The organism is Zhongshania aliphaticivorans (genome assembly GCF_001586255.1).
Classification (GTDB): domain Bacteria; phylum Pseudomonadota; class Gammaproteobacteria; order Pseudomonadales; family Spongiibacteraceae; genus Spongiibacter; species Spongiibacter aliphaticivorans.
The window spans coordinates 2,567,647-2,625,317 of sequence record NZ_CP014544.1 but is presented as its reverse complement, the minus strand read 5'-3'; the positions used below and the strand labels follow the sequence as shown (position 1 = coordinate 2,625,317).

Genomic DNA, 57,671 nt, shown 5'->3' with positions numbered 1-57,671 from the left:
ATTCAGTTTCATGGAAATGCTTAACACCGCTTTGCTCCCGGATATTGCCAGTGCCTGGAAGTCGGTAATAAAAACTGATCCGACAATTGCCGCGCAATACAACGACCCGCGCATGCTCGACACCATTAGCGAAGCAGATTCCTTAGTTGCCACCCGATTTACAATTAATATCGGTGATTTTGTTGGCGGCCTGTGGTCGATTGTGCCATGGAGTGCAATTGATGCAGTGCGCGACAGCCTAGGTGATCCCGCGCAAAGTAAGCGCAAACCTTCTAGCGATGATTGGCGAGATCGTTTGCTGGAAGGTTTGGAGTCGGCCCCAATAGAATTGGTGGCGGTGTTAGCGCAAACCAAACTGAGTTTGAAAAAAGTCGCCGGTCTCAAAGTTGGCGATATTATTGATTTGCCCTCGCCAGATGAATTGATTTTGGAAGTAGATGGTAAACCGTTTATGCGCGGTCGATTTGGCAGTCACCAGGGAAATTTAGCGGTGAAACTCGAGGGGCCAGTGCCGAAAAAGCGGCCCCAGCGCTGAGGAGGATGCATGACAGACGACGTCAATAATCAAGAATCAGTGGCGGCTGCCACTAAACGAAAAGATGCGGTAAGCGCCGCTGAAATTAAGGAATTAAATGAACACACAAGCGCTCAGCAAACAAAGCCAGCAGCTAGCTCATCGGGGAGTGGACGTATGAGTAATGATATGAGCCTCGATATGATTATGGATGTCAGCGTCAATGTCGCTGTTGAAGTTGGGCGAACCAAAATGAGTATCCGTGATTTGCGCGAACTTAGTCAGGGCGCCATTATTGAATTGGACCGCGCTGCAGGTACGCCGCTTGATGTTTTGGTAAACGATACGCTAGTCGCACGTGGCGAAATTGTCGTGGTTAAAGACAAATTCGGCATTATGCTCACCGAAGTCGTGGGCCAAGAAGAGCGTGAGCGCCGGGGATGATGGTGTCATTGCGTAGGGCGTCTTATGGGCTTGGTGGCATTTTAACTGCGATTGCTTTGCCCGCTTGGTGCGAGGACGTTGCCGAAACGGCAGAGCCCTTAGCGATTGCCAAGACCAGTGCGGCAGCGCCAGTCTTGCCGACAGTTGCGCCGGGCTTGGGGCAACTTGATATTAGTGGTTTGCTTGGCAGTTTATTGCTGGTGTCGCTGTGTATTGTGGTTCTAATGTGGTTGTTACGTAAAAGCCGTTTAGTGGCGGGGCCTAATCAAGCTGGCGTCGCGGTGGTTGGCCAGATTCCGCTGAGTATGAAAGAAAAGCTCTTGGTGGTGCAGGTCGGGGACGAAAAACTGCTCCTTGGTTGTACCGCAACGGCGATCAATACGTTGCATACTTGGTCGTCGCCGCAAGGTAGCGACGAGGTGATTTCTCAAGATTCGCCCTTTGCTAAATTATTAGCGCGCTTGCCCAAACAATCTGCACCTAAGACCTCAAACGGCGATTCTGGGGGTGCATCATGAGTCGCATAGCTAAATCGCTGTTATTCATAGCAAGCTGTCTGCCGTTATTCGCCAACGCGGCGCAGCTGTCTTTGCCCGCCGTAACCGCTATGCCCGCAGCGGGGGGTGGCCAAGAGTATACGGTATCGCTGCAATTGCTGGCAGTAATGACGGCACTGACCTTATTGCCCGCGTTACTGTTAGGAATGACTGCGTTTACGCGGATTATGATTGTATTGTCGATACTGCGCCAAGCGCTAGGCACGGGGCAGACACCGTCAAACCAGATTTTGCTGAGTTTGGCGCTGTTTCTCACCATGTTTATTATGCAGCCAGTGGCTGAGATTGCGTATAACGATGCAATTAAGCCGTATATGGCGGAAGAAATGCCCTTTGAGCAGGCCGTTGAAACCGGCTTTAAACCTTTCCGTGCCTTTATGCTAAGGCAAACTCGTGAAGAAGACATTGCCCGCTTTGCTGAGATCACCGGCCAAGATGCCTTTGACAAACCCGAGGACGTACCCTTTGCCATTTTAATGGCTTCGTTTTTAACCAGTGAGCTGAAAACGGCCTTCCAAATCGGCTTTCTATTATTCATCCCCTTTGTGGTCATTGATTTGGTGGTGGCCAGTGTTTTGATGTCTATGGGTATGATGATGTTGTCGCCGATGATGATTTCGCTGCCCTTTAAAATTATGTTGTTTGTGTTAGTAGACGGCTGGAGCTTGGTAATGGGCTCATTAGCGGCGAGTTTTTACCAATGAACGCCGACACGGTTATTGAACTTGGCCGACAGGCCATGAATGTAACAGTGTTATTGGCCGCGCCCTTATTGCTGTCGGCGCTGGCCGCTGGTTTGATGATTGGTATGTTTCAGGCAGCCACCCAAATTCAAGACATGACCTTAAGCTTTATTCCAAAGCTGGTGGTGCTTGTGGTGGTGCTGGGTATAGCGGGCCCGTGGATGCTGCGTCAATTAATAGACTACACCACCCAACTGTTTGAAATGATCCCGAGCCTGGTGGGGTGACCTTACCGTGATGGGGCTTACTGCAGACCAGCTCAGCGTCTTGCTGGCGAGTGCATGGCTGCCTTTTATACGGGTAGGCGGTGCCATGATGACGGCTCCCTTATTCAGTGCAGCTTATATTCCTGCCCGCGCTCGAATTATGGTGGCGGTGTTTATCACTGCGGTTCTGCTGCCGATTTTGCCTGCCCCCCCGCCAATGAATTTACTGGGCATAGAAACCATGCTCCTTATTGCCAATGAATTTCTCATTGGCTTATGTCTTGGTTTTATTATTCAGCTGGTGTTTGACGCCATCATTTTGGCGGGGCAGTTAATCGCCATGGGTATGGGCTTGGGCTTTGCTATGATGGTCGACCCGCAGCGTGGCGTGCAAGTGCCGGTTTTGTCTCAGTTCTTATTGATATTTACCATGCTGCTCTTTGTCGCCATGAATGGCCATCTGGATTTTTTAGATCTATTGGCGCGAAGCTTTGAGTATTGGCCAATTGGCGGTGGCGCCTTATCTGGCGACCAGCTTGGGGTGGTTATTGTGCGCGGTGCGGAGCTGTTTACCGGTGCAATTCGAGTGGCTATTCCCGCTGTGGTTGCACTGTTAGTGGTGCAGCTTGCGATGGGTGTGGTTAGCCGCGCAGCGCCCACCTTGAACTTGTTTGCGGTGGGTTTCCCAATCGCGATGTTAATTGGCTTTATGGTGGTGGATCGCCTGTTACCAAATTTATTGCCACTTTTGTCTTCTGGTCTCGGTGCTGCCTTTGTGGCCGCCGAGCAATTTCTCGGGATGTAAATCATGGCTGAGAACGAAGACGGTCAAGAACGCACAGAAGACGCATCGGAGAAAAAACTCGCCGACTCCCGAAAAAAGGGGCAGGTGCCGCGTTCAAAAGAACTCACTACCATGATGGTAACCCTGTCGGGCGCCGCTATTTTGCTATTTACTGGCGGGCAGTTGGCAGTGGCATTGCAAGATCTACTGTCGAGTAGTTTGTCGCCGAGCTTTCTCATTGCTGATGAGCGAGAATTAGCGAGTCGACTCTACCAAACCTTGGTTCGCGGCTTACTGACAATTTGGCCGTTAATGCTCGTCGCCATTATTGCTGTGGTGTTTTCTTCAACCATTTTGGGCGGTTGGACATTTAATTTAAGTGTTAAGCCATCGCGCATGGATCCGATTAAGGGGGTCGCTAAATTATTTTCTCTGCGTAGCCTCGGTGAATTAGCCAAGGCGCTTATGAAAATGGTGTTTATTGGCGCGGCGGCGATATTTCTCCTCTCTGGGCTGGCTGGCGATATTCTCGGCCTGGGCTTGCAAGAGCCGAAAGAGGCAATTAAAAACAGCGCATCACTGCTGGTTTGGTTCTTTTTTATTGTGAGTCTGCCGCTACTCGCAATAGCGGCCATCGATGTGCCCTGGCAACTGTGGAATTACCACAAGGAATTGCGCATGACCCGCCAAGAAGTGCGGGATGAGCACAAGGAATCTGACGGCCGCCCGGAAGTAAAAGCCAAACTGCGGGAAATGCAACAAGCCGCTGCCAATAACCGGATGATGGAAAAAGTCCCCACCGCTGACGTAATCATCACCAACCCCACCCATTTTGCCGTGGCCCTGAAATACGATGAAGCCCGCATGGCGGCGCCGACTTTATTAGCAAAAGGTGCCGACAATATTGCCGCTAAGATCCGTGAATTGGCTATGGAACACGACGTTCCCATTGTTGAATCCCCCCGTTTAGCTCGTGCCGTATTTGCGAGTACTGACCTCGATGCCGAAATTCCCGGCGGCCTGTACTTGGCCGTGGCCCAAATCCTAACCTATGTGTATCAGCTGCGCAGCTGGGAGACTTTGGGTGGCGAATACCCCGAGCCGCCGGAGCCAGAGGTGGACGACGCCTACTTGAAAGACTTGCTTTAGGTCTGAGGTCAGACATTGGTCGTGGGGGAGTAAGTGCCAGCCGGTTGTGCCGTTGCAGAGATGGACTCCTGCCTGCGCAGGAGTGACGATGGCTTTGCGCTGTGCGGTATCCGCGTCATAACAGGGACTTAAGTCTAATGTCAGGCGCAAGTATTGGGAAAGGGCCAGCCGGTTGTGGAGATGGGCCCCCGCCTTCGCAGCAATGACGTTTTTGATCTTGTGGTCATACCAGCGCAGGCGGGTATCCCAGTGAGCGCAGCGAATAAAAGCGTCGCCCACCTCCCGTCAAGCTTTAAGCGAGCACTTGGTAGCTAGTGCCTGACACTCGACTTCCAACCTGCATTTCTAGGTATTTACCACCAATAGTAAAAAAAACTTAAAGTTCTCCCAAATGCGGCCGTTAATTGGATTGAAAGCAAACTACAGTCACTTTGACTGGTGCTTAATCAAAGACTTACGTCTTTACCGCATAGAGTGGAAAGGAGATTTACCATGGCACTTAGCATCAACACCAACGTTGCCTCTTTGAATGCCCAGCGCAATCTGCAAAAGTCGCAAGAAACATTGAACACCTCGCTGCAGCGCCTTTCTACTGGTCTGCGTATTAATAGCGCTAAAGACGATGCTGCCGGCCTGGCCATCTCTACTCGCTTTACCACCCAAATCAATGGTTTGAACCAAGCGGTTCGTAATGCCAACGACGGTATTTCACTGGCGCAAACTGGTGAAGCGGCGCTGGACGAAATTACCAACAACTTACAGCGTATTCGCGAGTTGTCAGTACAGTCTGCTAACGCGACTAACTCTAACTCTGACCGTGGTGCACTAGACGCGGAAGTACAGCAGCGTCTGGCTGAAATCGACCGGATCTCCTCACAGACCTCGTTCAACGGCCGCAAGATTCTGGATGGCTCGTTTGGTAATGCGGTGTTCCAGGTTGGCTCTAACGTTGGTGAGACTATTAGTCTTGATCTTACCGCCAGCACTCGTTTGAACTCGCTGGGTTCAACGGCCAGTGAGGTTTCTGATGACTTAAGTGTTGTGATGGCTGGAGTTACTGGCGATGCGGGTACAGCAACTGTAGCCACATTTAGCTCTGCTAATATAGAAGGTGATTATAGCGGCGGCGCTGGAAGTTTAGCCTTCGATTTTGCTGGGGCAAGTTACTCAATCGCTCTTACCACTGCGACTGAGGATGCCGCTAGTATTGAGACCAAGTTAAATGCTGCACTGTCTGGCTTTGCGACCGCTACGAGATCTGGGTCAGACTTCACTATTACTAGTGATGCGCCAGGCGCTCTTGCTGGGATGGAAAATGTAGTCTACACAGCCGGTGCATCAGGTGGTTCGGCCCCGGCGGCACCAAATAATACCGTGGGTAATCCAGTTGTTACTGCTGTAGCTCCCGGCCTAGTAGTATCTGGTGATTTCAGTATTGCAATAGGCGACGCTGACGCGGTTGCGGTTGCCGATGGCACCTACACGTCTACTGAAGACTTGGTGGCAGCGATCAACACTGCACTGGGTAGCAATGGTCTTGCTGAAGATAATGGCGATGGCACTGTCTCCATCTATGCCTCTGAAGCAATTACCTTTACTGGTGCTGCGGCGACAAGTGCAGGTCTGACTGACGCAGCTGTGTCCGGTAACTTGTCGTCTGCCGGTGTCACGACGGTAGCCGCTTCAAATGACATGATCCGCCGTGTTGACTCAGCTCTAACCGCAATTAGCGACCGTCGCAGCGACTTTGGTGCGATCCAAAACCGCTTCGAGTCTACCATCACTAACCTGCAGACCATCTCTGAAAACTTGGCGGCATCACGTGGTCGGATTTTGGACGCTGACTTTGCGGCTGAAACTGCCAACTTGACTAAGGCGCAGATTCTGCAGCAGGCAGGCACCGCGATCTTAGCCCAGGCCAATGCATTACCACAGGCCGCTCTGAGTCTGCTGCAGTAAGTCGCAGCCCGCTAGGACCCGCCATCCATTGGATGGCGGGAATTAACGGCCCAGACAGGGAGTTAACGGGAAAGACGACGGGGCCTAAAGGCTCTGTTCGTGTTTCTGGTATAACTGTTTGATAGGGTGAGTAGGTTACATTATGGATACGAGCTTATCATTACAAGCGCTAGCGCCTAGCTACGCTAAACCAGCGTCACCGAGTGCGACGGCGGCAAATACTAACGCGGGCGCGGCAACGCAAGCTGGCGGCCGGTTTGTGCCGGTGCCGGGCGGTAAATCTTTGCCGTCTACCTCGAATTCCTCGCAAGCAGCGCCCAGTCGTACTGCCCAAGATGCCGCAAAAGCACGGGGTGAAGAGACCAAGCCGAGCAATGAGTTAAGCCGTTTGGCCATGGCTTTGGTGGCAGAATTTGACTCAACAAATAGTATAGAGAAAACGTCTCAAGCGGTTGCCAAGCTTAATGAAATCCTCAAGGACCGCGAGCGCGACCTCGAATTTTCGGTAGACGACACTACTGGTAGAACAATTTTAAAAGTCATTCACGCCGAGTCGGGTGAAGTTATACGGCAGATACCGCCAGAAGAATTATTGAATATTGCCCGCACCTTTATTGAAGGCACCGGCAGTTTAATTGAAGACCAGGCTTAATTGGCGCATAACGTGCATTGTCTGTGTTTGAATGGCTAAATCGTTCACGCTTTTGCGTGGCAAAGTAACAGCAGGCCATGGGTTTTGTAGGAGGTTAATGGCAGCCTTCGCAAATAATTCAGGCTAAGGCACCTCAGGTGCAGGAGACATTATGGCGTCGGTAACAGCATCGGGTGTTGGATCAGGGCTGGATATCAATAGTATTGTCTCGCAATTGGTTCAGGCAGAACGCGCCCCTCAAGAAACCCGTCTCGCCTCCAAAGAAGCGCTTATTCAGGCGCGCTTATCTGCGTTCGGCTCGCTCAAATCATCATTGGCGACCTTTCAAAACAGCCTCAGCGCCTTAAAAAATGTCGACACCTTTACCAAGCGTTCGGCCTCCTCCTCAGATAATGCTGTTTTTACGGCAACCACAACAGCAGCGGCTGCCGCGGGTACGTATTCGGTAAAAGTAGAGCAATTGGCGGCTAAACACACCATTGCGTCTAAGGCCTATACCGACAGCGCTACGGTGGTCGGCAGTGGGGTGCTGAGCTTTAGCCAGAACGGCGAAACGTTTTCGGTGACGATTGCCGACGGTGTAGACTCTCTAGCGGCAATCCGCGACGCGGTGAATGGCGCTAGCGACAATACCGGCGTCGCGGCGAGTATTGTCACCGATCAAGACGGCGCGCACTTGGTGTTTTCGTCCAGCAAGACAGGGCTGGCCAATGCGATAACAGTAGATGTTAGTCCTAGTGATACAGATACCGGTAATTTGAACGATTTGGCCTATATTTCGGGCAACTTCGCCCTGACCGAGAAGGCCGAGGCCAAAGACTCTATTGTGGTGGTAGATGGTTTTACCCTGAGCAGTGCCAGCCTTAAATTTGAGGGCATGATTGAAGGGATCACGATTGACATTAAAGCCGCCAAACCCGGAGAAAACCTCAGTTTAACGGTGAAGCACGATACCGCCGCCGTAAAGAAAAGCATTGAAGGTTTTGTCACTGGCTACAATACCTTAATGACCACACTGAATGATTTAACCGCCTATAATCCCGACGCGAATACCGCTGGCTTATTACAGGGGGATTCCGCAACCCGCAGCGTGGCGAATAGAATACGTCAGGAAATGGGCACCCTTGTTAGCGGTTTAGACGTGGACTTAGATTCCCTGGCAGAACTAGGGATAACCACGATAGAAAAGGGCAAGCTAAAGCTGGATGCTACTAAGCTGACGTCGGTGCTTGACACTGATTTTGCCAATGTGGCGGGCGTTTTTGCGGGTGAAAATGGCTACGCCACCCGTTTAGATACATTGATAGGCAATATTACTGCTGGCGGCGGAATTTTAGACAACCGCACCGCAGGTTTAAAACAGCAGGTGGAACGCATTGCCGATCAGCGTGAAATCTTAACTCGGCGGGTGGCATCAATTGAGGCGCGTTATTTGGCGCAGTTTTCAGCCTTAGATACCTTGCTGGGCCAATTGAACGCAACGGGGACCTTTTTAACTCAGCAGTTAGATAATTTACCGGGCTCAGTGTTTAAGAAGTAAACGCATTTTTATTGCGTCGCAAGTAAGTATTTTCCACCGTAAATGACTGTAAATAATACTAAAGAAAACCAGTGAAGAGCCGTCAATTAAGGTAGGCATACAGAGCTTACCAAGAGGAAGAAAAATGAGCTATTCAGCAGGTAGAGCGACCCAGGCATACGCATCCGTTGGCGCCCAATCTTCAGTGGCGGCGGCCAGCCCGCACCGCTTAATACAATTGTTAATGGACGGTGCCTTAGATCGTTTGGCCGTGGCTAAGGGGCATATGCAGCGCAAAGATGTACAACGTAAAATTGTTACCATAGACCGTATTATGTCAATTGTTGATGGCTTGCGGATGAGTCTCGATCACAGCGTAAACACCGAGATGAGCGAGAATTTAGAAAATCTTTATGATTATATGAATCGTCGCTTACTGCTTGCCAATATCAACAATGATGAAGGGGCTCTCGACGAAGTTGCGTCGCTGTTGAAAGAGTTGAAAGAAGCTTGGGATGCTATTCCGAGTGAGGTGAGTGGTACGGAGTCGAATGCAAGTTACCAGGCTGAGCTGGTATAGCATTTACGTTACATAATTTATGTTCCGTGCTGTAGCGGTTGGCCGAATAGCTTTCTTTGCTTTTGATCAATGTTGCTCGGATTGTGTTAGCCGAGCTATTTAACAGGTGATAAATGAGTATTGAAATACTGCGAAATGCCGAGGTGCTAGGTGCGCGTGAGCGTGAACTTCGCGACATTTTGCTGATGAGTGAAAATATTCAGCATCTCGCCGAGAATAACGACTGGGCCGAAGCGGTTGCTGAGCAGTATCGCCGCCGCGCCCTAATGGATACGTTTTTTGCTAAGGACTGCGCCCCTTCAGAAAGCCAGCAAGTGGCTGAGGTCATCGAAGCAGTTCTAAACATTGATCAACAGGTGACGAATGTTCTGTATCAGCAGCGCAGCAGCATGTTGACTGATGCCAATCAGTCTCGGCAAAATGTACGTAACGTTGATGCTTATTTGAGTCATAGTGTTTCGTAAGTAGCGCGTATGGTCATCGTGTTGTCTTAGACTTGCTTTCGCAAATTTCGCGTTTTTTCCCCAATGCCATAATAAAATTCTTGCACTATCAATATCTTGGAAATAGTATTCTGACTATATAGGTTAGTTGTGTGGACGTGCTCTGATATAGCTAAGTTAGTTTTTAGCACCTAGGGCTTTCCCCTATACCCAAGCGTGAGCTGAATTCGGCATCATAGCGACTAATTAATTTGATGATTTTGGTCGCCGGCTTTGTGTTTGCAATCTTGTACTGCTATATACAATCCGAGCTCGTGAAAAGGTTCTCGACTTAATGACCGCTTCCGTTCAGATAAATAATAATGTGATTTCAAGTGGGTGTGATATCGCTGTTCCTCAATCCATGGAGTCGGATGCTATGCAAGCACTTAATGCGCTTATTAGTCAGGTGGCGGGCTTCGATACATTGGTGCTTATTCGCGGTGAGTCCGGTAGTGGCAAAGAAGTTGTGGCCCGTCGGATCCATACTGCGTCATCCCGTGAAGCCAAACCTTTTGTGCCGGTGAATTGCGGCGCGATACCCGCCGATTTATTAGAAAGTGAACTATTTGGTCATGAGAAGGGCGCCTTTACCGGTGCGGTAGCTACTCGCAAAGGCCGTTTTGAAATGGCCGAAGGCGGGACCTTATTCCTGGACGAGATCGGCGATATGAGTTTGCCGATGCAGGTCAAGTTATTAAGAGTTTTACAAGAGCGCAGTTTTGAGCGTGTGGGCAGTAATCAAACTCAGCATTGTAATGTACGAATTTTGGCCGCAACCCATCGCGATTTAGAGGCGATGGTTCGCGAGGGTAGTTTTCGCGAAGATCTATTTTATCGTTTAGATGTGTTCCCTATTGAAGTGCCAGCGCTCCGTGAACACGCCCAAGACGTCTCGGCCTTAATGGCCTTGTTCATGAAAAAGCTAGAAGCCAAAGGCATGAAACCGCCAAAGTTCGCCAGCAGTGCAATGCGGGCATTACAGCAGTACGCTTGGCCCGGCAACGTACGTGAGCTAGAGAATTTAATGGAGCGCTTGGCTATTACGCATGGGGCTAAGCTACTCCGGTCTCAGGATCTCCCTAAGAAATACCAGATGCTCGGTCTTGTCGATAATGACGATGATACGAGTCGCGATGATCAAGATGCCTTGCTGTCGTCACTGGTCGCTTATCACGCTGATGACGATGAAGTTGTTCTTGATGTTACATCGAATCCAGGTCGTCCGCCCTTGCCAGATGGTGGTATTGACTTGAAAGGCTATCTGCTTGAAATTGAACAGTGGTTTATCAGTGAAGCGCTGCGCAAGGAAGAAGGCGTCATTACTCGGGCTGCTCAATTGCTGGGCTTACAGCGCACGACGCTTGCCGAGAAGATGAAAAAACTTGGCGTGTCTTAGCTAAACTTTTTTGTTGGTTCAGCGCTATATCAACTGCATTCGCTATCGCTCACTTGGATCCCTGCCTGCGCAGGGATGACGCAGCCACGTAGTTTCCTTACGACTATTTCAAGGCTTTCGCCTGTGTGCAAACCTACCACGCAGCAATGACGCTGTAGCGGGCTAAATATCGCAAACTCAGCGACAGAATTCATACCAGTGAATGTATTGCGTATAGACTGCGCCGCCTCTGCGAAACACCCATACTATTGCATCTGAGTCCGGTGTCACCCCGACGAAATATCCTTACAACGTCATCCCTGTGAAGGCTGGGGGTATGCCCATCGCGAAGTGCAGCTTCGTTACGATGACTTCAGGGTATTTGTATTACAACGTCACCCCTGCGAAGGCAGGGGTCTATCCTCGCCACGAAGTGCAGCTTAAGCACCACTACTGAAGCACATTTCTTGCGTTAGAATACTTGTTTTCGTAGCGCTGAATTACAGAGACTGTCGTGATTGCGACGATTTGGCTTTGATTTAGCTTCGCTCCTTTACCGTCAAGCTTTCAGCAATGCAGTCGGATGGCGTCGCCAAAAAAATGGCGAATTTGCCTGGTTGCCATTTAACTTGTTGTATTTGTGGTATTTTTTGTGATGGCATATTGCTTGCTTTGTCTAGCCTAAAGCGATTAATAGAGAGTTCGGGGCATGATTAAAATTATCGATACCGGCCGCAATGGTGAAAGCAATAAATCTCTAACATCTGAATACTATCGCGAACTTTGCCATAGAGAATTGTTAAGTAGTGGGCAGCAGCTGCGTGCGGTGTTGGCCACGCTTCATAAGAATAAGCTTGCAGGTTTTGCCGAAGGAGGCGCGCGTCATGTCTGAGTTAATTGTTGCTGATATTGCCTCGCAATCCCTTAAAGCAATGGCGGCGAGAGTGGCGATGACTGATGCAACGGTGTTGATCAGCGGCCAGAGTGGCGCGGGCAAAGAGGTGTATGCCCGCTACATTCACAATAACTCACGTCGCAGCAGCGGCCCTTTTGTGGCGTTGAATTGCGCGGCGATTCCAGAAAATATGCTCGAAGCCATGCTGTTTGGTTATGAGAAGGGCGCGTTTACCGGGGCGATTAATAGTCATGCGGGTAAATTTGAGCAGGCTCAGGGCGGCACATTGCTGCTGGATGAGATTTCGGAGATGGAGCTTGGCCTACAGGCTAAGTTGCTACGTGTTCTGCAAGAGCGTGAACTGGAGCGTTTGGGCAGCCGCAAAACCCTTAATCTGGATGTACGGGTGATTGCCACCAGCAACCGAGATTTGCGGGAAGTCGTCAGAGCAGGGATGTTCCGGGAGGATTTGTTTTACCGGCTGAATGTATTTCCTTTGTATATTCCCGAGTTAGCCGCGCGACGCGGTGACATATTACCTTTGGCGCAGAGCTTTCTGGCGCGCGATTGCAGTATTCAAAGTGTTGACGGCGTATTAACGGAAGATGCCATTGAAAAGCTAATGCACTACCGCTGGCCGGGGAATGTTCGCGAGCTTGATAATGTTATTCAGCGGGCGTTGATTCTGCGGCAGGGCAATGAAATTACCGATCAAGATATTCAGTTTGAGTCTGGCATGAGCTTTATCAATGATCAAACCTACAGTGCCGACACGCCGATGCGTCGCGCAGATGACGGCGACGTGGGCAGTAATCGAGTTTTGGATGGGTTTATGCGCGACCAGGAGCGCCGGCTTATTAGTGACGCCTTGCGTTTGGGCCGATCTAAAAAGGAAGCTGCAGAAATACTGGGTATTAGCCCCCGCACATTGCGCTATAAATTGGCGCGTTTGCGTGAACAAAGTTACCTGATGGGTTAAGGAGATAGGCCATGTCAGATATGAAGGTTGATCAAATACTCACTCAGATTCGTGCCTTGCGTGAACAGACCGGCGTTGCGAAGTCGGGCATGGTGGAGGCAGACAGTTTCGCAGTTAATGCGCCGTCTAACGTCAATTTTGGGGCGATGCTTAAAGAGTCTATTAACGCGGTTAACAGTACTCAAAAAGCCTCTGGCGCGCTGGCTGCGGCGTTTGAGGCCGGTGCTAAGGATGTTAGCTTGACCGAAGTAATGGTAAATATGCAAAAGTCGGAAGTGGCTTTTAAGGCCGTCGTTGAAGTTCGTAATAAGTTTGTTGATGCTTACCAAGAAGTCATGCGGATGTCGATGTAATGCCTTTGCTGGTGGGAATGGTAATGAGAAATATACTGACGGTGGGCTACCAACATGGCTGAAGCTAAAAGCAATCCGCTGACGGGTTTACTCGCTGATTTGGCGAAAAATGATGTAATGCGTCAGCTGTTGATATTGGTGGGCATTGCCGCCAGCGTGGCTATTGGCGTGGCTGCCGTAATGTGGTCCCAAGGTACGGATTACCGAACTTTATATGCGAATGTTGCCCCGGAGCGGGCAGCGGGCGTAATTGATGCACTCAATGCTGCGGGTATTCCTTATAAAATTCAGGAGCCAACTGGCTCTATTATGGTTCCCTCTGAAAAAATTCATGACGCGCGAATTAAATTGGCAGGCCAAGGCGTTATGCGTGATGGCACCGGAATGGCAATTCTGGAGCAAGAGCAAGGTTTTGGTGTTAGTGAGTTTATGCAGTCTAAGAAGTATCACTACGCGCTAGAACAGGAATTGGCGAGCACAATTGAGAGTATGCATCAGGTGCGCAAGGCGCGGGTGCATTTGGCTATTCCGAAACAATCGGTGTTTGTGCGTGATCGCAAACCGGCCAGCGCCTCAATTATGTTGGATATTTATCCCGGTAGTAGTATTGATAAGCAGAACGTCAATGCCATCATGAGCTTGGTGGCTTCAAGTATTACCGGTTTGGCGCCCGAGCAGGTAACGGTGGTTGACCAGCAAGGCAATCAATTGTCTGAGCAGGGCGATAAAGATGATTTGGGTTTAAGTTCTCGTCAGTTTAGTTACCGCCAGCGTATTGAAAGCGCTTACGAAGACAGTATTGAAGACTTGCTCAGACCACTCGCCGACGCTGGCCAAGTAAGAGTGAAGGTGTCTGCCGATGTGGATTTTTCCACTGGCGAGGAAAGCCGCGAAAGCTGGAACCCTGATCGTCAAGTTGTGCGCAGTGAACAGATTAATGAGCAGGGACGCAGTGCTGCGGGTAACGCTGGCGCTACAGGTATTCCGGGGGCACTGACTAATGAGCCGCCAAGTATTGGTGGCCAGACGACAGGCGAGGGTGATGGCATTGGGGCTGGCAGTCGCTCAATAGTGCGCAATTACGAAATTGAGCGGGTACTAAACCATACAACCACGCCAACAGGTTTGATTAAAAAGCTCTCGGTAGCCGTTGTGGTAGCGAATCGCGCGGGCCCTAGCGAAGGCGGACAAGCGACCTCGGTTGAAATTAGTGCAGCTGAGCTAGAAAAGTTAAATCTGCTGGTGAGGGATGCGATTGGCTTTGACCTTGAACGGGGCGACCGGGTGACGGTGGTGTCGGCAGATTTTCAAACGCCGGTGGGCTTTGGTGACGAAATGAGTGCCCCCGGATTTTGGGAACAGCCCTGGTTTGCCAATTTAATTCGCCAAACCTTTGCAGGGCTGGCGGTATTGCTCATTGTATTTGCCGTGCTGCGGCCTGGCATGCGAACCCTGATGCAAGGGGGCGGTGCTGCACGGGGGACGCTGCCGCCTGGTAGCGCGGTCGACGGTGTTACCGGTGAAGTCTTGCACCCGGCCGTGGCGGCACTGGGTGGCCCGCAAATGACGCCTGCCCAGTTGGGTGGAAAAATGGGTTTTGAAGAAAAAATGACCGAAGTGCGCTCGGTGGTGAATGAAAGCCCGGAACGCGTGGCGCAAGTAATGAAAAAATGGGTGTCGGAAGAAAATGGTAAATCCTAATATGGCAGCAGGTGCGGGTGGTAAGGGCAGTGAAAAAGCGGCCTTGTTTCTATTGATGCTGGGTGAAGAACAGGCATCTAAGGTGCTGCAATTTGTTGACCCCCATGAAGTAGAGCTCATTGGCACCGCGATGGCTGCTATTCGCAGTGTGGACAATCAGCGCGCCGAGGCGGTGGTCGACGATTTTAGAATGTCGATGCAGTCGGAGACGTCGCTTGGGGTCGGTGTGCACGGCTATGTGCGCAAATTATTTACCTCGACGCTCGGTGAGCAAAAAGGCGCGACCTTGGCTGATCGGGTATTGGGTGACGAAGAATCACAGGAGATGAATTCCCTGCGCTGGTTGGAACCCGACGCCCTGCTACATATGTTGAAAGATGAACATCCACAGTTGATCGCCATTACCATGGCGCATATGGACCAAGAGCAGGCTGGCGCGTTGTTGAAGCAAATGGCGCCGGATTTGCAAGATGATATTGTGATGCGCATTGCCAATATGCAGACAATTCCGCAAGCGGCCATGCGTCAGTTACAAACGGTATTAAAGAAAAAGCTTTCGGTTACGGCAACCTTTAAAAACCGCAAAATTGATGGAGCGCTGACCGTAGCCGGGATTATGAATGGCTTAGATCAGGAAGCGGAAACACGGATTTTGGAGTCGGTTGCGAAAAAGAATGAGGCACTGTCTGAGAAAATTCAGGACCTGATGTTCTTGTTTAGCAACTTGATTAATATTCCTGACAAGGGCATTCAATTATTACTTCGAGAGGTCAGCTCCGATATTTTACCCATGGCCTTAAAAGGCGCCGACCAAAAAGTGCGCGATAAGATTATGGGCAATATGTCCAAACGCGCTAGAGAGATGTTAATTGAAGACATGGAAGCGCGTGGGCCAATGAAGTTGAGCGATGTTGAAGCTGCCCAGAAAGATATACTCGCCGTCGCCAGAAAATTGGCGGAAGCAGGGCAAATCGATTTAGGGCGCGGCGGTAATGATGATTATGTGTGAGACAGCTGTGCTATTTAACTGCAAATTACATCATTAAGAGGCTGCTATGGCGGATGTGTTCCAGGTGTTTGTGCCGCGGGTAATTGATGCCGAAGCACTTAATGATGCGCCGGAAGTGCTTGAGTCTGCGAAGGCTGCGGTCGAACACCGGACCTGGCAGTTACCTGAAATCTCGGTATTGGCGTCGCCGGTATCGAACGTGGCTGCTAGGCCTGATCGAGACGAAGCCGATGCTCCCGAACACACACGCCAGGCCGACACGTTTGAGGTGGAGCGGAAACTAGCTCATGATCAAGGTTTTCAGCAAGGGCTTAAAGACGGGCAGCAGGAATCTAAGCGTCTGTTGGCTGAACAAAGTCAGCAGTTACAACTGGCTTTGGCGGCGTTACGCGAGCCCTTGAAGTGGGTTGATAGTGAGCTAGAACGCGAGCTGTTTACAATGACCCTGGCCATATCAAAGCAATTATTACGTCACGAATTAAGTTTGCGACCTGAACTCATTGAAAATCTCATTCATAAAGCCGTGGCGGCATTACCCTTAAGTAACAGCGGCTTTGATATTGTCCTGAACCCTGACGACGCTGATGTGCTGCGAGGCTTGCACGCTGAGCGCAATGAAGTGTTGGATCCCGCTTGGCGTTTGATTGAGGATGCCACGGTAAGTCGCGGTGGCTGTCGTATTAACAGCGATCATTCAAGAATTGATGAAGAGCTGGAAACACGTATTCAGCACCTTGTTGCTGAAATGCTGGGTGAGACGATGGTGCCTCCGCAGGCAGATGAGAATGACATTGTTGAGCGCGGAGTTTAAACGGTGATAAAGGATCCCAGCGAACAAATACAGCAGCGCTTTGCCTTGTATAGACAGCGCCTAAGCGGTGTTGGAAAACCGATAGTCGAGGGCCAGCTCAAAAGGGTGGTAGGCACGATGCTGGAGGCCGTGGGCTGTAAAGCGCCGGTAGGTGGCTATTGCCTGGTTGAAGCCGCAGATGGTGATTGGTTAGAAACCGAAGTGGTCGGCTTTGCCGCCGATAAAATTTTACTTATGCCCACGGGTGAGCTGCGCGGCGTAATGCCCAATGCCAGAGTTATTCCCATTGCCAAGGGCTCAGACTTCCCCGTGGGTGATGAGTTATTAGGTCGGGTGCTGGATGGCGCGGCCAAACCGCTGGACGGCAAAGGACCTTTGCATTGCAAGCAAACTCGCTCGATCAATGGCACGCCGATTAACCCCCTGTTGCGCCAGCCTATTCGCGAGCCTTTGGATGTAGGGGTGCGCTCAATAAACTCACTGCTAACGGTGGGCCGCGGGCAGCGTTTAGGTTTATTTGCCGGTAGCGGCGTAGGTAAAAGCGTGTTGCTGGGCATGATGACCCGCTTTACCGAGGCCGATGTGGTGGTGGTGGCCTTAATTGGCGAACGTGGCCGCGAGGTAAAGGAGTTTATTGACAGCATTCTTGGCACTGAAGACATGAAGCGGGCGGTGGTCATCGCAACACCAGCAGATCATCCGCCACTGATGCGTATGCGGGGGGCATGGCTGGCAACATCGATTGCTGAGCATTTTCGTGATCAGGGTAAGCAAGTGTTATTACTTATGGATTCGTTAACCCGATTCGCCCAAGCTCAACGTGAGGTGGCCTTGGCCACGGGTGAGCCACCTGCGACGAAGGGTTATCCGCCGTCAGTTTTTGCTCGCCTACCGGCACTTGTCGAACGTGCGGGTAATGGCGCCGTTGGTGGCGGCTCAATAACGGCGTTTTATACTGTGCTTGCTGAGGGTGATGACCAAAATGACCCCATAGTGGATTCAGCGCGAGCGATTCTAGATGGTCATATTGTGCTGTCGCGGGCCTTGGCTGATGCCGGGCATTTCCCTGCCATTGACGTGGAGCGTTCAGTAAGTCGAGCCATGAATGATATTACCGATAAGAGCCATCAAGATCAGGTGCGCTATTTTCGGCAGATGTACTCGCTTTATCAGCAAAATCGCGACCTTATTACGATTGGCGCCTACCAGCGGGGCAGTGATGCCCGTTTGGATCACGCCGTTGGCTTGTGGCCGAATATGGTGAAATTCCTGCAGCAAGCCTATGATCAATCAGAGCCGTTCGACAGTTCGCTTGATCAGCTAAATTTATTACTGGATGACGCATAAGCTAAATAGGTGACTAAATGAAGAAATCTCAGCGTATGCAAACCGTGAATAGCTTGGCGGACCGCAAAGAACAGGAGCAGGCTAAGCGTTTTGCAAAAAGCCAAAAGCACTTTGATCACCAGCAAAAGAAATACGATGAGTTAAAACAGTATTATCGTGAATACGCTGATGCTAGCCAGAGTCACACCGCGCAAAAATTGGACGTACACCGTTTACAAGAAACCCGTCATTTTATGAGTAAGCTTGCCAAGGCGGTGACCCAGCAGGGCGAAGCCGTCGCGCGTGCTGAAGCCAATGTGGCGACCGAACGTCAGCATTGGTTAGACAGTCGCTGTCGCGCAATGAGTTTAGAGAAGCTCACTGATCGCTATCGCGAGCAGGAGCAGCAGCTGGTCAACACGGAAGAACAGCGGCAAGCAGACGACCTAACAAGTCAACGATTTGTTTGGTCGGCTCGACAAAATATGGATATGGCATAGGCCTTGCTCTAATTTTAGTATTGCCGGTTTTAGCCTCGGGGCTGCCGAATCAGATTAATCTGTAAAGGTTACTTTTTTATGCCGTCTAGCTCTCTTCCCGCGCTGAGTAGCAGCGAAGCAGTTCAGTCAGGGCGCGCCGCCGTGAAAGGGGCGAATGCCAGTGATTCGACCTCGCAATTGCCCTTTAATCAATTGCTTGCCGGAAATATGGGCAAGGCCAGTCATCTTCAGGCCGACACCGACACACCAAGCGATGCCGATGCTCCGGCTCTGTTAAATGAAGAAGCTGGTGATGGCTTAAACGTCTTAGCGCAGAATTTTGCGAGCGGCAAAGACTTGCCGCTAGTGGGCAAAGATTTGCCGCTCACCTTGCCTGTCAGTGCCGCTAACACCGCACTCGCGGGGGGAGCAGACAGTTTAGATGCTGAACACAGCGTAGTGGGCTGGCAGCAGGTGCAAATCGACTGGTCGCGAACTCAGCTGGGCGCAGCGATGAGCATTGACGACAACAAGGCACTGAGCGGCGGTAATCGCGGTCAACAGGCGGTAGACCAGCTTCTCTTACAGCAAGCAAAACTCCTGCAGAGCGAAAATCAGGGTAAAGCGCCAATGTTACTGGCCGCGACTCAGCCTGCGCTAACACCCCAAACAACTGGCTTTGCGGCGGCGCTGCAGGGTGCAGTTGCGGTAGGTGAGGGGCTAATGCAAAGCAAAGGCCAAAAGCTAGAAAGCCTTAACGTGGATGTTGAACTTGGTGATTTGGCGGCGATGTCGCAACTTAAAGACGGCTTAAATAGCGCGAGTAGCAGCGCATCGCGTGCGCCCGTGGCATTGACCATGAGTCAGAGCTTGGTCGACAACCCTGGTTGGGGGCAGGCTATGGCCGCACGGATTGGTATGATGATGAATAACGGTGTTCACACCGCAACTATGCAATTGAATCCAGCAGAGCTGGGTAGTATCCACATTCAGCTATCTATGCAGGGCGACAGTACCTCGGTGCAGTTTCAAACGCAGAATGGTGATACCAGTGATTTAATTGAAAAAATGCTGCCGCGCCTAAATAGCAGTCTTGAGCAGCAAGGCTTGCGCTTGGATGAGGTGAAAGTTAGTCACAACCCAAATCTTGGCAACGGCGCTGCAGCCAATGGCAACCAACAATTTGCCGGTGAGTCAGCTGGTCAGCGCGATTTAAACGGACGTGCGGCGAATGCCGACCTAGCGAGTAGTGATAAGCGCGATGATGAGTTAGGCAATCAAGCTGACGTCTTAGCTGCCAGTGACGGTAAGCTTGCGGTTGATTATTACGCCTAAGGAAAACGTGGTGTTTTCACGGTAAGGCGACGCCGTCGTCCGCTTCTCTCCTGCTAATTTGGGTGTTGGTAATTATCCTTGTTAGCACTGGAACTTTTTGATTCTTTTCTCCACCAATGGCCAGTGCTTCCCCGTGCGTTGTTTATACTAGGGTTGTCAGCATTTGTGGCGGTCTTTCTCTATTGACCGCGTGTGATTTCAAACCTAGGTAATACCATGGCCCAGCCCTTTCTTTATAATTACGACAGTCTGTTGATTATCGGTGTTTTGTTTCTTCTTATTGTCTTGTTGAATGAAGTCGGTTTTAGAATCGGTCGCTTTGTGCAACACAGTACGGATTCCGAGGTAAAGACGCTGACGGGATCGATCCAGGGTAGTATTCTCGGCTTGTTAGCGCTGTTATTAGGTTTTACCTTCAGCATGTCTATGCAGCGTTTTGACGGCCGTAGTGAGGCTTTAATTGCCGAAGCCAATGCTATTGGCACTGCGAGCTTACGGGTGCAACTATTGCCGGTGCAGTTTCAGGACGAGGCCAATGCCTTGCTGGCACGTTATGTTGATATGCGGATTGCGATTGGTAAGGTTGATTTAAGCCACGCCTTGGAGCGCAAAAAATACAATCAAACGATTGCCGCGCTGCAGAGTGAATTGTGGGCGCTGGCTGTGGCGGCAACCAATGCCGACCCGCGCCCGGTAACGTCTGGGGCCTTTGTTAACTCCTTGAATGAAATGATCGACAGCCAAGGCAAACGCAATGCCCTGCAGCAAATGCGGGTGCCGGAAGTTGTGCTCTTACTGTTGTTTACGGTGTTTATTGCCTCTGGCGGCATGCTGGGGTATTCAAGCGGTTTAAGTGGTAAACGAGTGGTGGCGCCGACCCTGATGGTGTCGTTTTTAATTGCCATGATTGTGTTTATTATTATTGATCTTGATCGCCCCAAGCGGGGCTTAATTATGGTTGATCAAAGTAGTTTACTGGCTTTGCAGAATGCGCCAGTAACGCAATTGGGCCATAGCAATTAATTTTGTATATTGAATTCAAGGCATAAAAAAGGGGCTGCAAGCAGCCCCGTTAGTTGACCCGTATGGAGGCTTACTTTAGTAAGTCGCGGCCAATGATTAGCTTCATTACTTCGTTAGTACCTGCGTAGATACGCTGAACGCGTGAGTCGGCAAAAGCGCGAGCCACTGGGTATTCCCACATAAAGCCATAGCCGCCGTGCAGCTGCAGACACTCATCGATTACTTTGCACTGGAGGTCAGTGGTAAGTAGCTTGGCTTTTGCAGCCATGACTGAGTCGAATTTGTGTTCAACGTGCAGCTCTAGGCAGCGATCCAAAAACACCCTCGCGGCGCAAACTTGGGTTTCTAGTTCAGCCAATTTGAACTGGGTGTTCTGGAATGTAGCAACTGTTTTGCCAAAAGCGTTGCGCTCTTTCACGTAAGCTATGGTCTGTTCCAGAATCGACTCGGCATTTGCGACAGCGATAATGGCCACGTTTAATCGCTCTTGCGGAAGGTCTTGCATCATATAGATGAAGCCTTTGCCTTCTTCGCCCAGCAACTGATCTTTTGATAGCCGCACGTCTTGGAAGAACAGCTCTGAGGTGTCTTGTGCTTTAAGGCCAATTTTCTCTAAATTTTGACCTTTGGTAAAACCGGGAGTGCCCGCTTCCATTAAGAACAGGCTGATGCCCTTGGCGCCAGCACTGGGGTCGGTTTTGGCGACGACAATAACGAGATCGGCAAGCTGACCATTGGTGATGAACGTTTTGGAGCCATTAATAATGTAATCGTCACCGTCTTTAATCGCGGTGGTCTTAATGCCCTGCAAGTCAGAGCCCGCAGCGGGTTCTGTCATGGCAATAGCCATGATGGTTTCGCCGGTAACGCACTTGGGCAGGTATTTTTGCTTTTGGGCTTCAGTGCCGTAGCGTTCGATGTAAGGTACCGCGATATCTGAGTGCAATCCCCAGCCAATACCGGTTAAGCCTGAGCGGCCGCATTCTTCGTCGACAATAGCGTTATAACGGAAATCAACACCGACACCGCCGTATTCTTCAGCGACGCTAGGGGAAAGGAAACCCTGTTCGCCAGCTTTGATCCACAGTTCGCGATCAACCTGGCCATCTTTCTCCCACTGTGCGTGGTATGGCGCTGCTTCGGTTTCTAAGAATTTGCGGACCGAGCCGCGAAACAATTCATGCTCTTCTTCGTAAACAGTTCTTGGGATCATCGACATAGGGTATCCTCCGGTGAATAAGCTAGCTATTATTATGCCTATGTTAGCAGAGTCAACTTGTAATGCCAGCGGAGATTTTTGGCCTTTTCATGACCGTCTGCAGTGCTGTAATTTTTCAAAAATGACCAAGAGAACATGACATGACGATTTGGACAAACACACCCAGTATAGATGAAGCTAACGCAATGTCGGCGAATACCATTGTTGAGGTGCTGGGAATCACAATTACCGATATTGGCTCGGACTCTATTACGGGCACTATGCCGGTCGATAAGCGTACTCATCAGCCCTTTGGTATTCTTCATGGCGGGGCCTCAGTAGTACTCGCCGAAACGCTGGGCAGTCTTGCGGCCAATTTAGCCTGTGAGAAAGGCTTTGTTTGCGTAGGGCTTGATATCAACGCCAACCATATTCGCTCAGTGCGCAGCGGCTTGGTCACCGGTGTGGCAAAAGCGGTACATATTGGTCGCAGCACGCAAGTGTGGGAAATTCGTATTGCTGATGAAACCGATAAAACGGTGTGTGTTTCGCGGCTGACAATGGCGGTGATTGAGGGGTGAACATTGAGTCTGAGGTCGGGTGTCGGACGGAAAAGCGGCGCACTGATGAAGCTTAGTTCATGCGTAGAAAGCTGAATGCTTGACGGGAGATGAGAGACGCTAAGGTAAAATCAGCGCGCTATTTGGTTTTGCGTCTTAGGTCTCCCGTCCAGCGTCTTCCTTTATTTAACCAAAGTGCACGCTACTGTAAACTTATGCCCCATTTATTCTTGAGGCCTCAACAATGACCGCAGCACGCTTCCAACGCCTGCGTCAGGTTCTAGCATTCCGCCAGCCCGATCTCACTATTGTTACCGACAATGTGCATAAAAGCCGCAATCTCTCCGCGATTGTGCGCACCGCAGATGCCGCTGGTATTGGCAGTATGCACTGTGTTATTCCCGACAAAGACTACAAGGCCTTCCGCGGCACGGCGATGGGCTCGCACAGCTGGGTGAATGTTGAGCGTAAACAGGATGTGACGACTGCCTTGGCGCCCTTAAAAGCGCAGGGCTATCAAGTGCTGGCAGCCCATCTTGGCGAAGGCGCGGTCGATTTTCGGGAACCGGACTACACCAAGCCCACCGTAATATTGATGGGAGCCGAGAAACTCGGCGTCAGCCCCGCCGGTTGTGCGCTTGCCGACGCATTTATCACCATACCGATGATGGGCATGGTGCAGTCTTTTAATGTCTCCGTCGCCGCAGGCATTATCTTGGCTGAGGTTCAGCGCCAACGGCAGCTTGCGGGTCTATATAGCAAACCTCGCCTCGACGATGAAAGCTATCAGCGCACCTTGTTTGAATGGGCGCAGTCGAAAATGGCCGATTACTGTCGCGCCAATGGCTTGGCTTATCCGCCCCTGGATGAGGACGGTGAGCTACTTGATGGCTTGGGCTGGCAGTTGGCGGTGCGGGAAGGGCGGGCGCCGAAGGCGTAGTCGGAGGTCGGGTGTCTGGCGTCAGACGCTGTAGGCTTACCCCTGGCTTCGCAGGGGTGACACGGAGACGGGAGACGCTAAGTCAAAATCAGGTCCCCGCGGTTGTGGTCGTTAATAAGCGCAGCGCATGCTTGTAAGCGTTTTCCGTCTCCCGTCCAGCATTTAGCTTTTCCAGTCAGCGATTAATTCTAACCGGGCGCTCTTTTCACGTCCGACCTCCGACTTCAGACTCGCCCCCCCATCAGCGTCATCTAATTGGGTGATATAAGCACCCCTGCAAAACTGCCACACTGCCTCAATAATAAAAGGAGGCAGGCAATGGCAGACAATTCAGTCGATGAGGTCGTCAGCGGCGAAATTTGGGATCAATTTTGTGACGAGTTGAAGGCGGCGGGGCAGCAAATTCTTCGGGCTGAAGCGCCAAGCGATGCCTTTAATCGCGCTGAAGGCTGGCGTTACTTAACGCGCTTGACCCGTATTGGCCTCGATATGTTTATGGAGTGCAGTGACCGCGATTTTCCGACATTTTATCGGCCTTCTCATGAAACCGCGAAAATTGGCGCAGACAACCCAGACAATATTTATCTGCGCGCCGAAATCAATGGCATGAACGACTATCGCATTAGCGGCAGTCGGGGCACGGTCGCGTATTTGGGATTTATTGCGATTGCAGGGGGCTACGAAGAGGCCGATGGCAATATGCGTTCGGTGGCATCGCTTGATACCCACAGTGGCTTGGCGGTCAATGCCGACGGCAGTGTGGAGGTGATTTTGTCGCGGCATCCGCAGGCGGGCAATTGGCTTAAAATTACCGACGACACGCTTGCTGTTTTGGTGCGCGAAACCTTTTTAGACCGGAACACCGAGGTGTTTGCCGATCTTAAAATTGAGCGCCTTAACGCTGATGGCGTAAAGCCTGCGCCCTTGCAAGCAAAGCAGCTCGCAGAAAGTTTGCGTAAGACCACCGCCTTTGTGAAGGGCACAGCGAACTTGTTCGCAGACTGGGCGCAAGACTTTAAGGCGCACCCAAACTCCCTGCCACCAGCCGATCAGGCTTATTGCCAGAAACTTGGTGGTGATCCCAATATTTTTTACTACCACGGCTATTTTACGTTGGCAGATGACGAGGTCTTATTGATTGAGGTAGATCGTATTCCGGAATGCGACAACTGGAATTTTCAGTTGAATAATTATTGGATGGAGTCTCTGGAATATCGCTATGTGCAAATTCATCTTAATAAGCATACCGCGCATTATCGGCCTGATGGCGGCGTCAGTATAGTTGTTGGCGCAGCAGATCCGAACTGCGTTAACTGGTTAGATACCACCGGTCATCGCGAGGGGACGATGGCATTTCGGTGGATAGGCGCTGCAGAGCACCCTCAGCCGCAGTGCCGAGTGGTAAAAATTGATGAATTGCCGCCGCTAATTCAGGCTTCGTGATTGGTCGCATAATAAATAAAAAAGGAGATTTTCCGTGGGTACAGAGCAAGGTAATACAACAGTGGCAATACCAGCGGTGGATTTAAGTGTGGCCGCGCTATTGCGTGAAGCCTCCGAGGTCACTGGTCTAAATGACTTTGGTGATGACTCTTTTCGTGAGCCATTGGCGGTATTGCTCAAGTCTTTAAATGACGAGGCAAACCTCAATGCTGGTGGTCGTTTTGGCCAATATCAGCGGATTTTGAATATTCTCATTAATCGACTGCGTGTGGAGGCCTGGATTGCTAAACACCCGGAAATATTGAACGAAGAGATCCTTGCGCCAGTGGTGATAATTGGCTTGCAGCGCACAGGTTCAACTTTTTTCCACCGCATACTTGCGGCGGACAAGCGGTTTTATGCGCCGTTGTGGTACGAAGTGCGAAATCCCGCGCCCGAATTAGATTGGGATTTTAAAACTAAAGACCCGCGTATCAGCTCGGCAGAGGCGGAAGTGGCCGCCATGTTGGCGGCAAATCCAGAAATTGCGGCTATTCACCCCATGGACCCGATAGCGGCGGATGAAGATATTTTATTATTGGAACACAGCTTTTATAGCACGGTACCCGATGCCTTTTGCAATGTGCCGAGTTACGGAAAATGGAACGACGAGAATGACAATACCCCAGCCTATCAGTACCTTAAGCGGCTGTTGCAGTTTTTGCAGTGGCAAAAAAAGCGCAGCGGCCAACAGGCGGCGTGTTGGTTGCTAAAAACCCCTCATCATATCCACCATATTGCGACCTTATTGAAGGTGTTTCCTGACGCCAAAATTGTGCAAACCCATCGCGACCCACTGCAAACTATACCCTCGGCCGCAAGTATGAATTACAACCTGTGGGTTTTGGGAAGTGATGATGTTGATGGCAAAGTGGTGGGGGAACAGTGGGCTGCGAAATACGCCAGAGGCACCTTACATACCTTGCAAACCCGTGATCGCCAACCCGAGGCGTTCTTGGATGTTTGGTATAAAGATACCGTTGCAGACCCCTTAAGCTCGGTTCAGAAAGTCTACAATTTTATTGGTATGGAACTTACCGAAGCGGCGCAGCTGGCGATGGAGCAGCATCAGGAAGACAATCGCCGTGACAGTCGGCCAGCCCACGAATATACCTTAGCGCAGTTTGGCTTAACGGAAGCGGGCTTGAAGGCGCAGTTTGCGGAGTATCGACAGCGTTTTGTCGTTTAGGTAAGTATAAACTGGGCGAGGCAATTTATTCGCCCAGTTTACTGCATAGCGAAATCCAGAACTCCACCGCTTTTTTGTTGTGCCGCTGTTTGGGCAGGGCAAAATAAAACATGCGGGTCATGTCGCGATTGGCGAGCTTTAAGGGCACTAAATCGCCATTGCGGAAGTCGTTTTGCAAAACCACCTTCGACAGACAGCCGATACCAAGGCCTGATTCAACGGCGCTTTTGATGGCCTCGTTGTGTTTGAATTCCCGGTAAATTTCGATCTCGGGTAGCAATCCGGCAAGGGCGCGGTCAAAGGTATGGCGGGCGCCAGAGTCGGGTTCGCGCAGTATCCAGCGGGCGGCTTTAATGTCGGCGTCCTTGAGTACGCGTTTCTTTGCCAGCGGATGAGTGGCACTGCAAAACACGACCAGCTCGTCCTCCTTCCAGGGAATGAGTTCGAGTTCGCGGTGCTGAACTTCGCGCTCGATCATGCCCACGTCAACCTCGTAATTCAGTACCTTGGCGACTACCTCCGGGGTGTTCGCCGTCTCTAGCTGCACGTCGGCTTCTGGGTATTTATTTAAGTAATCTGCCAAATAGCGCACCACCAAATGATTGCCGATGGTAAAGCTGGCGCCCACGCGGAGATGGCCAATGTCGCTATGCAAGGTTAAGGCATCATCAAATTGCTGGCAGTGGGCGAACAGGGTTTCGGCTTCTTTGCGCAAGGTGTGGCCAATGGGGTTGAGCTTGATCTTATTGCCTTGGCGATCAAAGAGAGTCACGCCGTAGGCTTTTTCTAAGCTTTGTAAGCCGGCGCTGGCTGCCGATTGCGATAGGCAGAGCTGCTCGGCCGCTTTCGAGACGCTTTGAAATTTAGCGACGCTAAGAAAAATCTCTAATTGCCGGATGGTGTATTTCATGGGCTTGGGGCCGCTGTGATTGGAAGAGGTCAGTATCGATAAAATCGATACTGACTATAATAATAGCCTGTTTTACTTGTGATAAAAATGCTTTTACTATGGCGACCCTCAGTGTTAGGTGCCGCTTGAACAGGCGCACATAGCACTAGACAGTTTTCGATTAGTGAATTGACGATCAGCAGCCCAGCGGAGTTGAATACATGACTGAAGTTAAAGCGACCAATGTACATTGGCACGACGGCGAAGTAAGCCGTGAAGACCGAAACGCATTGTTAAAACAAAAAGGCGCCACCTTGTGGTTTACCGGTCTGTCTGGCAGCGGTAAAAGCACGGTCGCCGTTGCTCTAGAAAAGGCGCTGATGGAAAAAGGTCATCTCTGCTACCGTTTAGACGGTGACAATATTCGCTTGGGTATTAACAAAAACTTGGGCTTTAGCGCCGAAGATCGCACTGAAAACATCCGTCGTATTGGCGAAATCTCTAAGTTGTTTGTCGACACCGGCGTTATTGTATTGTCGAGCTTTGTTAGCCCTTACCGCGCGGATCGCGATATTGTTCGTGAACTGCACGTGGCGGGTGATATGGACTTCATCGAAGTTCATGTTGATGTACCGCTGGCCGTCGCCGAAGAGCGCGACCCCAAAGGTCTGTACAAAAAAGCCCGCGCTGGCGAAATTAAAAACTTCACGGGTATCGACGATCCCTACGAAGCGCCACTCAAGCCTGAACTGGTATTAAACAGCCACGAGCAGAGCTTGGAAGAAGAAGTGGCCGTGCTGCTGGAAATGATGACCGCGCGCGGAATAATTTAAGGGCGATGCTGGACGGGAGACGGAAAACGCAAAGCCGCTTTGGTTTTAAGCGTCTCCCATCTCCCGTCCCGCATCTAGCTTGGTTGTAAAAATGAATAGCCTTACTACCCGTACTAGACCAACTAACGGAGTTCCAAAATGATCAAACCCCATGGCGCCGAAGAACTTAGCCCACTATTTGTATACGACACGGAGAAACACCACGCCCTGAATGCCGAAGCAGAAACGCTGCCGTCACTGCTGGTTAGCTCTGCCGCTGCGGCGAATGCCGTTATGCTGGGAGCGGGTTACTTCACTCCACTGAAAGGTTATATGAATCTTGCTGATTCTTTGGCTGTGGCGAAGGACTTGTGCACCACTGATGGTCTGTTCTGGCCCGTACCAATTGTGAACCTGACTAAAGATGCCCAAGGGATTACCGCAGGTCAGCGCATTGCCTTACGCGATCCGAACGTTGACGGCAATCCTGTGTTGGCGATTATGGATGTTGACGCGGTTGAAGTGGTTAGCGCTGAGCAAATCGACTTTATGGCCGAGAATATTTTTGGCACCCTAGATGATAAGCACCCCGGCGTGCAGACCTTTAAGGCCCAAGGCAACACCATGTTGTCTGGCCCGATTCAGGTGCTGAACTTCTCTTACTTCCAAGCTGATTTCCCCGATACTTTCCGCACTGCGGTAGAGATTCGCAATGAAATTGCTGAGCGTGGCTGGGAGAAGGTGGTTGCTTTCCAAACGCGCAACCCAATGCACCGGGCTCACGAAGAGCTGTGCCGCATGGCCATGGAAGATCTGGGCACTGACGGTATTCTGATTCACATGCTGCTAGGTCAACTGAAACCGGGTGATATTCCTGCGCATGTTCGCGACGCGTCTATCCGCAAAATGGTTGAAGTTTACTTCCCCAAAAACACCGTAATGATTACTGGTTACGGCTTTGACATGTTGTACGCTGGTCCGCGCGAAGCAGTGTTGCACGCCTTGTTCCGCCAGAACTGCGGCTGTACTCACCTGATTGTTGGTCGCGACCACGCTGGTGTGGGTGACTACTACGGTGGTTTTGACGCCCAGACTATTTTCGACGAGAAAGTACCTGCTGGCGCCATGGATATCGAAATTTACCGCGCTGACCATACTGCTTACTCTAAGAAATTAGATAAAGTTGTCATGATGCGCGACGCGCCAGATCACAGCAAAGAAGATTTTGTGTTACTGTCGGGCACCAAGGTGCGGGAAATGCTGGGCAATGGCATTGCGCCGCCACCGGAGTTTTCGCGTCCAGAAGTGGCTAAGATTTTGATGGAATACTATCAAATCGAAGACGCAAAAGCGTAAGTTGCTATTGCCGCCGCAACTAGGCGGCCGCTAAAAAAGCCGGGGCTCGTCGCCTCGGCTTTTTTTTTGCCTGCTTGGTGGCGATCTGTTTCGGAATAGTGCGATATGCAGATCAAATGAGGTATTTGTGTGTAATCGCTGCTAACATCGCTGGACTAAGCTTTTCCCCATCTCAACAATAAGAGGGTATGAGTATGTCCGCCAGCAAAACCCATTTCCGCACCTGCAATTTATGTGAAGCCATGTGTGGCATTGCCATCAAGGTTGACGACGGCGTTATTACCTCAATAAAAGGCGATGAAGACGACAGCTTTAGTCGCGGCCATATTTGCCCCAAAGCGATTGCCCTCAAAGACTTATATGAAGATCCCGACCGTATTCGTCGGCCCTTGCATAAAGTGGATGGCGAGTGGCAGGAGCTGAGCTGGGACGACGCGCTGGATAAAGTGGCGGCGCGAATTGCCAGCCTGCAGGCCGAGCACGGCAACGACGCCTTCGGTGTGTACTTAGGCAACCCCAATGTTCATAACACCGGCTCAATTCTGATGAGTGGCGGCTTATTGCGAGCCTTGAAGACCAAAAACAAGTTCTCGGCGACGTCGGTCGACCAGCTGCCTCACCATATTGTGTGCTGGAAGCTGTTTGGGCATCAGTTACGGATTCCCGTGCCAGATATTGATAATACTGACCATTTTTTGATGTTCGGTGCAAACCCCTTGGCGTCTAACGGCAGCATAATGAGTGTTGCGGATGTTAAACAGCGCCTTAAAGATGTGCGTAAACGGGGTAAGTTGGTGGTCGTTGACCCCCGTCGCACTGCGACGGCAGAACTCGCCGACGCACATCATTTTGTGCGACCAGGCAGTGATGTTTTGGTGTTGCTCGCAATGCTCAATGTCTTGTTTACAGAGGGTTTGGTCAACACGGGTAGTATAACTGAGTACCTAGACCAAGATCCCGCTGACTTGGCGGCGAGCTTTGCGGAGTTTAGCCCTGAAAAGATTGCGCCGCTGACGGGAATGTCCGCTGAGGTTATTCGTAGCATGGTGCATGATTTTTGCGCGGCGTCCAAGCCGGTTATGTATGGGCGTTTAGGTGTGTCTGTTCAAGAGTTTGGCACTTTAACCCAGTATCTGATTATGCTTTTCAATATTCTGACTGGGCGCCTCGACAGCGTTGGTGGACTGATGTTTACCAAGCCCGCTGTTGATATTTTAGCGCAGAGTGGCCGTGGGCATATGGGCCGCTACCACAGCAGAGTGCGGGGCCTGCCTGAATTTAATGGTGAGTTGCCAGTAGCAACACTTGCTGAGGAAATCACCACGCCGGGCGCGGGGCAGATCAAGGGCATGATGTTGATCGCCGGGAATCCGGTGTTGTCGACCCCCAATGGCGAGCAGCTTGATCGCGCCTTTGAGAAGTTAGATTTGCTGGTGGCTGTCGATTTTTATATCAATGAAAGTAGTCGCCACGCGGATTTTATTTTACCGCCAGTGAGCCCGCTGGAGCGCGAACACTACGATGTGACCTTTAATGTGCTGGCGGTGCGTAATAACGCGCGCTATGCCGAGGCGCTGTTCCCCCGGCCCAAAGACGGTCGTCACGACTGGGAAATATTGCTCGGTCTGCGGGACCGCTTGCAGCCTGCTCATAGCATCAAGGAAAAGCTTGCCCGCAATACCATGCGACGTATGGGCCCATCGGGCCTACTCAATGTCTTACTGCGCAAAGGGCCCTATGGTGGCGGTAAAAATCCATTTGCGGGGCTTAGCTTGAGTAAGTTAAAGAAATCACCCCACGGTGTGGATTTAGGGGCACTAAAACCGGCCTCTGGGGCGATTAGCCACCATGCGGATCGTAAGGTGCACCTCGAACCGGCGTTTTTCTTGAAAGACCTCGCGAGAGTGAACACTCGTTTCTTTAATCGCGATACCGGGGGTGACAAGCTTTTGCTTATTGGACGGCGGGATGTGCGCAGTAATAACTCTTGGTTACACAATAGCCATCGCTTAGTCAAAGGTAAGGATCGCTGCACTGTTTTAATAAATCCTGAAGATGCGCGGCATCTTAATATTCAAGATGGGCAGCAGCTGCGGGTTAGCTCGCGGGTGGGCAGCATTGAATTGGCGGCGGCGATTAGTGACGAGATGATGCTTGGCGTAGTGAGTATTCCCCACGGTTGGGGGCATCACCGCAGTGGCACCCAGTGGCTGGAAGCTGAGGCCCACGCGGGAGTTAGCGTGAATGATCTGACTGATGAAATGCATCTCGATGAATTGTCGGGCAATGCGGTATTGAACGGCGTACCAGTGACCCTGCAGGCGATTTAAGGGCGATGTAGGTGCAGGCCTGCGCTTACATGGCTAGCTGACTGCGCAGCTATAACTTGATGTTGAATGCAGATTTACTGCTGTGCGACTGCTCTATATAGTTCGTCACTCCTGCGTAGGCAGGAGTCTATATTGGGTGCTTGCGGCATTAAGCCGGGGCGTGGTGCTTAGCTAACTTAAGCGGGAGTAATGTGTCGGTAGCGACGGGCTTACGGCTCCTGATCTTAGGCCTTTCGCGGCGAACGTTGACTCCGAATATACAGCGCTTCTACTTTTTGCCGCGCCCAGGGGGTGCGACGTAAAAATTTGAGGCTAGAGGCCACGCTGGGGTTGTCGGTAAAACACTTTATTTTGATTCGGCGACCCAATTCTTCCCAGCCGAATTGTTGTTCGAGCTGGATAAGGATCATTTCTAAGGTCATGCCGTGCATGGGGTCTTTAGCGGTTGGCGATGCCTTTTGTGTGGCCGAGGTATTGGCCGCTTTTTCAGTCATTGCGGTCGGTGTCAGGCGCTTGCGTATCGTCAAGCTCATCGCTCGCAGTTTCTTCAACACGGTCTTCAGCCCTTTTTACGCGGATTTTAAAGCCGCCAATAATTTTCCCGTTAAGGTTTTGCATTGCCACCTTGGCTTCACCGGCTTTCGGCATATTAACAAAACCAAATCCCTTCGACAGATTAGCGTCTTCGTCTCTGACGAGTTGTAGCGATTGTACCGCGCCGTAGGCTTCGAACAGGTCAAGTAGCTCAGCTTCGGTGGTGGTGCGGTTGAGGTTGCGAATAAGTAATTTCATGGTGCGGCCGTTTTAGTGATATGCCGCGAAGTATAGCGCTTATGGGCTTTAACTGCGCGTAAAAGCCCATTGGATTTGTGAATCCCTCAGAGGTTTTTCAGTTTTTCTTCCATATCGGCAATATCTCTTAGTCGTTGTTTGATGCGACCTTGTTGAATTTTATTGCTCACCGTTAATTCATAGGCATAGCGTAGCTGCATTTTTGCCCGCTCAAATTGCGCCTGCAAAATAAAATACTCGGCGCGGGCGATGTGCACACCGAGAATATTGCCCGCCAAACCGCGCACTTCTGCCAATTGGTACCACAGATTAGGGTCGTTTGGTCGCTGTCTGGATTGCAGGCTCAGCACCTTGTCGGCTTCATCAAACTGGTTGTCGAGCTGTAATACTTCCGCCAATTTTACCGTGTAGGGATTGTTGTTGGGGACGATCGCCAGCTGGCTTTGCAACAAACGAATGGCGTCGCCATAGCGCTTTTGGCCTACGAGGATGTCGGCTTTGGCCAATTGATAAGCGATGCGGCTGCCGTCGTCTTTGAGCAGGGCGGCGAGCTGCTCGTCGGCTTCTTGCCAGCGATTGAGTGCAATTAAGGCGATAACCGCGCCGTAGCGGCGCGCTTCCCCGTTCACGCCACTGTCATCTTGCCAATTTTTAAGTAGGTCTTCTGGGTTCTTGCTGTGCTGTAGGGCCGCTCGCATTCGCATTAATTGGAAATTTAGATTGTCGGTATAGACCTGCCTAGGGTATTGGCGAGCGCGATTGGCGCTGTCGCTAATCCGGCTGTCGGTGAGTGGGTGGGTCAGCAGAAATTCTGGTGGTTTAGAGCGGGCGTAGCGCCTATTGGCATTCATGTTGACGAACATGGAGGGAATGCCATTCGGGTCCATATTGGCTTTAGACAGCGTTTCCATGCCGAGGCGATCGGCTTCTTGTTCGTGTTGGCGGCTAAAACGCAGTTGGCTGTCTAGGGCGGCGGCTTGGGTGGCGGTTATCGCTGCAATACCAGCATCGGCACCTGTGGTTGCGGCTAGCACCACTCCGGCCAATAAACCCGCTAGGGTGGGTATGGTGCTTTGCTTGGCATTGTCCATTGAGCGACTAAAGTGCCGCTGGCTGAGGTGGGCAATTTCGTGGGCGAGTACCCCAGCTAATTGCGCTTCGTTGTCGGTATAAAGAAATATGCCATTGTGTACGCCAATGACTCCGCCGGGAACAGCAAAGGCGTTGATGGTGGCGTTGTCGACGATCACCGTCTCAAGGCGGCGGTCTTTTAGTTCGCTGTGGGAGGCGAGACGGTAGAGCAGACCCTCAACATAGTCTTGCATCAATGGATCGTTAACTGTTTTTACGCTATTACGGAACATTTTCAGCCACATCCTGCCCAAGTCGTGTTCTTGTTGGGCTGAGTAGCGTGAGGCGGTGACATCGCCTAAATCAGGAAGGTTGTCGCGGGGACTGTTGTCGGCAAATACAAGGCTGCCGAACGCAATAAGGCTGATACCGAAGGCACGTTTAAACACAGAAAATCCTTAGTCACTCTAACGGAGAAACACGACATGGCCCTTGATAATACAAGAGCGCAGTGTCTATGACCTCATTATTCATTAAAAGTGCTAGGGAATTTCTGCCCCAAACGCGCTGCTGGTGTGCTACAGCGATTCCCTTGCTTGGGCCATTTAGGTGAGCAGGCTATACTAGTGAAAATTCGATTTTACACATTGAGCCTATGACGCATATTGATATCTATTTAGACGCCAGCGGCTTAGATTGTCCGCTGCCCTTGTTAAAAGCTAAACAGGCGCTTAACCGCATGGCTGCAGGTCAGGTACTTGAGGTGCTCGCCACCGATGTTGGTTCTTGGCGGGATTTTGAGGTGTTTGCCAAGCAAAGTGGCCATACCTTGCTACTCAGCGAAGAGCAGGATGCTAGCTATCGTTACTTGTTCAGAAAGAAATAGGCCTTTCACTCCCCGTTATCATTCATAAAGGATTGCTTCATGCTGGGTATTGTTCGCTCGTGGTTTGATCGCTTGTTTGCGGAAGAGGAGACAGTAGTCCTGCTGCTGTTAATCGTCGCCGTACTCGTGATGATGTTAAGCCTTGGCAATGTGCTGGTGCCCATTGTGGCGAGCATTGTGTTGGCTTTTATGATGCAGGGCATTATTGCGCGCTTAAGTCGCGTTGGCGCGCCCCAGTGGTTGGCCGTCGCGGTGGCTTATACGGTTTTTGTCAGTGTTTTTTTTGGCGTGCTGGTCGTCTTGTTACCACTGGTTTGGCAGCAGCTGATTAATTTGTTTCAGGAATTGCCAACCATGCTTCGCAAGCTCCAGCACGTATTGCTGGTACTGCCGGAGCGCTCCGAGCTGTTTACCGAGCAACAAATTCGCGAGTGGATGGCAATCGCCACTAAAGAGCTGGGGTCGGTCGGTCAATATTTACTGAGCTTTTCAATTGCGCAGCTGCCCAATTTGCTGGGCTTGATGATTAATATCGTCTTAATTCCAATTTTGGTGTTTTTCTTTTTAAAGGATAAGGCGACGATTTTGAGCTGGTTGGCGAGTTTTCTGCCAAATCATCGGCCCTTGCTGAGCGCAGTTTGGTCGGAGATGAATGTGCAGGTCGCCAATTATGTGCGGGGCAAGGCGGTGGAAATCGTTATTGTTGGCGTGGTGTCTTATATCTGCTTTGAAGTAATAGGCCTTAATTACCCCGCTCTATTGGCATTGTTAGTGGGGCTGTCGGTGGTGATCCCCTATATTGGCGCGGCTGTTGTGACCTTGCCGGTGTTGCTGGTGGGTTATATTCAGTGGGGCTGGGGGGGCGAGTTTTTCACGCTCTTTATGGTCTACAGCGTAATTCAGGGTCTAGATGGTAATGTCTTGGTACCGTTGTTGTTTTCTGAAGCCGTTAATATGCACCCGGTCGCCATTATCGTGGCGGTATTAGTATTTGGCGGTTTGTGGGGTATTTGGGGCGTATTTTTCGCCATTCCCTTGGCGACCTTGGTTAAGGCGATTATTTATGCTTGGCCTCGACCTGTGCGCCAGCCCTCTGCCGCGAAAGCACCCGTTGCAGACTAATTTTACCTGTGTCGCGAATTTGTTTTATTAATAAGGATGCTTTGTGAACTATTTGAAATCGACGTTTGTGTTCCTCTTTGTGTTGCAACTTTCAGCCTGTGCTTGGTTGGAGGGTGTCGGCTTAAACAATGCCAAATTTGGCATTGCAGGGGAGTCTGCGGCGGTAGCCAAACCCCCTGGCGATCAACGGGCATATCGCTATACGGTGCTGGAAAACGGTTTAAAAGTGCTCTTGATATCTGATGCCGGAGCGGATAAGGCAGCTGCCTCTTTGGATGTAAATGTGGGCAGTCGGCAAGATCCTGAGAATTACCAAGGCTTGGCACATTTTTTAGAACATATGTTATTTCTGGGAACCGAAAAATACCCGGAGGCTGGTTCGTATCAGGCGTTCATTACCGCTCATGGCGGTAGTCATAATGCGTTTACAAGTTTTGAAGATACTAATTATTTCTTCGATATCAGTGCCGACTCGCTTGAGCCAGCGCTAGACCAGTTTGCTCAGTTTTTTGTTGCGCCACTGTTTAATGCGGAGTATGTGGGCCGGGAAGTCAATGCAGTGAATTCGGAATACCGAGCAAGGATTAAAGATGATCGCCGTCGAGAGTTGGCGGTCTTTAAGGCCCAAGTTAATCCAGCGCACCCCTTTGCAAAATTTTCAGTGGGTAATTTACAGACCTTACACAGCGATAATGAGGCGGCGCTGCGCGAGCAGTTGTTAGCGTTCTATCAGCGCAATTACTCAGCCAATATTATGGCTTTAACGGTCATTGGTCGCGAATCGTTGGACGAGCTTGAAGCGATGGTGCGGCCTAAGTTCAGTGGTGTTGCCAATCGCGAGCGTCAGCTTGACGCAATTATTGAGCCTCTCTTTAAGGCTGGTGACTTGCCGCGTTGGATCAATATTCAACCTGTACAGAATCGTCGCTCATTGTCAGTAAATTTCCCCGTGCCAGATGCCGAGCCCCACTGGCGCAGCAAGCCGTTAAATTACATTGGCAATATCCTTGGTCACGAAGGTGAGGGCAGCTTGCTGGCCGTGCTTAAAAGCAAGGGTTGGGCCGATGGTTTGAGCGCTGGTGAAAGTTTGAATTACCAGGGCGGCGCGATGTTTGGAATTGAGGTTGCGCTCACCGAGGTGGGTCTAAAACACGCCGATGAGATAGTCGCACTCATATACCAAAATATTGCGCAACTGCGAGCGCAAGGCGTTGAGCGTTGGCGCTTTACTGAGCAGGCAGGCTTGGCAATTCAGGGCTTTTTGTTTCGCGCGCAGCCAGCGCCGATAAACGACGTGGTGCAATTGTCGATGGCCATGCATAAATACCCTGCGGCCGAGGTAATGCGGGCACCGTATTTAATGGACGATTACCAGCCTGAATTGCTGGCTGAGTTCCTCGCCGCGATGCGACCGGACAATAGCTTTATTACTCTAGTGGCGCCGGGGGTAAAACCGACCATTGATATTCCCCGTTATCAGGTGGGCTATAGCAAGCGACCCGTCACCCAGGGCGAGTTAGCCGCTTGGGCGTCGGGATCGTCCAAGGCTTTAACATTGCCTGCGAAGAATAATTTTGTTGCCAGTGATTTTAGTTTGAAAAGCGGTCGAGGCGAGAGCAAGCCCGTTCCTGTGCCTAGCGCCGCACCCCTTGAACTGTGGTTGAATACCGACGATATATTCGAACTGCCAAAGGCAAAATTGTATCTGCAGTTAGCAACAGATAAAGCCAGTAGTGATGCAGAGTCCTTGGCCAAGACTGAGATGTGGCTGCGAATGGTTAAGGACCAGCTCAATGAGTTGACCTACCCTGCGCAGTTAGCGGGCCTGGATTTTGACCTGGATGTCGATTGGCGCGGCATTGAAATTAGTATTGGTGGCTTTAACCAGAAACAAGGTGAGTTGTTGGCGCAAATATTGGCGGCCTTAAAATCACCAGCATGGCAGGAGAACCGCTTTGCACGCTTACAGGCCCAGCGCCTGCGTCAGTTTGAAAATGCCGTTAAGCAATCACCCTATCAACAGCTGATTGCAGAGCTGCCGCGGATGTTGAATCATGAAAATCCCGGATTGGCGGCTCATGAGGCGGCGACCCGAAAGCTGACAATGGCGGGGGTAGCCGCGCATGCAAAGGCCGTATTGGAGTCGGTTCAGTTGCGGATGTTGCTCGACGGTAATTTCGATCAGGCAGATGCGCAAAAAATAGCTAAACTTGTTACAAAGGCTTTGCCCGTCAACGCTTCGTCGGCTAAGCCAATACAGCATATTAGTCATTTGGCCGAGACAAGCACGCTGCGAGAAATCGCCGCTGAGCACGATGACAGCGCGGCTTTGCTCTATTTGCAGAGCGCAGAAACGGGTAAGCACGCGAGGGTGGTGATGGGTTTAACTGCGCAAATGTTAAGCGCTGATTTTTATCACCAATTGCGTACCCGCAAACAGTTGGGTTACGTGGTTAGCGCAAGCGTTTATCCTCAGCGCGAAGTGGGCGGTTTGATCTTTTTAGTGCAATCCTCTGTTGTTGATGCGGCTACGCTGCAAACAGAAATTAACCAGTATGTGAAAGACTGGTTGGCAGCCGGAATTGACGAAGCAACTTTTCGCCAGCACAAGGCGAGCTTGCTCAAGCGCCTAGCGGAGCAGCCTGAGAATCTGTGGGAGGCCGCTGGTCGGCATTGGCAGGATTTACTCGAAAATTACCCGGAATTTGATAGCCGGGAGCAGTTAGTTCAGGCCTTAAATGCGCTGAGTTACGACGATTGGTTGGCCGCGGCTAGGCGCGACTTGAGCGCGACGTCGCAGCGAGGCTTATTATTGTACGCGGCGGGTAAGTGGCCGAATCGCCTGCCAGAGGGCAAACGGGTAGAAAGTGCCGAGAAATTTAAAGCTAAGTTACCGGCTTATTCGTTTAAATGATCTAGGTATGTCATTGTTTTTGATGGTTTCGTCACATTTTATTCATATAATAAATATCAGCATTTTGTTGATTTATGGTGGCTAAACTGTAAAAATCTCTTGCCCTCGATAGTCGTAAACCGACTGTCGGGGGACAAATAAATCCAATTATGAGGGTATTCGCTGGCTCAAAAGGCCGACGTTTAGCCCAGCCGGGCCAGGTGATAACCGTCACCAACGGGCAGAATTCAAACACCTTGAGCTGATCGCTCTGTGGTGCGCCAGTTGTAAACGGAACACTTCCAAGCTTGACGCTTGCTGGTCTGGACAGCCCACTGTACTGCTAAGGACTGTGTATGTATCAAGACCACGATTTGCGCGAAGACCTAGACCCCCAAGAAACTCAAGAATGGCTCGAAGCCCTTGATGGTGTGTTGAAAAACGGTGGCCGGGCCCGCACCGCGTTTTTGATGAAGCGGTTGGCCAAACACGCTGCCCGCGCCGGTACTCAACTGCCGTCCGCAATAACCACGTCCTTTCGCAACACCATTGAACCTAGCGACGAACGGCGCATGCCCGGCGACTTATTTATGGAGCGTAAAATTCGCTCGATGATTCGTTGGAATGCGCTGGCAATGGTGATGCGTGCGAACGACAATAATGAAGGCTTGGGTGGCCATATCTCCAGCTTTTCCTCGTCGGCGACACTTTACGATGTGGGTTTTAACTATTTCTTCCGCGGCGGCGAAAAAGCGGATTTAATTTATTATCAGGGCCATAGCTCCCCTGGTATGTATGCGCGCTCCTATCTTGAAGGACGTATTGACGAAACCCAGCTCGACAATTTCCGTCGTGAAGTCGACGGTGGCGGTCTGTCCTCATACCCACATCCATGGCTGATGCCTGATTACTGGCAATTTCCTACCGTGAGTATGGGGCTTGGCCCGATACAGGCTATTTACCAAGCGCATGTAATGAAGTATCAGCACAGCCGCGGTTTGGTGGATCACGGTGACCGTAAAGTGTGGTGCTTTATGGGCGACGGTGAGAGCGATGAGCCGGAATCATTAGGTTCAATCGCGTTGGCGGGCCGCGAAGGCTTAGATAACTTAGTATTTGTAGTGAACTGTAATTTGCAGCGTCTCGACGGCCCTGTGCGCGGTAACGGTAAAATTATTCAGGAATTAGAAGGCGTATTCCGTGGCGCTGGCTGGAATGTGGTCAAGGTAATTTGGGGTCGCCATTGGGATAAATTGCTGGAAAAAGACAAAACCGGTTTACTGCGTCGGCGTATGAATGAAGTCGTCGATGGTGAATTGCAAAACTATAAGGCCAATGGCGGCGCCTATACCCGTGAGCATTTCTTTGGCAAATACCCAGAACTACTGGAATTGGTTAAAGACCTGTCTGACGACGATATTATGTATTTGAATCGCGGCGGCCACGACCCCTATAAAGTCTACGCAGCCTATGCCAAGGCCATGGAAACCAAGGGGCGGCCTACGGTCGTGCTGGCAATGACCGTAAAAGGTTACGGCTTGGGCGAAGGCGGAGAGGCTCAGAACGAAACGCACTCAGTGAAAAAGCTGGGCGTAGAAGAGCTCAAAAAGTTCCGCGATCGTTTCGGTGTGCCCATCAGTGATGAGGACCTGAAATCTGTTCCCTATTACCGCCCCGCTGAAGATAGCCCAGAGATGGTCTATATGCGTAAGCGTCGCGAAAAACTCGGTGGGTTTCTGCCTGCGCGTCAGGCTGATTTTGAGGCTCTGAAAATTCCTGAGCTCGACAGCTTTAGTGCTCAGCTAAAGGCCACCGGCAAACGTGAAATTTCCTCGACCATGGCCTTTGTGCGAATGCTGTCGAGCTTAGTGAAAGACAAAGAGATTGGTTCTCGTATCGTGCCTATCGTGCCGGATGAAGCGCGAACCTTTGGCATGGAAGGTATGTTCCGTCAGCTGGGTATCTACTCTTCTCAGGGCCAGCGTTACACCCCTCATGATTCTGACCAGATTATGTATTACAAAGAAGACAAGCAAGGTCAGATTTTGGAAGAGGGAATTACCGAAGCGGGCGCGTTCTCTGCGTGGTTGGCGGCGGCGACCTCTTATAGTAATCATCACTACCCAATGATTCCCTTTTATATTTTCTACTCTATGTTCGGCTTTCAGCGAATTATGGATTTGGCATGGGCAGCCGGCGATTCCCAGGCGCGGGGCTTTTTGTTAGGCGCAACGGCGGGGCGAACTACCCTGAACGGCGAAGGGCTGCAGCACCAAGATGGTCACAGTCATTTAATGGCGAATATGATACCTAACTGTGTGTCGTATGACCCGACTTACTCTCATGAGTTGGCGGTAATTATTCAAGACGGCATGCGCCGTATGTATCAAGACAAAGAGAATGTCTTCTATTATGTAACGGTGATGAATGAGAATTACGCTCATCCAGATATGCCGGAAGACAGTGCCGAGGGCATAATCAAAGGTTTGTATTGCCTGGCGCCCAGCGCGATGAAAAAGCCGAAACTGAAAGTTCAGCTCATGGGCAGCGGCACTATCTTGCGCGAGGTTGAAGCGGCGGCAGAGATATTAAAAGCTGATTATAAAGTAGAAGCCGACGTGTGGAGCGCGACGAGTATCAACTTGCTGCGCCGTGACGGTTTGGATTGCGAACGCTGGAATATGTTGCATCCCGAGAGTGACGCCAAGCTGCCATACGTAACGCAGCAGCTTCGCGGTCGCCAGGGGCCGGTAATATGCGCTACTGACTATATCAAATCGTATGGCGAGCAATTGCGACCCTATATTGAATCGCGCTACGTAGTTTTGGGTACTGACGGTTACGGCCGCTCAGATACCCGCGCCAAACTGCGCGCACATTTTGAGGTTGATCGTAATTATATTGTGGTGGCTGCGCTCAAAGCGCTGGCCGATGATGGCTTGATCGCATTAAGTGTGGTCAGCAAGGCTATTAAGGCCTTTGGTATTGATACTGAAAAAGCCAACCCGCTTTATCGCTAATTTATAGAGAAGGATTTTTTTGTGGCTAAAGAAACGGTAAAAATTCCTGACCTCGGTGGCGGCAGTGTTGATGTTATTGAGGTGTGTGTGGCAGTGGGCGATGTGGTCGCCAAAGAAGATTCGCTCGTGGTTTTGGAATCAGATAAAGCGTCAATGGAGATTCCGTCACCCATGGCGGGCAAGGTTTTAAGCATTAGCCTCAAAGAGGGGGCGACTGTCGAAGCCGGTGACGCAATTCTTGAACTTGAGGTTGAGGTTGAGGCTGAGACTGAGGATGCAAAGCCTGACGCGAAGGACCAGGCGGCTCCCGCTGCGTCAGCCGCCCCTGAAAAAACAGCTCCGGCGGCAGAGCCGGCCCAGCCAGCGAAGCAGGAAAAAAGCTCGGCACGGGAAATGATTAAAGTCCCAGATGTGGGCAGCAGCGACGGCATTGATGTCATCGAAGTGTGTGTTGCGGTTGGTGATGTCATCAGTGAAGGTGACTCGCTGCTTGTCTTGGAGTCAGATAAGGCGTCGATGGAAGTGCCGTCACCGTATAGTGGCAAGATCACCAAAATTGTCATGAAGGTGGGTGACAGCGCTAAAGTGGGCGCAGAGATTGCCGAAATAGAGCGAGAGATTGATGCTACTGGGGATGTAAGCGACGCCAAGGTGGAGGCATCAGCACCAGAAAAAGAAACGTCTACACCGCCGGTTGCGAGTTCGCCAGCTTCGGCGGCACCGGCTGCGAAGCCTGAGCCGACGGTAACGAGTCACGCCGATGTTTACGCCGGCCCTGCGGTTCGAAAACTGGCGCGGGAGTTTGGTTTAGAGCTTGAGCAAATGACGGGAACAGGGCCTAAAGGCCGAATTCTCAAAGAGGATGTGCAACAATTTGTTAAAGACTTGGCACAGGGCAAGGCGAGTGGCGCGGGTTCTAGTGGCGCAGGGCTGCCATCAATTCCCGACATCGACTTTAGCCAGTTTGGTGAAATCGATATTCAGCCATTAACGAAATTGCACAAGCTCACCGCGCTCAATATGCATCGCAGCTGGGTGAATTTGCCTCATGTGACTCAGTTTGATGAGGTGGACATTAGTGAGTTAGAAGATTTTCGCACTGGCTTAAAGCGTGATGCTGAACAGCGTGGCGTAAAATTGACTCCGCTGCCGTTTTTGCTCAAAGCCGCTGCAGTGGCCTTGCAGGCACACCCTAAGTTTAATGCTTCGCTCAGCGCCGACGGCGAAAACATGGTGTATAAAAAATACATCAATATTGGTATTGCTGTTGATACACCCGCGGGCTTGGTGGTGCCGGTGATTCGGGATGTAGATAAAAAGTCGCTGTGGGATTTGGCTGCAGAAACTGCGGAGTTGGCGCAAAAGGCCAAGGATCGCAAGCTTAAACCCGCAGATATGCAAGGTGGCTGCTTTACTATTTCTAGTCTCGGCAGCATTGGTGGTACCGGTTTTACACCAATCATCAATGCCCCCGAGGTGGCCATTATGGGTGTGTCTAAGTTGGCAGTTAAACCAGTGTGGAACGGCAGCGAATTCGTACCCAAAAAAATGCTGCCTGTGTCGCTGTCTTATGACCACCGCGCAATTAACGGGGTGGACGCTGGCCGGTTTTTCACCTTTATGGGCACCGTACTTGCAGATATTCGACGTTTATTGCTGTGAACCAAGCCTTTAATACCCGCTAAGCAATGGCTACGCCATAAAAACCTTCTTCACTTCGCGTGCAGGAGGTTTTTTTTGCTCAAATAAATGGTCTGAGTAGAGCTTAGATAGCAGCAAATCGCTAATTAGAAGCTATGATGGTGAACAGGCCTTGAGTAATCCCCATTGCTGTGCGACTTGGCTTAGCTATTGCTAAGTACTATGTAAGTTAATGGGGCAAGTCTATGACTTTATATTGGTTTTGCTCCTTGGTGTGGCCGAGCAGGAGCTAAGACTGCACCGTGATGGCGCGTTTTAGTAGTGGCTACGTGTTTACAATGTTTTGGATACGATGCGTATGAGTGAGAAGAAACACGAAGGGGCTGATGGAATAGACTGGAGTCGCTATCCGTCGACCGATTTTTTTGACGAAATGATTAACAATAAGGGCAAAGCGCGTCCGGTGAGCCGGAAGATCGCCAAACTTTTGGGTGATTTGAGTGCTGAAGAACTCGAGAGTCGCAGGGTGGCTGCAGAGAGCACCGTGCGGGATATGGGCGTAAGTTTTACCGTGTATTCAGATGGCGAGAACATCGACCGTACTTGGCCATTTGATTTGATTCCCCGCGTGATTAGCGCAGAAGAATGGGCGCACACTGCGAAAGGGCTTAAGCAGCGGGTTAAAGCCCTTAATATGTTTATTAACGATGTGTACCACAAACAGCGCATTTTCAAAGACGGCGTATTGCCTGCCTATTTAATTAAAGACTCAAAGAATTTTCGGCCAGAATGTGTTGGTATAAATCCACCTAAAGGGGTGTGGGCACATATTTGCGGTTGCGATTTGGTGCGTGATGCGGACGGTAAGTTCTATGTATTAGAAGACAATCTGCGGGTGCCTTCCGGGGTGGCCTATATGTTGGAAAATCGGGAGGTCAGCAAGCGGGTGCTGCCCGAGTTTTTTGAAACCAATATCATTCTGCCAGTCGACGATTATTCGACTAAGCTCTTTAATATGTTGGCCTCGGTTTCGCCGCGCCGTGTGCGTCAACCTGAAATTGTGATTCTAACCCCCGGCATCTACAACTCCGCTTATTTTGAACACGCGTATTTAGCCCAACAGCTAGGCGTTGAGCTCGTTGAGGGCAGCGATTTATTTGTCGATGACGACGACTGCGTTTACATGAAATCGATTTCTGGTCTTGAGCGGGTCGATGTTATTTATCGCCGTATTGATGACTTGTTTTTGGACCCTGAGGTGTTTCATCCAGATTCTATTTTGGGTGTGGCGGGTTTAATGCGGGCTTGGCGGGCGGGCAATGTAGCGCTGGTCAATGCGCCGGGAGCCGGGGTGGCTGACGACAAAGTGGTCTACGCTTACGTGCCTAAAATGATTGAATACTATCTTGGCGAAGAGGCGATTTTACCCAATGTCGAAACCTATCTTTGCGATGATCCCGAACAACTGAAATATGTCTTGGCCAATATTGAGCAGCTGGTTGTAAAACCCGCTAATGAGTCGGGTGGTTACGGCATGATGGTAGGGCCCCATGCGACCAAAAAGGATCACGAGGAATTTCGGAAATTGGTGGTTGCAAACCCACGCAATTACATTGCCCAGCCAACGCTAAAGTTATCCACCGCGCCAGTCTTAACTGGGCCTGGCGTTGCTGAACCACGCCATCTCGATTTGCGACCATTTGTTTTACAAGGAAAAGGGCTAGATGTGACGACCGGCGGGCTGACGCGCGTTGCCTTAGTAAAGGGCTCATTGGTCGTCAACTCCTCGCAGGGTGGTGGCAGTAAAGATACTTGGATTGTGGCTGAACGGGAGGTGAAGTCATGATGTTGTCGCGCGTTGCAGAACGAGTGTATTGGTTTGGTCGCTACCTAGAGCGTGTAGAGAGTATGGCGCGGCTTATTCAGGTTTATACCGGCTTACTCTTTGATTTACCTCAGAATACCGGGATTAGCTGGCATAACTTGGTTATTGCAAGCGGCAGCCACGCTGAATATAACCGCCGTTTTTCCGTACAAGACGAAAAGCGGGTAGTGAAATTCTTATTAGAGGACCTTAGTAACCCCAGTTCATTGGCCTCGTCGCTGCGTATGGTGCGGGAAAATATTCGCACCACCCGAGATATGTTGCCTCCAGAGAGCTGGGAGCTGGTGAATGAGTTTCAGATTTTTGTTAATGAAAACATGGCTCAGGGCTTAAATCGTCGTTATCGTCATGAATTTCTTGAGCAAATTGTTAAAACCTGTCAGCAAATTAACGGTTTGATTGCAGACACGATGCGCCGAGATGCCGCTTGGCATTTTTTGAACTTAGGACGCAGCCTTGAGCGCGCCGATATGACTATTCGTATCTTGGAAGCGGGCGCGAGTATGTCTAGCGATTTTATAGAGAATGACACCAACCATGTGCTGGACGTGGTGTGGGGTAGCGTATTGGGGACCCTGAATGCCACCATGCCTTACCGGCGCACCATGAAAGTAGCGGTTAATGGTGATGACGCAGCGCGCTTTTTACTGGAAGACACGCTATTTCCTCGTTCGGTTGCCTGTGGCTTGTTGAGAATGCGTGAATCCGCAGAGTTATTGCCGGGTAACGAGACGGTTATTAACGCATTGACTAAATTGGTGAATACGGTCGCCAAGGGGAGCGACTATAATGATGTGTCTGAGGGCTTTCCCGCTTATCTTACCGCGCTGGAACAAAGCTCTATAATTATTCACTCTGCGATCCAAGACAGTTGGTTTAAGCACACTTAAATTGGGTGGGGGCGGTCTAGGGGCTTGAATATTTGCTCGGCTCAGGTACTTGCGGTAGTCTTTCCCTCCTCGGAATTTCCCCCTAGTAGCAAAACGGGCTTTTCTGGTAGGTGATTATCATTGCCAAGTAGAACATAAGCTTTAAACAGCGGGGTAGCGGTGTTCCCAGTTTCCGGGAAATCCCTTTTATTGAACTCGTATTTTGGCATCGCATCCATGTTAACTGACCGGTTTGTCTACACACCCCAGCACGAACAGTACGACGAAGTCGTAGACCAAGACGGTCAGATTCGTGAGCATTGGCACTACCCTATGCGGGTCATGAATGCCATGGGAATGGATGCCCTACTTGAGCGGCAGCGCACTGCCAAACGTATTCTTAGAGACGACGGTGCTAGCTATAGCCCTGGGGGGCAGCTAAATGTCAGTCACACCTGGAATCTCGATTTACTGCCCTTAATCCTCTCTAGCCAGGAGTGGGAGGGCATTGAAAACGCGCTGCGTGAGCGCGCCGAGTTGCTCAATCTCATTCTCCGGGATTTATACGGTGAGCGCAGTCTCATCTTAAACAAGGTTATTCCGCCAGCGGTATTGTATAGCCACCCCGGATTTTTGCGGGCCTGTGATGGTATTCGGCTGCCTGGCGAGCATCAGCTCATTTTCCACGCATCTGACTTGGTGCGCTCAGCAAGTGGTGAGTGGCTGGTTATTGGTGATCGCACCCAGGCGCCATCGGGAACCGGATATGCCCTAGAAAACCGCACGGTATTGCGGCGGGTCATGCCCAGTTTGTTCCGTGACGCTCATGTTCATCGTTTGTCTAATTTTTTCTTACAGTGGCGTCGCAAGTTGGCGGAACTCAGCCAAACCAAAGATGCGCCACTTGTTGTGTATTTGACCCAGGGCGCATTTAAAGAGAACTCATTCGAAGACGCTTATTTAGCAAATTATTTGGGCTACCCTCTAGTGCAAAGCCGCGACTTAACCGTGCGCAAAGGGGGCTTGTGGTTGAAGTCGCTAGAAGGTTTGCGCCGGGTAGACGTGGTTTTAAGGCGTATCGACGATAGCGTTGCTGACCCTGTTGTATCTCGACAAAGTTTTGGTCAGGGCATTCCCGGTTTAACCGAAGTCGTGCGCGCGGGCGGCGTGGTTATCGCCAATCCGCTGGGCAGTGGTATTCTTGAAAACCCCGTGTTGGCTAAGTATATGCCGGCCATCGCTCGTCACTTTTTGGGGCGAGATCTGCGCTTAAACTCGGTGCCGACATGGTGGTGTGGTGATGCGGCTGACTTGGAATACGTCAAAGCCCATTTTGCTGACTTATTAATTCGCCACACCTGCCGGGCACCTGGCAGGCACAGTGTGTTTGTCGCGGAACTCAATGCGGAGGAGCGCGCTAGCCTACTGGCTAAGGTGCTTGCCAATCCGGTTGATTATGTCGCGCAGAGCGCTGTGCGCCCGTCGCAGACCCCCGCGCTTGATGGCAAGGTGTTTAGCAGTCGTCCTTTGGTTTTGCGCAGTTTTACGGTTGCCAGTGGCAGCTCTTACTCTGTGATGCCGGGGGGCTTGACACAGATTGGCAGCCATACTGATACCCAGCACATAGTGAGTCAGTACGGTGGGGGCAGTAAAGATACTTGGATTATTGCCTCGGAACCCGAAGTTGAAGACAGCGTTTTTGAGCCGGAGAAATTAGCGCGGCAGTCCCAAGCGCTTGATCGTAATTTCAGTTTGCCGAGCCGGGTAATCGATAATTTATTTTGGTTTGGCCGCTACGCTGAGCGCGCTGAATCGGGCTTGCGTCTTGTGCGTACGGTGTTCGAGGAACTCAATAGTATTGAACCCCTCTCGCCGGAAAGTCGTCGGGTGTTGTTGTGCTCGGTTACCCACGTTACGGGAACGTATCCAGGATTTACCGCTAAAACCGCAGACTTTAATGCGCCAGAACACGAACTGCTGGATATCGTGTCAAACCGTTCTCGACCAGGCAGTATTGCACATTGCTTAGAGGCCATTTTGCACTCCGCCGACGGCGTAAAAGAATTGTTATCGAATGATATGCTACGTTTAGTGAATGATATTCGCGACGGCATGGAGTTCTTAAATAAGAATTTAAAAAGCAGCTTGCAGGCGGCGCCAGATGAGTTGCTCGACCCCTTGATAACGAGCTTGCTGGCACTTTCCGGGCTCAGTCAGGAGAGCATGGTGAGAGGCCGGGCGTGGCGCTTTATGGAAATGGGCCGACGCCTTGAACGGGCACAGAAAACAGTTGAGCTGCTGACCCGTATGTTGGTGGTTAATGTTGGTGATGGCCAAAATGTGCCGCTGCTTAAGCCGGTGTTGGCGAGCCTAGAGTCGCGTATTGTCTATAAACGTTATTATCGCAGTGGTTACCGTCTCGATAAGGGCATGGAATTGTTGTTGTTTGATCGTGAAAATCCGCGTTCGGTCATGTTCCAGCTAGAGAGTTTGCGCAGCCATCTTGAAGAAGTGCTAGGCCCCAATAAGGGGATTCAATTAACGGAAGACATGCGCTGTATTTTGCGGGCGAGTAACACCTTGCTTATGTCACGCTTGGATGAGTTGGCCGCAAGGGACGAGGCTAGCGGTGAACACCTGAAATTGGGTGAATTACTCAGGCAGTTAGACAGTGATTTAAAGGCCGCGTCTCAGGCATTGGCAGATCGTTACTTCGATCACGCCGCTGGGCCGCAACCCGTTGAAATGAGTGGCAGGGGCGAGACATGAAATACCGCGTCAAACATTCAACACGCTATGATTATGCCGATCAAGTGAACCAAGGCTATAACGTTGCCTATCTTATTCCGCGCGAGTGCAATGGGCAGCGGGTGAATTTTAGTGATATTCGAATTATTCCGACGCCGGCAAGCAAAATTAAACGGGTCGATTATTTCGGTAATGTCGTTTGCCACTTTACGGTGGAAAAGCCCCACCGAACCCTCGAAGTCATTGTTGATAGTGAAGTGGAAATTGCGCCGTCGGAGCCGCGCTTGCTTAGTGGCGGTATTACCTGCGCGGAGGTGCGTGCAGCGCTTATAAATGGCAGTAATACGGAAGATGTAAAAGCATCCGAATTTTGTTTTGATTCCCCAATGATTGCGGTAACAAGAGAGCTAAGTGAATTCGCGGTCGATTTATTTAGTCCGGATCGCCCGTTTCTGGAAGCAGTGAGCGCACTAAATTCGCGTATTTTTAATGACTTTAAATACGATCCGGGCTTTTCAACGGTGGCTACGCCACTGAAAGATGTGATGGCGAGTCGTCGTGGTGTATGCCAAGACTTTGCACACCTCGCCATTGGTGTTTTGCGGGGCATGGGGTTTGCCGCGCGCTATGTTAGTGGCTACCTAGAGACCTTGCCGCCGCCAGGTCAGGTCAAACTGGCGGGCGCAGATGCATCTCATGCGTGGTTTGCGGTTTATATTCCCGGTGATGATTGGCAAGATTTTGACCCCACCAATGATGTTATGCCTGCGGATCAGCATATTACTACCGCTTGGGGGCGGGATTATTCTGATGTAACACCCTTAAAGGGCGTGGTATTTGGTGGCGGCGGTAAGCAAGTGTTGTCGGTGGCCGTGGACGTGTCACGGGCGGAGTCGCCCTCCGAACGCGCCTTGTTTGCTGCCAATGGCGCTCCTACTCGGCGTTTGGACGATCCGGTGGCGCAAAGCCCCGGGCTGCCCAATCAGCAGAGTCAGAGCCAACAGAACCAGAGCCAGGCCCAGGCCAGCCCCACTCAAGCTTTGCAATCGCAAACTCAGTCACAACTGCCGCCGCGCAGCGTATAAGCTATACGCAATAAGGTGGTTAGGACGGGTACTGTCACTCCCGTCATCCCCTTGACCGTTTCGGTCACTCCAATGTGTTTAGGCCCGTGCTAGTGTGGGCCTAAATACGTCGTCGCGTTCGTCTGGCGTTTTCCAAAACAATAATTAGTGAGAAGCTCATGTCGGCTCAAAATACCTTAATAGCTTTGGTCACTGGGGCCAGTCGTGGTGCAGGGAAGGGTATCGCGCTCGCTTTGGGTGATGCTGGGGCCACGGTATATGTTACTGGGCGCAGTGCTAAGGAAGGCGAGGCGTCACTGCCGGGCACGGTATTTGCGACTGCCGAGGAAGTTAGCCGCCGCGGTGGCCGAGGAATTCCGGTGGTGTGCGACCATGCAGACGACAGTCAGGTCGAATCACTTTTTGCACAAATAGCCGCCGAACAGGGTCGTCTCGATCTCTTAGTTAACAATGCACTGTGTGTTCCCGACGGTTTAACCATCGCCGGGCCTTTTTGGGAGAAGCCTTTAGCATTACAGGCGCTTTTAGATGTTGGCCTGCGTTCGACTTATGTGGCGAGCTATTTTGCGGCGCCACTGCTCTTGAAAAGCACAAGGGGGCTGATCATTAATACCTCGTCACCCGGTGGCCGCAGTTATTTGCATGGTCCTGCGTATGGCGCGGGCAAGGCCGCCGTCGATAAAATGGCCCACGATATGGCGGTGGATTTTAAAGCCTACGATGTGGCGGTAGTTGCCTTGTGGATGGGAATTTTAAAAACAGAGAGAACAATGGCCGCTATTGATGCCCAGCCTGAATTATATGGCCACATGTTGGCGATAGCCGAATCGCCAGAATACAGCGGTCGGGTTATCGCTGCGCTCTCTCAAGATCCTCAGCGTATGCAATACAGCGGCAAAGTGTGTATGGCCGCAGAGCTTGGCGAGCACTACGGCGTCGTCGATATTGATGGTCGGCAGCCGCCGTCGCCACGCGCCATTTTTGGCGGAGTTACCGAGTTTGGCGACGTTGTTATTCAATAGCGTGCGGCGAACTGTCGTCCATATGGGGTATTAGGGAGCGCGGGGCAATTCGGTAAAATCCCTCCTCTAAAATAGCGGTGAGACGGTGTTGGCCCAGCGTGGTTTGGCATGGTCTCCTATAAGCGGGGAGAACATCAAAATGGCATTACAGATCGCGGGTTTACCAGAGGGTCAGTATGCCACGCTAGCGAATGGCCAGCGTATTCACTACTTGGATCAAGGCGCTGGGCCTATTGTGGTATTTCTACACGGCAGCGGCAGCGGCGCAAGCGGGCACAGTAATTTCAAGTACAACTACCCTTATTTAGTTGACCAAGGCTTTCGCGTCATCGTGCCGGATCTTATTGGCTATGGTTATTCCGATAAGCCCGACGATGTGCAATATCACTTGGATTTTTTTGTTGAATGCATTCAGCAATTACTCGCCCAGCTTGATGTTGAACGCTGTGTTCTCATTGGCAACTCTTTAGGCGGTGCCATTGCCATTAAATACACCTTAGACAACCCCGCCTGTGTGGATAAATTGGTACTGATGGCGCCGGGTGGTATTGAGGAACAGGCAGATTATTTTCATATGCCCGGTATGCAGGTGATGAAGGAGGTCTTCACCTCTGGGCCGATGGCGCCAGAGCGCTTAGAGGACTTTATTCGCCGGGGCTTGGTGTACGACGATAGCATCGTTGACCAACAGCTTATTAATGAGCGCTGGGGCATATTTCAACAACAAAATAGCCAAGTTATCACCTCGATGGTGGTGCCCAATATGGCGTCTCGCCTCCAAGAAATCGAATGTCCAGTTTTGGCATTTTGGGGCGTGAATGAACAAATGATGCCGGAAACCGGCATACAAACCCTCGCCAAAAATTGTCGCCATATTCGTTTAACCCTAGTTTCTGAGTGTGGCCACTGGGTCATGGTGGAACACCGGGACATGTTTAATCGCAATACCGCCGATTTTTTGAGAAATAATTAATATGCACAAACAAGAAATTGAAGCGCTGGGTAATGCCTTGTATACCGCAATGCGCAGCTTTCAGCCTATCTCACCGCTCACTGAGCAAGCGCCAGGTATTACGCTTGATGATGCCTATTATATTTCTCTGCAGATGCTAAAGCGTCGTCTAGAAGATGACGGCGAAGTGGTGGTTGGTAAAAAAATCGGGGTGACCAGCAAAGTAGTACAGGACATGCTCGGTGTTCATCAACCTGATTTTGGCTTTTTAACTGATGCGATGGCGTACGCCAACGGCGCCGATGTGCCGGTTGCCGGTAATATGATTCAGCCTCGCGCAGAAGCCGAAATTGGTTTTAAGCTCAAAGCCGACCTACAGGGCCCCGGCGTCACCGAGGCCGATGTTTTGGCCGCTACCGAATGTATTATGCCGTGTTTTGAAATTGTCGATTCGCGTATTAGCGATTGGAAAATTCAAATCCAAGACACGGTTGCTGACAATGCTTCTTGCGGTGTTTATGTGCTTGGCGATAGCAGCGCAGACCCGAAGGGTTTGGATTTACCCAATTTAAAAATTACCGTGTGGAAAAATGGCGAGTTGCTCAGTGAAGGTCTGGGTAGTGCAGTGCAGGGCAACCCACTCACGGCAGTGGCCTGGCTAGCGAATACCTTGGGCCGCTTTGGGATTCCCTTTAAAGCCGGCGAGGTTATTTTGTCGGGTTCACTCGTGCCACTTGAGCCCGTTCAAGCTGGCGACAAAATGACCATGGAGTTACACGGAATTGGTCGCGCCGCTGTGCAGTTTGTGTAATTACATATCAACGGCACCTGAATTTACTATGAGAGTTAACAATAATGGCTGAAAAAATTAAGGCAGCAATAATCGGTCCGGGCAATATTGGCACTGATTTATTGATGAAAGCACTTCGCTCTGAATTTATCGAGCCGGTGTGGATGGTGGGTGTTGATCCAGATTCACCGGGTTTAACGCGGGCCGCTGACATGGGCTTAAAGGTCACCTCTGCGGGTGTTGACGGTATGGTGCCAACGATGCGCGCAGATGGTGTGCAGATTTGCTTTGATGCAACGTCAGCCTATGTTCACGCGGAGAATTCGCGCAAGGTAAATGAACAGGGCGCTCTCATGATTGATTTGACGCCCGCGGCCATTGGTCCCTACTGCGTGCCGCCGGTTAATTTGAATGACGCGCTTGCCGAGGGCTGCATGAACGTCAATATGGTGACGTGCGGCGGCCAGGCAACCATACCAATGGTAGCGGCGGTGTCACGGGTACAAAAAGTGAGCTATGGCGAGATTGTCGCCACGGTGAGTTCGCGTTCTGTTGGGCCAGGCACTCGCAAAAATATTGATGAATTTACCCGCACAACGGCTGGCGCGGTTGAGCAAGTGGGCGGCGCGACCAAAGGTAAGGCGATTATTGTCATCAACCCTGCTGAGCCGCCATTGATGATGCGTGACACTATCCATTGCCTAACAGTTGATACGCCCGATCAGGCCGCAATAACGGCCTCAGTACATGCCATGGTTGCTGAAGTGCAAAAATACGTACCCGGTTACCGCCTTAAAAATGGCCCAGTGTTCGAAGGCAATCGGGTCTCCATTTTTATGGAAGTTGAGGGGCTTGGCGACTTTTTGCCTAAATACGCGGGTAATCTCGACATTATGACTGCAGCGGGTTTGCGCACCGCTGAAATGTTTGCCGAAGAAATATTGGCTGGCCGTTTAACATTAAAGCCGACGGCTGCTTAAGGGGATACGATAATGGATTTACGCGGTAAAAAAGTCGTTTTACACGATATGTGCCTGCGCGATGGCATGCACGCCAAACAGCACCAAATCTCCTTGGACGAAATGAAGAGCATTGCTCGGGGCTTAGATGAGGCGGGTATGCCGCTAATTGAAGTGACCCACGGCGACGGCTTGGGCGGCGCTTCAGTGAATTATGGCTTCCCCGCTCACAGCGACGAAGAATACCTCAAAGCCGTGATTGGCGTTGTAAAAAACGCGAAAATTTCGGCCTTATTGCTGCCGGGTATTGGCACGGTTGATCACTTGAAGATGGCCGCAGATTTGGGCGTAACAACCATTCGGGTTGCCACCCACTGCACCGAAGCCGATGTTTCAGAGCAGCATATTGGCATGGCGGCCCAGATGGGCCTCGATACCGTCGGCTTCTTAATGATGACCCATATGATCGAGGCCGAGCAAATTGTCGAGCAGGCTAAGCTCATGGAGTCATTTGGTGCTAATTGTATTTATTGCACGGATTCTGCAGGTTATTTATTGCCAGACCAGGTTAAGGAGCGCATTGCGCTATTGCGTCGGGAGCTTAAGCCCGAGACTGAGCTTGGGTTTCACGCTCATCACAATCTCAGTTTAGGGGTGATGAACTCGCTGGTAGCGGTCGAGGCGGGTGCGAACCGCATCGACGGCTCGGTGGCAGGCTTGGGGGCCGGTGCAGGGAATACACCGCTGGAGGTCTTGGTGGCCGTTATGGACCGTATGGGGGTAAATCACGGTATTGATCTCTATAAAATTATGGATGTTGCCGAGGATTTGGTTACCCCCATCATGGATAGTCCAATAAGAATTGACCGAGATTCGCTGACCTTAGGTTATGCTGGTGTTTACTCCTCGTTCTTGCTGTTTGCCAAGCGCGCGGCTGAAAAATACGGGGTGTCATCCCGTGATATTCTGGTTGAGCTTGGCAAGCGCCGCACGGTCGGCGGGCAGGAGGATATGATTGAGGATTTGGCGCTGGATATGGCGAAGGCGCGCGGTTTAATTTAAGTCTCTAAACGCTCGCCGCACAGCTTATGCTCCTCGACAAACAGCGAAGTGTCGAGGAGTCGGCGCGCTAGCACTTTCCTGTTCATTGTTCTCGGTTATACTAGCGGCCCAAACATATAAGAAGGGTCGTTCATTCCGTTATGCTTATTGATCCCGCATTTGATGAAATTATTGCCACAATCTATCAGGGGCCGCTCGAGGAGGAGCCGTGGCAGGATTTTCTGTCAGTGTTGTGTAAGCTGATGGGCGCCGTATCGGTGACTTTGGTGCTGAATCCACCCTCGGAGAAGGGTTTGGGGGTGCTGAGGGTGGTGGGAGGCAATTTGGAAGGTATTGCTCGCTATCAAGAGCGTCTTTTCGCTATGGATCCGTTTCAGTCGTTGCGGCCCGGCGAAGTGAAAAGTTTAATGGAACTCGTGCCCGGTGAGAACTGGCTAGAGAGCGAACTTTATAATCTGTGTATGAAGCCGGCAGGGCTTTACGACTCCCTCGGTGTTGATATCCATGTGCCTGGCGAAATGGACGCCGGCTTACGGGTCGCGCGGGGTGAGCAGTCGCCAAGTTTTAACAAGGCCGATCGCGATTTAATTTATACCCTCTTACCTCATTTGGAGCGGGCACTGCGCCTGCATGTACGCTTAAATAAAATTGAGTCAGAACGCGCACTTTATGCCGGCGCAGTGGAAAGTTTGTCGCTGGCGACTATTATTCTAGATGAGAATGGTCGGGTGCTTAGTTGCAATCGCATGGCCGAACATTTGATTATTCGCGAACCCGATGTACGGGTTGAAGATGGGCGTTTAATCTTAGGAGACCAAGCGACAACCAAGAAGCTCCAGCGTCTCATAGACCGTATCCTCAGTCATAAGGTCGGGGATGAGCCCACGGTGGTGGAAGCGATGCGAGTTTGTCGAGACGGCGATTTTTCTGACCTTGGCGTGATTGCGCGGCCGGTACCGATGACCGAGTGGTCGGAGGGGAAGTCAGTACCCACCGTGGCGATATTTATTAGCGACCCGGAATACGGCGCTGAAGCGCCGGTGGCGGTAATCATTCAGCTCTTCGGCTTTACCCCTACCGAAGCGCAGTTATCGCTGTTATTAGCTGACGGCCTTTCCCTTGATGAGGCCTCAGCGGCGCTGGGTATGAGTCGCAATACGGCTCGCACACACTTGCGATCGATTTTTTCAAAAACCGGTGTCAGTCGCCAAACGTTATTAGTGCGCCTAATTCTTAAAAGTGTGGCACAGCTGGCCGACTAGTTAACGAAAGTGATGGTTTGCTTATTCATGGCAAGTGAGGATGGGCGATATGGCTATTTTGGAGAATAAAGTTGCGGTAGTCACCGGCGGTGGTCAGGGAGTCGGCGCTGGTATTGCACTTGCGCTCGCCGCCGAGGGCGCTGTGGTTGCGGTGCTGGGGCGCACATTAGCCAAGTTGGAAGCCACCTGTGCTGAAATTCACCACCGTGGTGGTGAGGCCCAAGCCTTTGTTTGTGACGTTACCGAGGCCGAGGATATCGACGCCGCCATAATGGAAGTTGTCGATGAATTTGGCAGTATCGATATTCTGGTCAACAATGCTCAAATTGTTCCCCTTGGTCGTCTCCTCGAGATAAATGATGACGAATACCAAGAGGGCATGGATTCTGGCCCGCTTGCCACCTTTCGCTTTATGAAAGCCTGTTATCCCTTTTTACGCGGTGATGGCAGTATTGTTAATCTCGCCAGCTCCGCGGCAATGCGTTCCGACTCCGCCGGGTTTGGCGCCTACGCGGCAGCAAAAGAGGCCATTCGAGCATTGAGTCGAGCTGCGGCCTGTGAATGGGGCGAAGACAATGTCAGGGTTAACTGCATTATGCCCCTGGCGATGTCACCCGCAATGAGTCGCTGGGTTGAAGGCGGTGGTGATGACGTAGAAGACTTTCTTAGTACGGTTCCCCTTGGTCGCGTGGGCGATTGCGAGGAAGACGTTGGCCGCGTGGTGGTGTTTTTGTGTGGTCCCGATGCGAGTTACATCACCGGCCATACCTTGCCTATTGACGGTGGCCAAGCCTTTTTGCGTTAAGCTCCTGCCTGCGAAATCACCACTTTATTTTGTATTCCACGCCAATCGCGAGGTTGTTTACATCGCTGCGCCGATACTCATTGAGCCGATATTCGCTGACGATATATAAATTTTCTATCAGGCGATAGCCAAGCTGTGCTTCGGCAACGACCGGGTTTGACGGTATCTGCCTGGCTAGGTCTTCATTGAAAGTGTGGTCGATAAATCCTGCTAAATAAAGCCGGTCGCTGAGGCAGGGGAAGCGCAGCGCAAATGAATGCTCCAGTTGCCAAACCCTTGCATCGCTGTCGTCGATTTGAATAGCGTGTAAATTAACAGCGTAGCTAAGGTTGATTTTGGCGAAAAAGGATTGCAGCGCGGGGCTGTCATTTATGCGCCAGCGTATGCCAAATCGCAGTCGATCATTGTCTTCGCCGCTGCGCATATTGTACTGCACAGTTAAATCCAGTGGCGATGAGTCGTGAATTTGCCAGCGAATATTTTGTTCGGTGTAGTAGTTGCTGGTGTCCCCTAGCTCCTTGTCGGCAGGCTGATTGCCTATATTAAGCAAGCTGAAATAGGAAAAACGCTTGGGGAGTGTCGCGGCAATATTTAAGGTGAAAACACTGTCGTTGTCGACATCAGAAAGATACGGATAAACATTAAAATCTAAAAAGCCCGATTGGCTATTGTGTGCTTCTGCAGACCACGTTTGGCTGCAATATATGGATAATATGCCGCTGAATACCAGTGTTTTAAATTGCTTCCAGGTCAATAGCCTTACTCGCTTATTCTAGAAATGCGTCCTTACAAGCTAGCATAGCGCTGGCAATCTTGCCTTGTTCGTACAAAACTATTCCCGACTAAAGTTGAGTTTTTAGTGGTAACTCGGTGGTGTTTTTAATTTCGGTTACGGCGATATGAGAGTGCAGTTCGCGAATCATTGGCAGGGCTAATAGGCGGTCACGAACAAAACTTTCGTAATTGCGGATGTCCTTCACAATTATTTTTAACATATAGTCCCAGATCCCCGTCATGGTGTAGCACTCGACGACCTCGTCAAAATTGCGAACTGACGATTCAAATTCCACCAGATTTTGGCGGCCAGAGGTTGTTAAATTGACAGTGGCAAACACCACCAAATCCATACCGAGTGTTTGCCGATTGAGAACTGCGACTTTCTTGAGAATGAGG

At 51.0% G+C, this 57,671-nt stretch carries 52 protein-coding genes and 1 pseudogene (2 of these 53 only partly in view); 46 read left to right on the top strand and 7 right to left on the bottom strand.

The annotated features are described in order from the left end of the window. The 23 genes and pseudogenes from AZF00_RS11660 to AZF00_RS11550 all read left to right on the top strand — a co-directional run. On the top strand, positions 1 to 535 hold the 3' portion of the coding sequence (locus AZF00_RS11660) for a flagellar motor switch protein FliM (RefSeq protein ID WP_008249178.1). Its footprint begins 413 nt before the window's first position; the window shows 535 of its 948 coding nt (coding positions 414-948); the start codon falls outside the window, past its left edge; its stop codon occupies positions 533 to 535. A gap of 9 nt (positions 536 to 544) precedes the next feature. After that, the gene (gene fliN, locus AZF00_RS11655) at positions 545 to 958 is read left to right on the top strand and encodes a flagellar motor switch protein FliN (protein ID WP_008249179.1); all 414 of its coding nucleotides are present in this window, start codon (positions 545 to 547) and stop codon (positions 956 to 958) included. Next, positions 955 to 1,476 (top strand): flagellar biosynthetic protein FliO, encoded by a 522-nt coding sequence (gene fliO / locus AZF00_RS11650; RefSeq protein WP_008249181.1) that lies wholly within the window; start codon positions 955 to 957, stop codon positions 1,474 to 1,476. Before fliN ends, fliO begins: the two co-directional genes overlap by 4 nt. After that, positions 1,473 to 2,219, top strand: coding sequence for a flagellar type III secretion system pore protein FliP (gene fliP, locus AZF00_RS11645; protein WP_008249182.1), 747 nt, complete (start codon positions 1,473 to 1,475; stop codon positions 2,217 to 2,219). Before fliO ends, fliP begins: the two co-directional genes overlap by 4 nt. Then, entirely contained in the window at positions 2,216 to 2,485 is a 270-nt protein-coding gene (fliQ, locus tag AZF00_RS11640; protein WP_008249184.1) for a flagellar biosynthesis protein FliQ, read from the top strand. The genes fliP and fliQ overlap by 4 nt, the downstream gene beginning before the upstream one ends. Positions 2,486 to 2,495: 10 nt before the next feature. After that, the gene (fliR, locus tag AZF00_RS11635; protein ID WP_008249185.1) at positions 2,496 to 3,269 is read left to right on the top strand and encodes a flagellar biosynthetic protein FliR; all 774 of its coding nucleotides are present in this window, start codon (positions 2,496 to 2,498) and stop codon (positions 3,267 to 3,269) included. Between the two features lie 3 nt (positions 3,270 to 3,272). Next, a complete protein-coding gene (flhB, locus tag AZF00_RS11630) occupies positions 3,273 to 4,397 on the top strand; it encodes a flagellar biosynthesis protein FlhB (protein ID WP_008249187.1) in 1,125 nt (374 codons plus the stop codon). Between the two features lie 492 nt (positions 4,398 to 4,889). Continuing rightward, entirely contained in the window at positions 4,890 to 6,356 is a 1,467-nt protein-coding gene (locus tag AZF00_RS11625; RefSeq protein WP_008249190.1) for a flagellin N-terminal helical domain-containing protein, read from the top strand. A gap of 142 nt (positions 6,357 to 6,498) precedes the next feature. Further along, positions 6,499 to 7,008, top strand: a complete 510-nt coding sequence (locus tag AZF00_RS11620; RefSeq protein ID WP_008249191.1) for a flagellar protein FlaG — start codon at positions 6,499 to 6,501, stop codon at positions 7,006 to 7,008. 151 nt (positions 7,009 to 7,159) lie between these two features. Beyond that, complete coding sequence (gene fliD, locus AZF00_RS11615; RefSeq protein ID WP_008249193.1) at positions 7,160 to 8,548, top strand: flagellar filament capping protein FliD; 1,389 nt, start codon at positions 7,160 to 7,162, stop codon at positions 8,546 to 8,548. Between the two features lie 124 nt (positions 8,549 to 8,672). Next, positions 8,673 to 9,107, top strand: a complete 435-nt coding sequence (fliS, locus tag AZF00_RS11610; RefSeq protein WP_008249194.1) for a flagellar export chaperone FliS — start codon at positions 8,673 to 8,675, stop codon at positions 9,105 to 9,107. A 113-nt stretch (positions 9,108 to 9,220) separates the two neighbouring features. Continuing rightward, on the top strand, positions 9,221 to 9,571 hold the full coding sequence (locus AZF00_RS11605; protein WP_008249197.1) for a flagellar protein FliT: 351 nt from the start codon (positions 9,221 to 9,223) through the stop codon (positions 9,569 to 9,571). A 397-nt stretch (positions 9,572 to 9,968) separates the two neighbouring features. Beyond that, positions 9,969 to 10,988, top strand: coding sequence for a sigma-54 interaction domain-containing protein (locus tag AZF00_RS11600; protein WP_008249198.1), 1,020 nt, complete (start codon positions 9,969 to 9,971; stop codon positions 10,986 to 10,988). Positions 10,989 to 11,676: 688 nt separating this feature from the next. Then, positions 11,677 to 11,859 carry a hypothetical protein gene (locus AZF00_RS11595; protein ID WP_008249199.1) on the top strand — a complete coding sequence of 61 codons (183 nt, stop codon included), beginning with the start codon at positions 11,677 to 11,679 and terminating at the stop codon, positions 11,857 to 11,859. A gap of 19 nt (positions 11,860 to 11,878) precedes the next feature. Next, positions 11,879 to 12,841, top strand: a pseudogene (locus AZF00_RS11590) (sigma-54 interaction domain-containing protein); the annotation flags it as partial. Positions 12,842 to 12,852: 11 nt separating this feature from the next. Continuing rightward, a complete protein-coding gene (gene fliE / locus AZF00_RS11585) occupies positions 12,853 to 13,194 on the top strand; it encodes a flagellar hook-basal body complex protein FliE (protein WP_008249201.1) in 342 nt (113 codons plus the stop codon). 54 nt (positions 13,195 to 13,248) lie between these two features. Beyond that, positions 13,249 to 14,895, top strand: coding sequence for a flagellar basal-body MS-ring/collar protein FliF (fliF, locus tag AZF00_RS11580; RefSeq protein ID WP_008249202.1), 1,647 nt, complete (start codon positions 13,249 to 13,251; stop codon positions 14,893 to 14,895). A gap of 1 nt (position 14,896) precedes the next feature. Next, the gene (gene fliG / locus AZF00_RS11575) at positions 14,897 to 15,904 is read left to right on the top strand and encodes a flagellar motor switch protein FliG (protein WP_040803428.1); all 1,008 of its coding nucleotides are present in this window, start codon (positions 14,897 to 14,899) and stop codon (positions 15,902 to 15,904) included. Positions 15,905 to 15,950: 46 nt separating this feature from the next. Beyond that, a complete protein-coding gene (locus AZF00_RS11570) occupies positions 15,951 to 16,715 on the top strand; it encodes a FliH/SctL family protein (RefSeq protein ID WP_008249207.1) in 765 nt (254 codons plus the stop codon). A gap of 27 nt (positions 16,716 to 16,742) precedes the next feature. Beyond that, positions 16,743 to 18,062 (top strand): flagellar protein export ATPase FliI, encoded by a 1,320-nt coding sequence (gene fliI / locus AZF00_RS11565; protein ID WP_197465762.1) that lies wholly within the window; start codon positions 16,743 to 16,745, stop codon positions 18,060 to 18,062. A gap of 17 nt (positions 18,063 to 18,079) precedes the next feature. Then, entirely contained in the window at positions 18,080 to 18,541 is a 462-nt protein-coding gene (gene fliJ / locus AZF00_RS11560) for a flagellar export protein FliJ (protein ID WP_008249214.1), read from the top strand. Between the two features lie 78 nt (positions 18,542 to 18,619). Further along, complete coding sequence (locus tag AZF00_RS11555) at positions 18,620 to 19,855, top strand: flagellar hook-length control protein FliK (protein WP_008249216.1); 1,236 nt, start codon at positions 18,620 to 18,622, stop codon at positions 19,853 to 19,855. A gap of 216 nt (positions 19,856 to 20,071) precedes the next feature. Next, positions 20,072 to 20,878 (top strand): bestrophin-like domain, encoded by an 807-nt coding sequence (locus AZF00_RS11550; protein ID WP_008249218.1) that lies wholly within the window; start codon positions 20,072 to 20,074, stop codon positions 20,876 to 20,878. A 70-nt stretch (positions 20,879 to 20,948) separates the two neighbouring features. Here the strand turns inward: AZF00_RS11550 and AZF00_RS11545 are convergent, their stop codons facing one another. Further along, on the bottom strand, positions 20,949 to 22,091 hold the full coding sequence (locus tag AZF00_RS11545) for an acyl-CoA dehydrogenase family protein (protein WP_008249220.1): 1,143 nt from the start codon (positions 22,089 to 22,091) through the stop codon (positions 20,949 to 20,951). A 146-nt stretch (positions 22,092 to 22,237) separates the two neighbouring features. On the opposite strand from AZF00_RS11545, the gene AZF00_RS11540 reads away from it, so the two are divergent. From AZF00_RS11540 to AZF00_RS11525, 4 genes are all read left to right on the top strand, one after another. Next, complete coding sequence (locus tag AZF00_RS11540; protein ID WP_008249222.1) at positions 22,238 to 22,657, top strand: hotdog fold thioesterase; 420 nt, start codon at positions 22,238 to 22,240, stop codon at positions 22,655 to 22,657. Between the two features lie 223 nt (positions 22,658 to 22,880). Further along, on the top strand, positions 22,881 to 23,576 hold the full coding sequence (gene trmH, locus AZF00_RS11535) for a tRNA (guanosine(18)-2'-O)-methyltransferase TrmH (protein ID WP_008249224.1): 696 nt from the start codon (positions 22,881 to 22,883) through the stop codon (positions 23,574 to 23,576). Between the two features lie 318 nt (positions 23,577 to 23,894). Beyond that, positions 23,895 to 25,019: a DUF1214 domain-containing protein gene (locus tag AZF00_RS11530; RefSeq protein ID WP_008249226.1), complete on the top strand. Its 1,125-nt coding sequence runs from the start codon at positions 23,895 to 23,897 to the stop codon at positions 25,017 to 25,019. A 34-nt stretch (positions 25,020 to 25,053) separates the two neighbouring features. Beyond that, positions 25,054 to 26,247: a sulfotransferase family protein gene (locus AZF00_RS11525; protein ID WP_008249228.1), complete on the top strand. Its 1,194-nt coding sequence runs from the start codon at positions 25,054 to 25,056 to the stop codon at positions 26,245 to 26,247. A gap of 25 nt (positions 26,248 to 26,272) precedes the next feature. Here the strand turns inward: AZF00_RS11525 and AZF00_RS11520 are convergent, their stop codons facing one another. Further along, a complete protein-coding gene (locus tag AZF00_RS11520; protein WP_008249229.1) occupies positions 26,273 to 27,157 on the bottom strand; it encodes a LysR family transcriptional regulator in 885 nt (294 codons plus the stop codon). Between the two features lie 200 nt (positions 27,158 to 27,357). Between AZF00_RS11520 and cysC the strand changes: the two genes are divergently transcribed. The 3 genes from cysC to AZF00_RS11505 all read left to right on the top strand — a co-directional run bounded on the left by cysC (position 27,358) and on the right by AZF00_RS11505 (position 31,634). Then, positions 27,358 to 27,969, top strand: a complete 612-nt coding sequence (cysC, locus tag AZF00_RS11515; RefSeq protein WP_008249230.1) for an adenylyl-sulfate kinase — start codon at positions 27,358 to 27,360, stop codon at positions 27,967 to 27,969. Between the two features lie 138 nt (positions 27,970 to 28,107). After that, positions 28,108 to 29,304, top strand: coding sequence for a sulfate adenylyltransferase (sat, locus tag AZF00_RS11510; protein ID WP_008249232.1), 1,197 nt, complete (start codon positions 28,108 to 28,110; stop codon positions 29,302 to 29,304). Between the two features lie 194 nt (positions 29,305 to 29,498). Continuing rightward, on the top strand, positions 29,499 to 31,634 hold the full coding sequence (locus AZF00_RS11505) for a molybdopterin oxidoreductase family protein (RefSeq protein ID WP_008249235.1): 2,136 nt from the start codon (positions 29,499 to 29,501) through the stop codon (positions 31,632 to 31,634). A 224-nt stretch (positions 31,635 to 31,858) separates the two neighbouring features. Here the strand turns inward: AZF00_RS11505 and AZF00_RS11500 are convergent, their stop codons facing one another. The 3 genes from AZF00_RS11500 to AZF00_RS11490 all read right to left on the bottom strand — a co-directional run bounded on the left by AZF00_RS11500 (position 31,859) and on the right by AZF00_RS11490 (position 33,946). Further along, on the bottom strand, positions 31,859 to 32,167 hold the full coding sequence (locus tag AZF00_RS11500; protein ID WP_231856154.1) for a VF530 family protein: 309 nt from the start codon (positions 32,165 to 32,167) through the stop codon (positions 31,859 to 31,861). Next, the gene (locus AZF00_RS11495; RefSeq protein WP_008249240.1) at positions 32,121 to 32,426 is read right to left on the bottom strand and encodes an RNA recognition motif domain-containing protein; all 306 of its coding nucleotides are present in this window, start codon (positions 32,424 to 32,426) and stop codon (positions 32,121 to 32,123) included. The genes AZF00_RS11500 and AZF00_RS11495 overlap by 47 nt, the downstream gene beginning before the upstream one ends. An 86-nt stretch (positions 32,427 to 32,512) precedes the next feature. Next, positions 32,513 to 33,946: a M48 family metalloprotease gene (locus tag AZF00_RS11490; protein ID WP_008249243.1), complete on the bottom strand. Its 1,434-nt coding sequence runs from the start codon at positions 33,944 to 33,946 to the stop codon at positions 32,513 to 32,515. A gap of 206 nt (positions 33,947 to 34,152) precedes the next feature. Between AZF00_RS11490 and AZF00_RS11485 the strand changes: the two genes are divergently transcribed. From AZF00_RS11485 to AZF00_RS11410, 16 genes are all read left to right on the top strand, one after another. Beyond that, a complete protein-coding gene (locus AZF00_RS11485; RefSeq protein WP_008249245.1) occupies positions 34,153 to 34,383 on the top strand; it encodes a sulfurtransferase TusA family protein in 231 nt (76 codons plus the stop codon). A 39-nt stretch (positions 34,384 to 34,422) separates the two neighbouring features. Continuing rightward, positions 34,423 to 35,505, top strand: a complete 1,083-nt coding sequence (locus AZF00_RS11480; protein ID WP_008249247.1) for an AI-2E family transporter — start codon at positions 34,423 to 34,425, stop codon at positions 35,503 to 35,505. A 43-nt stretch (positions 35,506 to 35,548) separates the two neighbouring features. Continuing rightward, entirely contained in the window at positions 35,549 to 38,419 is a 2,871-nt protein-coding gene (locus AZF00_RS11475) for an insulinase family protein (RefSeq protein WP_062383812.1), read from the top strand. A 353-nt stretch (positions 38,420 to 38,772) separates the two neighbouring features. Further along, entirely contained in the window at positions 38,773 to 41,418 is a 2,646-nt protein-coding gene (gene aceE, locus AZF00_RS11470) for a pyruvate dehydrogenase (acetyl-transferring), homodimeric type (RefSeq protein WP_040803441.1), read from the top strand. Positions 41,419 to 41,439: 21 nt separating this feature from the next. Then, positions 41,440 to 43,080: a dihydrolipoyllysine-residue acetyltransferase gene (aceF, locus tag AZF00_RS11465; RefSeq protein WP_008249253.1), complete on the top strand. Its 1,641-nt coding sequence runs from the start codon at positions 41,440 to 41,442 to the stop codon at positions 43,078 to 43,080. 337 nt (positions 43,081 to 43,417) lie between these two features. Then, positions 43,418 to 44,905 (top strand): circularly permuted type 2 ATP-grasp protein, encoded by a 1,488-nt coding sequence (locus AZF00_RS11460; protein WP_008249254.1) that lies wholly within the window; start codon positions 43,418 to 43,420, stop codon positions 44,903 to 44,905. Continuing rightward, positions 44,902 to 45,834 (top strand): alpha-E domain-containing protein, encoded by a 933-nt coding sequence (locus tag AZF00_RS11455; RefSeq protein WP_062383809.1) that lies wholly within the window; start codon positions 44,902 to 44,904, stop codon positions 45,832 to 45,834. The genes AZF00_RS11460 and AZF00_RS11455 overlap by 4 nt, the downstream gene beginning before the upstream one ends. Positions 45,835 to 46,050: 216 nt before the next feature. Beyond that, positions 46,051 to 48,582 carry a circularly permuted type 2 ATP-grasp protein gene (locus AZF00_RS11450; RefSeq protein WP_008249256.1) on the top strand — a complete coding sequence of 844 codons (2,532 nt, stop codon included), beginning with the start codon at positions 46,051 to 46,053 and terminating at the stop codon, positions 48,580 to 48,582. Beyond that, positions 48,579 to 49,646, top strand: a complete 1,068-nt coding sequence (locus tag AZF00_RS11445; protein WP_008249257.1) for a transglutaminase family protein — start codon at positions 48,579 to 48,581, stop codon at positions 49,644 to 49,646. The genes AZF00_RS11450 and AZF00_RS11445 overlap by 4 nt, the downstream gene beginning before the upstream one ends. A 158-nt stretch (positions 49,647 to 49,804) precedes the next feature. Continuing rightward, positions 49,805 to 50,668: an SDR family NAD(P)-dependent oxidoreductase gene (locus AZF00_RS11440; RefSeq protein ID WP_062383807.1), complete on the top strand. Its 864-nt coding sequence runs from the start codon at positions 49,805 to 49,807 to the stop codon at positions 50,666 to 50,668. A gap of 139 nt (positions 50,669 to 50,807) precedes the next feature. Next, positions 50,808 to 51,641, top strand: a complete 834-nt coding sequence (locus AZF00_RS11435; protein WP_062383804.1) for an alpha/beta fold hydrolase — start codon at positions 50,808 to 50,810, stop codon at positions 51,639 to 51,641. Position 51,642: 1 nt separating this feature from the next. Continuing rightward, complete coding sequence (locus tag AZF00_RS11430; protein WP_062383801.1) at positions 51,643 to 52,431, top strand: fumarylacetoacetate hydrolase family protein; 789 nt, start codon at positions 51,643 to 51,645, stop codon at positions 52,429 to 52,431. 44 nt (positions 52,432 to 52,475) lie between these two features. Next, on the top strand, positions 52,476 to 53,390 hold the full coding sequence (locus AZF00_RS11425; RefSeq protein WP_062383798.1) for an acetaldehyde dehydrogenase (acetylating): 915 nt from the start codon (positions 52,476 to 52,478) through the stop codon (positions 53,388 to 53,390). Positions 53,391 to 53,402: 12 nt separating this feature from the next. Beyond that, entirely contained in the window at positions 53,403 to 54,431 is a 1,029-nt protein-coding gene (gene dmpG, locus AZF00_RS11420) for a 4-hydroxy-2-oxovalerate aldolase (protein WP_008249263.1), read from the top strand. Positions 54,432 to 54,571: 140 nt separating this feature from the next. Next, positions 54,572 to 55,693, top strand: coding sequence for a helix-turn-helix transcriptional regulator (locus AZF00_RS11415; protein WP_008249265.1), 1,122 nt, complete (start codon positions 54,572 to 54,574; stop codon positions 55,691 to 55,693). 49 nt (positions 55,694 to 55,742) lie between these two features. Then, on the top strand, positions 55,743 to 56,498 hold the full coding sequence (locus tag AZF00_RS11410; RefSeq protein WP_040803445.1) for an SDR family NAD(P)-dependent oxidoreductase: 756 nt from the start codon (positions 55,743 to 55,745) through the stop codon (positions 56,496 to 56,498). A 16-nt stretch (positions 56,499 to 56,514) separates the two neighbouring features. On the opposite strand, the gene AZF00_RS11405 is transcribed toward AZF00_RS11410, so the two are convergent. Together AZF00_RS11405 and AZF00_RS11400 are read right to left on the bottom strand one after the other, a co-directional pair. Beyond that, positions 56,515 to 57,252 (bottom strand): hypothetical protein, encoded by a 738-nt coding sequence (locus AZF00_RS11405; RefSeq protein ID WP_062383795.1) that lies wholly within the window; start codon positions 57,250 to 57,252, stop codon positions 56,515 to 56,517. A gap of 88 nt (positions 57,253 to 57,340) precedes the next feature. Continuing rightward, positions 57,341 to 57,671, bottom strand: the 3' portion of a protein-coding gene (locus AZF00_RS11400; RefSeq protein WP_062383792.1) for an Lrp/AsnC family transcriptional regulator. Its footprint extends 146 nt past the window's final position; the window shows 331 of its 477 coding nt (coding positions 147-477); the start codon falls outside the window, past its right edge; its stop codon occupies positions 57,341 to 57,343.

Excerpts from the sequence above, each read along its gene's own strand:
- fliQ (WP_008249184.1), top strand. The coding sequence starts at position 2,216 with ATGAACGCCGACACGGTTATTGAACTTGGCCGACAGGCCATGAATGTA.
- AZF00_RS11485 (WP_008249245.1), top strand. The coding sequence starts at position 34,153 with ATGACGCATATTGATATCTATTTAGACGCCAGCGGCTTAGATTGTCCG.
- AZF00_RS11500 (WP_231856154.1), bottom strand. The coding sequence starts at position 32,167 with ATGAGCTTGACGATACGCAAGCGCCTGACACCGACCGCAATGACTGAA.
- AZF00_RS11555 (WP_008249216.1), top strand. The coding sequence starts at position 18,620 with ATGCCGTCTAGCTCTCTTCCCGCGCTGAGTAGCAGCGAAGCAGTTCAG.
- AZF00_RS11520 (WP_008249229.1), bottom strand. The coding sequence starts at position 27,157 with ATGAAATACACCATCCGGCAATTAGAGATTTTTCTTAGCGTCGCTAAA.
- fliF (WP_008249202.1), top strand. The coding sequence starts at position 13,249 with ATGGCTGAAGCTAAAAGCAATCCGCTGACGGGTTTACTCGCTGATTTG.
- AZF00_RS11595 (WP_008249199.1), top strand. The coding sequence starts at position 11,677 with ATGATTAAAATTATCGATACCGGCCGCAATGGTGAAAGCAATAAATCT.
- AZF00_RS11460 (WP_008249254.1), top strand. The coding sequence starts at position 43,418 with ATGAGTGAGAAGAAACACGAAGGGGCTGATGGAATAGACTGGAGTCGC.
- AZF00_RS11550 (WP_008249218.1), top strand. The coding sequence starts at position 20,072 with ATGGCCCAGCCCTTTCTTTATAATTACGACAGTCTGTTGATTATCGGT.
- AZF00_RS11410 (WP_040803445.1), top strand. The coding sequence starts at position 55,743 with ATGGCTATTTTGGAGAATAAAGTTGCGGTAGTCACCGGCGGTGGTCAG.
- AZF00_RS11540 (WP_008249222.1), top strand. The coding sequence starts at position 22,238 with ATGACGATTTGGACAAACACACCCAGTATAGATGAAGCTAACGCAATG.
- AZF00_RS11620 (WP_008249191.1), top strand. The coding sequence starts at position 6,499 with ATGGATACGAGCTTATCATTACAAGCGCTAGCGCCTAGCTACGCTAAA.
- AZF00_RS11435 (WP_062383804.1), top strand. The coding sequence starts at position 50,808 with ATGGCATTACAGATCGCGGGTTTACCAGAGGGTCAGTATGCCACGCTA.
- AZF00_RS11415 (WP_008249265.1), top strand. The coding sequence starts at position 54,572 with ATGCTTATTGATCCCGCATTTGATGAAATTATTGCCACAATCTATCAG.
- flhB (WP_008249187.1), top strand. The coding sequence starts at position 3,273 with ATGGCTGAGAACGAAGACGGTCAAGAACGCACAGAAGACGCATCGGAG.
- AZF00_RS11450 (WP_008249256.1), top strand. The coding sequence starts at position 46,051 with ATGTTAACTGACCGGTTTGTCTACACACCCCAGCACGAACAGTACGAC.
- AZF00_RS11600 (WP_008249198.1), top strand. The coding sequence starts at position 9,969 with ATGCAAGCACTTAATGCGCTTATTAGTCAGGTGGCGGGCTTCGATACA.
- AZF00_RS11625 (WP_008249190.1), top strand. The coding sequence starts at position 4,890 with ATGGCACTTAGCATCAACACCAACGTTGCCTCTTTGAATGCCCAGCGC.
- AZF00_RS11495 (WP_008249240.1), bottom strand. The coding sequence starts at position 32,426 with ATGAAATTACTTATTCGCAACCTCAACCGCACCACCACCGAAGCTGAG.
- AZF00_RS11440 (WP_062383807.1), top strand. The coding sequence starts at position 49,805 with ATGTCGGCTCAAAATACCTTAATAGCTTTGGTCACTGGGGCCAGTCGT.
- AZF00_RS11570 (WP_008249207.1), top strand. The coding sequence starts at position 15,951 with ATGGCGGATGTGTTCCAGGTGTTTGTGCCGCGGGTAATTGATGCCGAA.
- fliO (WP_008249181.1), top strand. The coding sequence starts at position 955 with ATGATGGTGTCATTGCGTAGGGCGTCTTATGGGCTTGGTGGCATTTTA.
- AZF00_RS11445 (WP_008249257.1), top strand. The coding sequence starts at position 48,579 with ATGAAATACCGCGTCAAACATTCAACACGCTATGATTATGCCGATCAA.
- fliS (WP_008249194.1), top strand. The coding sequence starts at position 8,673 with ATGAGCTATTCAGCAGGTAGAGCGACCCAGGCATACGCATCCGTTGGC.
- dmpG (WP_008249263.1), top strand. The coding sequence starts at position 53,403 with ATGGATTTACGCGGTAAAAAAGTCGTTTTACACGATATGTGCCTGCGC.
- sat (WP_008249232.1), top strand. The coding sequence starts at position 28,108 with ATGATCAAACCCCATGGCGCCGAAGAACTTAGCCCACTATTTGTATAC.
- fliN (WP_008249179.1), top strand. The coding sequence starts at position 545 with ATGACAGACGACGTCAATAATCAAGAATCAGTGGCGGCTGCCACTAAA.
- fliG (WP_040803428.1), top strand. The coding sequence starts at position 14,897 with ATGGCAGCAGGTGCGGGTGGTAAGGGCAGTGAAAAAGCGGCCTTGTTT.
- AZF00_RS11605 (WP_008249197.1), top strand. The coding sequence starts at position 9,221 with ATGAGTATTGAAATACTGCGAAATGCCGAGGTGCTAGGTGCGCGTGAG.
- fliD (WP_008249193.1), top strand. The coding sequence starts at position 7,160 with ATGGCGTCGGTAACAGCATCGGGTGTTGGATCAGGGCTGGATATCAAT.
- AZF00_RS11455 (WP_062383809.1), top strand. The coding sequence starts at position 44,902 with ATGATGTTGTCGCGCGTTGCAGAACGAGTGTATTGGTTTGGTCGCTAC.
- fliJ (WP_008249214.1), top strand. The coding sequence starts at position 18,080 with ATGAAGAAATCTCAGCGTATGCAAACCGTGAATAGCTTGGCGGACCGC.
- AZF00_RS11530 (WP_008249226.1), top strand. The coding sequence starts at position 23,895 with ATGGCAGACAATTCAGTCGATGAGGTCGTCAGCGGCGAAATTTGGGAT.
- AZF00_RS11480 (WP_008249247.1), top strand. The coding sequence starts at position 34,423 with ATGCTGGGTATTGTTCGCTCGTGGTTTGATCGCTTGTTTGCGGAAGAG.
- AZF00_RS11505 (WP_008249235.1), top strand. The coding sequence starts at position 29,499 with ATGTCCGCCAGCAAAACCCATTTCCGCACCTGCAATTTATGTGAAGCC.
- fliP (WP_008249182.1), top strand. The coding sequence starts at position 1,473 with ATGAGTCGCATAGCTAAATCGCTGTTATTCATAGCAAGCTGTCTGCCG.
- AZF00_RS11430 (WP_062383801.1), top strand. The coding sequence starts at position 51,643 with ATGCACAAACAAGAAATTGAAGCGCTGGGTAATGCCTTGTATACCGCA.
- fliR (WP_008249185.1), top strand. The coding sequence starts at position 2,496 with ATGGGGCTTACTGCAGACCAGCTCAGCGTCTTGCTGGCGAGTGCATGG.
- trmH (WP_008249224.1), top strand. The coding sequence starts at position 22,881 with ATGACCGCAGCACGCTTCCAACGCCTGCGTCAGGTTCTAGCATTCCGC.
- fliE (WP_008249201.1), top strand. The coding sequence starts at position 12,853 with ATGTCAGATATGAAGGTTGATCAAATACTCACTCAGATTCGTGCCTTG.
- AZF00_RS11425 (WP_062383798.1), top strand. The coding sequence starts at position 52,476 with ATGGCTGAAAAAATTAAGGCAGCAATAATCGGTCCGGGCAATATTGGC.
- AZF00_RS11545 (WP_008249220.1), bottom strand. The coding sequence starts at position 22,091 with ATGATCCCAAGAACTGTTTACGAAGAAGAGCATGAATTGTTTCGCGGC.
- cysC (WP_008249230.1), top strand. The coding sequence starts at position 27,358 with ATGACTGAAGTTAAAGCGACCAATGTACATTGGCACGACGGCGAAGTA.